Genomic DNA, 40,434 nt, shown 5'->3' on the forward strand with positions numbered 1-40,434 from the left:
CCGCTCGACTTGCATGTGTTAGGCACGCCGCCAGCGTTCGTCCTGAGCCAGGATCAAACCCTCCATTTATATCCCCCCAAAAAATCTTACGATTTTTTGGGAACCCCGTTATCTAAACCTACTTCCGTAGGCTCGGTCCTATGAAAGGTTAATCCAAGCTTCTCCTTATTTTTTGCTTCCGTACCCCTTCTCGAGTACGGTCCGCTTGCCGTTATTTCTTTGCCAAGGTACCGCTTACTTTCGACGGCATTCGCCGTCAGCGACGATTCTTAATTTATCACATCTCGTGCTCCCTTGTCAAGCGGTTTTTTTGACCTTTTTTGCTTCTAGTTGTTTCCGCCGCCTACGGGACGCTTTATTAATATACCAAATCCTTTTCCCTTTCTTCAAGGGCTAATTTCTGGTAAAAACGTACGACCCATAAAAAAACGCCGGTAAAGTAATATTTTTACCGACGTCAATACTTCCCTTAACCAAACCGGCCGGTGATATAATCTTCCGTACGTTGATCCCGGGGTTTGGTGAAAATGATTTCAGTTTTATCCACTTCAATAAGTTCACCGTTTAAGAAAAAGGCAGTTTTATCAGAAACCCTTGCCGCTTGCTGCATATTGTGGGTCACTATTACTATAGTATATTTTTTCTTTAATTCCTGGATAAGTTCTTCAATTCTCATCGTTGAAATGGGATCAAGAGCTGATGTAGGCTCATCCATTAGGAGCACCTCAGGTTCTATAGCCAACGCCCGGGCAATGCACAGCCTTTGCTGCTGCCCCCCGGATAAACCAGTGGCGGGTTTATAAAGGCGATCTTTTACCTCATCCCAAAGGGCCGCTCCCCGCAAACTCTTTTCCACTATCTCATCAAGCTTTCTTTTGTCTTTAAGCCCATGAATTTTAGGGGCATAGGCTACATTTTCATACACTGATTTGGGAAAAGGGTTTGGCGATTGAAAAACCATACCAACTCTTTTTCTTAACTCTACTACATCAAAATTATCTTTATAGATATCAACACCGTCGAAGATAACCGAACCATCGATCCTGACTCCTGGAATTAAGTCATTCATTCGGTTTAAAGTTCGCAAAAAAGTCGACTTTCCACAACCAGAAGGTCCAATTAAAGCCGTAACCTCATTTTTACCAATATCTATGTTAATATTTTTTAGCGCATGGAAGTTCCCATAAAATAAATTCAAATCCCGAACTACAATCTTAACGTCCGACGGCATCCTGTATCCTCCAATGCTGCATATAGTATCAACATTATCTTACCTTTTTATAATTAGTTAGATGTTAGTCCTTTGTTAATTTTATGTTAAACACCAAAAAACCTAGATAATTAAACGAGTAAAATAAAGGATAACCCGTGCCGCCGGTATTAATATAACCTGACTTAATAACGTACCGAAAAATTTACTCACCAAAAGCGCTAAAACCAGCCGGTTTAATGAAGCCATTGGCAGGGCTCCACTTAAAACCCTATCGGTCACCATGGCCGAATAAGGGTCAACTAATAAAACGAGGACAATCGTTGCAAAACCATTTATTATTCCGGAAAGCTGGCTAGCAGTTAAGCGGAATTCGGGATTTAAAACTCCGGCATACATTGCTGATAAAACACCTGTAGTATATATTCCGGTAATTAATAAATTTAACAACAAAATTTTATACGGCATTTGCTCCCGGGCTAGGTTTTTTACTGAATTTAAAGGAACTCCTCGAATATTTTCTTTAATAACCTGAGTTTTTCGCTGACGAAGGGTAACAATAATTAGTTTCGGAACTGAGCCTACTTCATCCAGTTTATTTAAAGCAATAACAAAGTAATTAATAAAAGTGGGAATTAAAAAGGCCCCCAGAAGGGTCCCACCGGTTGCCCCTAAAAGTACCCAGCGAAAAACTGCTGCCAATCCCGCCAAATCATGCTTTTTAAGGGCAATCTCCACAATACTCCCTAAAAGCGGCGCTTGGATCATATTTGAAGTTCTGGAGATTAAAACAATAATGTTAAAGACCGAACCGGCAAGGGCCAGCTTTTTCGTTTTAACCCCAGAAATTCTTGCCGCTAAAGATAAAGTATCTACTAAGTGGATAATAAGGGTTAAAAAAACCACCAGAACAATACGCTCAAGCTCCATAATTTGCCCCTCTACTTACTTTTAAATTCTTCTTTATTATAGCATTTAAAAGCCTTTTACAAAAGAAAAAAAACGGGCAAGTCACCCCTTACCCGTCATAAACTTTTTTCAATTGTTCCACCACCTAAAAGTTCATCACCTCGGTAAAATACTACCGCTTGCCCTGGGGTAATAGCCCGCTGGGGTTTGGCAAATATTACTTTTACTTTGTCTTTGTTAATTCGTTTGACCACCGCCGGCTGAGGTTTAGCATTATACCGAATTTGAGCCTCAGCCTCAAACTGTTCTGGAATTTCATCAAACCAGAGAAAATTTAAATCCGTAGCAATTAGTTCCTGGTTAAGTATTTCCGCAGCTTCCCCCAAAACTACTTCATTGGTTTCAGGCCTTATTTCCACTACATAGTACGGTTTACCTAAAGCCACACCTAAACCTTTGCGCTGGCCTATAGTATAAAAGGGGTAGCCCTGATGACGCCCTAAAATATTACCCTTAACATCGACAAAATTTCCAGGCTTAATCTCTTCTCCCCGGCGCTCTTTTAAAAATTTGCGGTAATTATCATCGGGTACAAAGCATATTTCCTGGCTTTCCGGCTTATCAGCAGTAACTAAATTATATTTCCGGGCAAGCATCCGGACCTCTTCTTTAGTGTAATCTCCTAAAGGGAGTAGCAGGCGGTTTAAAATCTCCTGGGTGAGGTTATACAAAACATAGGTTTGGTCTTTTTTTCGATCAACACCCCGAAATAGGCCGTATTTACCAGTATCGTCTTTATAAACCACCCTGGCATAATGGCCGGTGGCCATATAATCCATGCCAAGATTAATTGCTTTGTTTAATAAAGCATCAAATTTAACATAACGGTTGCAGGCAATACAGGGATTGGGAGTGCGCCCACGCATATATTCTTCGGTAAAATAATCAATAACCTTCCGTTCAAATAGTTGTCGGAAATTTAAAACATAGTAGGGAATACCTAAACGGTCGGCTACTCGTCGGGCATCATTTACCGCATAAAGGGAACAGCAGCCTACATAATCTTCCCCAACGACTTCCACTTTGGGGTCCCAGATTTGCATGGTTACTCCCACTACTTCATACCCTTGTTCCAATAATAAGGCAGCGGTAACAGAGCTATCAACACCCCCGCTCATGGCCACCAGCACTTTTTTTCTTTTAATAATTTTTCACTCCTTCCTAACAAAAGAAAGCGGCTATGTACCGCTTTCTTATTTTTGCCCTTTTTTCTTGAAATAATCTTCAATAGCGACCTTTAAAGCATCGGCTGCTAAGTTTGAACAGTGCATTTTTTGCGGTGGTAGACCATCTAAAGCCTCGGCAACAGCTTTGTTGGTAATTTTCATGGCTTCTTCAATGGTTTTTCCTTTAACCATTTCGGTAACCATGGAGCTAGTAGCAATTGCGGCACCGCAGCCAAAGGTTTTAAACTTTACGTCGGTGATTTTATCTCCATCTACTTTAATGTAAATCCGCATGATATCGCCGCAGGAAGGATTGCCTACTTCCCCGACCCCATCAGCATCAGGAATTTCCCCCACATTCCGTGGATTGGTAAAATGATCCATAACTTTTTCCGTATACATTTTTACTCTCCCCCCAAAACTTTTTGATTATAAAGCGGAGACATTTCCCGCAATCTTTCAACAATTCCTGGAAGAACCTCCAGGACATAATCCACCTGTTGTTCGGTATTTGACTTTCCTAAAGTAAGCCTCAATGAACCATGAGCTACTTCGTGAGGTATGCCCATCGCCAGTAAAACGTGGGACGGGTCCAGAGAACCGGAAGTACAGGCAGAACCGCTAGAAGCTGCAATCCCTTTCATATCAAGCATTAAAAGCATTGATTCACCTTCAACAAATTCAACGCTAAAATTAGCATTGTGGGGAAGCCTTAAAGTTGGATGTCCATTTAGTTTTACGTAAGGAATCTTTTCTAAGACCCCTTTAATTAGTTTATCTCGAAGTTTAATAAGCCGTTCAGCTTCCACCGACATTTCAGCAACGGCAAGCTCAATAGCTTTTCCTAATCCCACAATCCCAGCCACGTTTTCAGTTCCGGGCCGGCGTTTTCTTTCCTGGCCGCCACCATTAGTAAGGGGCTCCAGTTTAAGCCCTTTTCTTACATAAAGGGCGCCAACCCCTTTAGGACCATAGATTTTGTGGGCCGATAACGATAACAAGTCAACTTTCAACTCTTTTACATCTACCGGAATCTTCCCTACCGTTTGCACAGCATCAGTATGGAAGTAAACTCCCCTCTCCTTGGCTATTGCCCCAATTTCAGCAATCGGTTGAATTGTACCCACTTCATTATTGGCATGCATAATAGTAATTAAAATAGTTTTATCGGTAATAGCATTTTTCACATCATCTACCGACACCATGCCATACTCATCAACCGGCAAAACTGTTACTTCAAAGCCTTCTTTTTGCAAGGAAAGGCAAGCATCTAATACGGCATGGTGCTCAACTGCTGAGGTAATAATATGATTTCCTTTATGTCTATATCCCCGGGCAATGCCTTTTATCGCTAAATTATCGGCTTCGGTACCCCCTCCGGTAAATACTATTTCCCCCGGGTCGGCGTTAATAGCCTTTGCTACTTTTTCCCGGGCGTCTTCAATAGCTTTTTTAGCTTCGCGGCCAAAGGAATGAATACTGGAAGGGTTACCGTACTTCTCCGTTAAATACGGCATCATCTCTTCTAAAACTTCCCGGGATAAGGGGGTTGTTGCCCCGTGATCCAGGTATATCCGTTCCATATCACATCCTCCTAACCATTCTAGATATAATACATTAAATTTTGGCTTTGATTTCGGTTTGCTTCTTCCACCATATCTCGTAAGGTAATGGAATCCATCACCTCATTTAAAGCATCTCTTACTTTGGACCAGACTATGCGGGAGATACAAGCATCAGCCTGGTCACAGGCTTCTTTGACATTCTCCAGCACACATTCTACAGGAGCTATCGGACCTTCTAAGACCCGGACAATTTCGCCGACGGTAATCTCTTCAGGTAACCGGTTTAGTAAATACCCTCCCTGAGCCCCCCGGACACTTTTTATAAGTCCGGCTTTACGTAAGGCTGAAAAAAGCTGTTCTAAATAGGGCTCCGAAATCATCTGGCGCTGGGCAATTTCCGAAATAGGTACTGGTCCCTCCCCATAATGAAGGGCCAGGTCATACATGGCTTTTAAACCATAATGCCCTCGGGTTGAAAGTTTCATGGTTCACCACCAATTCCGAGTAAATTACTTTGCTTTCAAAATCATCATAGCACTATCTAAATTATATGTCAAGAATTCCGATTTATTTAGTAAAGTTTTTTACTTTTCCCCACAATTCCCTTAGCCTTTTTTTAATTTGGTTTTCCGCCCCTTCCTCGGAAGGTTCATAAAATCGCTGTCCCTTTAAATTTTCCGGTAAATACTCTTCAACCACAAAGTGCCCCGGGTAATCATGGGGATACTTATAATATTTTCCCCTTCCAAGCTCTTTCGCTCCAGCATAATGAGCATCTCTTAAATGCTGGGGAATTGGTCCATTTCCCCCTTTTCTCACTGTAGCTAAAGCGTTATCAATAGCTTTGATTACCGCATTGGATTTAGGAGCACAGGCTAGATATAAAGTTGCTTCGGCTAAAGGCAGTCTTGCTTCGGGCATGCCTACAAACTCCAAAGCATGAAAAGCAGAAACCGCAACATTTAAAGCCATAGGATCAGCAAGGCCAATATCTTCGGCAGCATGTACTATTAATCGGCGAGCAACAAAGCGGGGATCCTCCCCGGCTTCAAGCATGCGAGCCAAATAATATACCGCTGCATCAGGGTCAGAACCACGGATACTTTTTATAAACGCCGAGATCGTGTCATAATGGTTATCCCCCTCTTTATCGTAAACAAGCGCTTTTTTCTGCATCGACTGCTCAATTATTTCTACGGTAATCCGACGTACCCCATTGTCATCAGGAGGTGTAGTTAAGACAGCAAGCTCTAAGCCATTTAAAGCTGCCCGAGCGTCCCCGGCTGCCATGGTAACAAGGTGGGAAAGGGCATCTTCTGCTAACTCAACATTATATTCCCCAAGGCCCCGCTCTTTATCGGTAAGCGCTCTTTTAACGATTTCTTTGATATTTTTCTCGCTTAAGGGTTTGAATTCAAAAATCCGTGAGCGGGAGAGAAGGGGCGCATTTACTTCAAAATAAGGATTTTCCGTAGTAGCTCCAATTAATACCAACGTTCCAGCTTCCACTTCGGGCAATAACGCATCTTGCTGCGCCTTATTAAAACGGTGAATCTCATCTATAAATAAAACAGTCCTTTCGCCATAATATTTTTCCCGCTCTTTAGCTTTTCTTATTACTTCCCGAATTTCCGCCACTCCCGAGGTAACCGCATTGATGCTTTCAAAACCACTTTTTGTAGTATTGGCAATAATCCTAGCTAAAGTTGTTTTTCCCGTACCTGGAGGACCATAAAAAATTAAAGACCCAAGCCGGTCACTCAAAATCGCTCGTCTTAATATCTTACCTTCTCCCAAAATATGCTCCTGCCCTATAAATTCATCTAAATTTCGGGGACGCATTCTAAAAGCTAAAGGAACCTCACGAGTCCTTTTATTATTAGCCATATCCCATAAATCCACTTCCCTCACCCTTTTTAACAGCAATATTTTTGTTTTTCAGAGTTAATCTTATTATAAACCTAGATAATAAAAAATGCGCTTTAGGGCTAAAGCGCATTTAAAGTAAAAAAAGTAAAAATTTATAGATTTTTAATTATTAATTTCATCAGTTCGTTTTTATGTTTAAACCCAACTGACCGTCCCACCTCTTCCCCATTTTTAATAAAAAGAAGAGTCGGAATACTCATTATCCCGTAACGTCTTGGCACTTCCGGGTTGCTATCAACATCAAGTTTACCCACCGTTAATTTTCCTTCATATTCCTGGGCAATTTCCTCTAAAACTGGCGCTATCATCCGGCAGGGACCACACCACTCTGCCCAGAAGTCTACAATCATAAGCCCTTCCCTTTTTAATGCTTCCGTTTCAAAGTTTTCATCAGTTAAGGTTATAATTCCCATTAAAACCGCTCCTTTCCCCCCGGTTTCTATAAACCCCACCTATAAATTATACTCCCGCTATTCTTTAATTGTCAATTAAAGAAACATTGTGTTATATATTACAAAATCTTATTAGTCCGTAAGAGGTCTTTTACCGCTTCTCCAGCGGCAATTAACCCGGCAGTAGCCGTAACAAACATAATACTCCCAGGGATATGCTTTTTTCCCGCCGGCAACGGTTCATCGCTAGTACTTCTTTCCCTAAGCGGCAGTTCTTCGGAAAACACTACTTTTACACCATTATAAATTCCCTCTTTTTTAAGACCCTGACGAACCCGCCGGGCTAAAGGACAGGTATGGGTTTGGGAGATATCAGCAACTTTAAACTTTGTAGGATCGAGCCGGTTCCCAGCTCCCATTACAGATATAAAAGGTACCCCTTCACGGTATAAAAGGGATATTAAAGCAATTTTATTTTTTAACGTGTCAATGGCCTCAATTACGTAATCCGGCTCATAATCTAAAAACTCCCGGGCATTTACGGGAGTAATTTTCTCCGTTACTACAACTACTTCTGCTTTTGGATTAATTTCTTGAATCCTTTTAGCTAAAACTTCTGCTTTGAACATTCCCACCGTAGTATCTAAAGCTGGCAGCTGACGATTGATATTGGTAACACTTATCCTGTCAAAATCCACTAAAACCAAAGAGCCAACTCCGGTCCGGGCTAAAGCTTCCACCGCCGGTGAGCCAACTCCACCCAGTCCAAAAACCATCACCCGACTATTATGTAGTACTTCTAGCCCTTCACTGCCAATAATAATTTTCGTCCGCGAAAAACGGTGCATAACCACACCTCACTAGTTTTTAACAGAAGAAAACCCCGCTTTGCCGTAATCCACGAAGTTACGAACCCCTTCTCTACCAGGTGGGTGTCCTCCTGATTGCTTTTGGCTTCCCCTATAGGGGCGTGCACGCCACAATCAGAGTCCGGACTCCCTATGTTCGCGTGTTGGATACGAACTTCCCGGTGGATCACGCACAAAGCAGGGAGCGTTTTCTTGCTTAAATCATAGCATAAATCAACATACCTCTCAAGGTTCTAATTTCTGGATTTTTATTGTTGTTTAGCCGGAATATCAACTTTTATATGCAGTTCCTTAAGCTGACGGCGTTCGACAACATTTGGCGCCCCTACCATTAAGTCTGTAGCACTCTGAGTTTTGGGAAAAGCTATCACATCCCGGATGGAGTCTCTTCCCGCCATCAGCATTACCAGCCGGTCAAAACCAAAAGCAATACCGCCATGAGGAGGTGTACCGTATTCAAAAGCTTCTAACATAAAGCCAAATTTTTCCCGGGCTTCTTCTTCGGAAAGCCCTATTAACTTAAACATTTTTTCCTGGATATCCCGGCGGTGTATACGAATGCTACCACCACCAATTTCCACTCCGTTTAGAACCATGTCGTAAGCTTTGGCCCTAACTTGTTCCGGATTTTCCTCCATTAAGGGTAAATCTTCATCCATGGGCGCCGTAAAAGGATGGTGCATCGCTACAAACCTTTTCTCTTCATTATCATATTCTAAAAGCGGAAAGTCTATAACCCAGAGGAAGTTAAACTCATTTTTGGGAATTAGCCCAAGTCTTTCAGCAAGATGGAGTCGTAAGTTCCCCAAAGCTTGAGCAGCCACTTCCGGTTTATCCGCCACAAAGAATAAAATATCACCGGGTTCACCCTGCAAAACATTAATCACTGCTCTTAATTCTTCTTCTTTAAAGAATTTTGCAATTGGCGACTTTACTTCTTCAGGTGTTAAAATTAAATACGCAAGACCTTTAGCTCCAAAGTTGCCAACAAATTTCGTAAGATCTTCCAGGTCTTTGCGGCTAAATCCCGCACAACCTTTAGCATTTAAACCGCGAATTACTCCCCCGGACTTCGCCACCGTTTGAAACACTTTAAACTCCACATCTTTCACCAGTTCAGTAACATCGGTAATTTCCAGACCAAACCGTAAATCCGGTTTATCGGAGCCGTATTTTAGCATTGCTTCCTGGTAGGGTATCCGCCTAAAAGGTGTTTTAACTTCTACTCCTATGGTTTCTTTAAATATATAGGCTATCATTTCTTCCATTAGGCTCATTATATCTTCCCGATCAATGAACGACATTTCAATATCAATCTGGGTAAACTCCGGCTGCCGGTCGGCTCGTAAATCTTCATCCCTAAAGCAGCGGACAATCTGAAAATACTTCTCCACCCCGGAAACCATGAGGATTTGTTTAAAGATTTGCGGCGATTGGGGTAAAGCATAGAATTTTCCAGGGTTCAGGCGGCTTGGTACCAGGAAGTCCCGGGCCCCCTCCGGGGTACTTTTAGTTAGCATCGGCGTCTCAATTTCCCAGAAACCGTGCCGATCTAAAAAGTCGCGCACCGCTTTCGCCGCTTTATGCCGTAGCCCCAGGGCCAGTTGCATCTCAGGCCGCCGTAAATCTAAATAACGGTAGCGAAGCCGCACCTGTTCATCTACCTCAATTCCGTCTTCAATGTAAAAAGGCGGGGTTTTAGCTTTATTTAGCACTTCAACATGACTTGCATAAACTTCTACCTCTCCCGTTAAAAGGTTAGGATTTTCCGTACCTTCCGGGCGAAGGCGCACAATCCCTTCAACAGCTAGAACAAATTCATTTCTAATCGCTTCGGCAATTTTAAAAGCCTTCATCTCTACTTCTGGCGAAAATACCACCTGTACTATACCCGAACGGTCTCTTAAATCTACAAAGATAAGGCCGCCGTGATCGCGTCTTCTCTGGACCCAACCATTTAAGATAACCTTTTTGCCGGCATGATCTTTACGTAAATCTCCACAGTAATGGCTTCTTTTAAGCATTATCCTTTCCCCTTTCTTTAACGTACTTTTCTATAAGTTCCTCCCGGGAAAGCTCCACCTGATTTCCCGTATCTAAATCCCGCAATATAAACTTACCGGATTTTAACTCCTCTTCGCCAATAATTAAAGCCGCTTTGGCTTTAAGGCGGTTTGCCGCCTTTAACTGAGCTTTTAAGCTTTTCCCTTGATAATCCACCTCGATCCAGAGTTTTAGCCGTCTTAATTCATTGATTAAAGGAAATCCGTATTCCCGGGCTTCCTCTCCCAAAAGACAAACAAAAAGGTCCGGAACTGGAACGGAAATCTCTTCACTTTTTCCTTTTAAAGCTAAAATAGTTCTTTCCTCTCCCAAAGCAAAGCCTATTCCCGGCTGATCCGGCCCGCCAATTTCGCGAATTAAGCCGTTATAACGTCCTCCACCGCCAATAGAGCTTTGAGCTCCAATGTCCGGCACCACAAACTCAAAGGCTGTCTTGGTATAATAGTCAAGACCTCGGACTAAAAAGGGATCAATTACATATTTTACCTGGGCTAAGTCAAGATATTTTTTAACTGCGGAAAAATGCTCCCGGCAATCAGGACAAAGCTCCGATAAAGGAGTAGGTGCATCTTTAGCGATATTTTGACAAGACTCGTTTTTGCAGTCTAAAATTCTTAGAGGATTTCGCTCTAACCTTCCTTTACACAACTCACAAAGTTCATCTTTTCTTTTCCCAAAATAAGCAATAAGTTTTTCTCTTAAGCTTTTTCGGCAAATAGGACAGCCAACACTGTTTAAGCGAAGTTCTACATCGGTAAGGCCAATTCTCCTGTAAAATTCTACCGCCATTAAAATTACTTCCGCATCTACCATCGGTTCATCGCTGCCTAAAATTTCAACTCCGAGCTGGTGAAATTGCCGAAGCCTTCCCGCCTGGGGCTTATCATACCGAAACATCGGCCCAATATAGAAATACTTGGCAGGCCCGGGCTCGGCATATTTTTTGGCCTCAACATAGGCGCGAATTACCGCTGCCGTTCCTTCAGGTCTCAGGGTTATTGATCGCCCAGCTTTATCTAAAAAAGTATACATTTCCTTTTCCACAATGTCGGTAGTCTCGCCTACCCCCCGCTCAAAAAGCTCGGTGTGCTCAAAGATTGGGGTGCGAATTTCCTGATAACCAAACCGCCGGCAAACTTCCCGAAATTTTCTTTCAACCTCTTCCCACAAATAAACTTCCGGTGGAAAAAGGTCATTGGTGCCTTTTGGCTTTTGGGTAAGCATACTGTATACCTCCTTTTTTAGAGATTTGAGGTTAGAAGTTGAGATTGGAAATGATTTGAATTTTTTAAGAAACAACAGATAACAAAAAACCCGTCGCCTGGAATACCCAGGGACGGGATTACCCGCGGTACCACCCTGCTTGAAGGTAAAAACCTTCCGCTCTTGGCTGTAACGTAGCCCCTACGTCCTGACCTACTGCACTTCAGCCAGGCCGCCTTCCGGGTGTTCCCTTAAACCGGCATTCAGAGAAAAGCTCTCAATCGCGGCTTTTCCTCCCTGTCTGAAGCTCTTGGTTTAAAAGTCCCGTGCACAGCGTTTCTTTTTAACATTTTATGCTTATTATTTTTTATTGTCAATAAGCCTTAATTCCCTTTGGGTAAAATAAAACGATAACGCTAAAAGATTTAAAAGTACCAGTAAAAACCAAAACTTTAAAGTAAAGCTATTGCTTTCCCCAATAGGATTTTGGGGGTGAACAATTCTCTTTGAAAACAACCTTAAGGTAAAGCCGCCAATACCTGGCAACATGTAAAAAACGCTTGAAATAAGAGAATTTTGATAAAGCTTTTCAGCAAAATACGCAATCCCGGTAAAAATTAACATGGAAACCATGACAAAAAAGCGTGGTTCCTTAAAGTATACCGCTCCCCAGGTGATTTTCATCGTTATTGCCCCGGTAATGGTCGCTAAAAGCATCAGCCAAAAAGATACAACTAAAAACTTCCTTCCCTTTAAAAGGAGATTTTTTTGCCTGGTAACCAAAAATCCTAAAGCTAAGATAGCGGTAAGTCCATACCAGAGATAGGCTACCAGGGAAAGTCCTCCATGAAGATAAACAAGCTTTAAGGCATGGCCTAATTTTTGCTCCTGGGGTAGAGTAATTATGATTAACACTAAGGAAAGGAGCATTACCATAAGCCAAAACTTATTTTTTTTCAAGGAAACGCCCACCTTTACTTTTTTAATCGTTTTTCTGCTAAAACTTTATAAACATTCAACCTTATTCTTGCCGCTTTTTTTGGCAAGGTAAAGGGCTTTATCTGCTCTTTGGAGAACCTCATCCACATTATATTCATCTTCAGATTTTAAATAAGCTACACCAAAGCTTGCGGTAAGCTTAATCTCAATATTTTTTTCGCTTAAATAAAAACTATGTTTTTCAATTTTATTGCGGATTCTTTCCGCTATTTTCACTGCATTCTCCTCTTCCACATTATTTAAAAATAATACAAACTCTTCTCCCCCAAATCTCGCAACAAAGTCATACTCCCGGCACATTCTTCTTAAAATTTTAGCAAAATCCTTTAAAACCTCATCTCCCGCTTTATGTCCGTAAGTATCGTTAATTTTCTTAAAATTATCAATATCGGTTATTATAATGGCCACTTTTTCCTGATATCTTTTACTGCGGGCCATCTCAATTTTAACCCTTTCAAAAAAAGATCTTCTATTATAAATTCCAGTTAAAAAGTCATATTTAGCTAACCTTTCTGCTTTTTTCTTTTCTCTTTTTAATTTTTCCTCAAATAATTTTAAGCGAGTAACATCTTGCTCAATCCCAACTAAGCGGTAAATCTCTCCCTCATCGTTTCTTATCGGAAGATATTTAGTAAAAATCCATCTTACTTTACCCTTTTTGTCTATTATCCGAAAGTTCGCAGTAAAAACTCCGTATTTCTCTATTTTTTTTAAAGCATTTTCGGCAGTTACATATTTTTTAACTTTTGCTAAATCCTCAGGATAAACTATTTCATACCAGCGGTTGGGATTTTTTATTAATTCATCTACTGTAATTCCGTAAATTCTTTCAAAAGCCGAATTCACATACACCGCTTTTTTTGTTTTTAAATCTTTAAGTATTACTATTTCTTCCAAATTCTCGGTGGTTTGTTTTAATATTGATTCCCTTTCTTTGATATTAGTAATATCAGTAAAAATCGTTACAAAATATCCTTTTTCCGGACTGTAAACATCCACCGAATACCACCTATCCCAGATCTCAAAATACTGTTCAAACTGCTCTTCACCACCATTTAAAGCCACCTTTCCGTAAAACTTGATCCAATTAAATTTAGCTTGATCTATTCCCCTTATTACTTCTGTTACTCTTTTACCAATAATTTTATCCCTCTTTAAACCGGTAAGCTCCTCAAAAGCTTTATTGACGGCTAAAAATATATAGTCTACTGGTTCGTTATTTTCATCAACGATTAGTTTGTGGTAAGCAAAAGCATTTTGCATTTTTTCAATAACATTGCAATAAATTGATTCCAGGTTCTCCATCTTTAGCACTCGCTACTCTCCTTTGCTTTTAGCTAAAAATATCTTTAAAACTTAATTGCATCAAAAATCATCATTAATAAAAAACCGGTTATAACTCCAAAAGTTGCCCGTCCTTCTCCACCTTTTTCGTGGGTTTCCGGAATTATTTCATCGGAGATTACATAAATCATCGCTCCGGCTGCAAAACTTAAAGCAAAAGGTAAAATGCTTCCCGAAAGACTACCTAAAAAAGCCCCTATTATCCCCCCTATGGGTTCAGCAAGACCGGTTAAAAAAGTAATCCCAATTATTTTCCAGGTAGAAAGGGAAAAACCGATTAAACTCACCGCCACCGATAGTCCTTCGGGAATGTTTTGAAGACCAATTCCTAAAGCTAAGCTCAATGCTTTAGTGATATCCTTTTCTAAAAAGCCAACACCAACTGCCATCCCTTCCGGAAAGTTATGAATGGTGATTGCCAAAATAAATAACCATATTTTACTTAAGTCGCTCTTTGGCCCCTCTGACCCAAAAGCCGGATGAAAATGAGGAATTAGCCGATCTAAAAAATAAACAAATAAAGCGCCGGCTAAAAAGCCTACAGCTGTTAAAAAAATTCCTCCAGTCTCTAAGGCTGGCAATAAAAGACTAAAAAAAGATGCAGCAAGCATAATTCCGGCAGCAAAGCCTAAAAGTAAGCCTATCGTACTTTTAGGAAACTCTTTTTTAAAAAGTAGTAAAAAAGCCCCAAAGCCGGTGGCAAGACCGGTTAAAAGTGAGGCCACAAATGATGCCATAAACTTCCTCCATGATTTTTTATTAGATAAATTGTAAAAAATATTTTACCATATGTAAATATTTTTTATTTCGACACTTTTCCCCTATAAATTAAGCTATAATAAAAATAAATTTTTTGAAAGGATGATTTAAAGGTGCGGATTTGTCTAAAAGAGTAAAGCCTTCCGCTTAATGCAGAAGGCTTTACATTTTCATCTGGGCAATTCTTTCTTTTTTATATTCATTAAGTACCCGGGACACCTTGTCCCATTCTGCTGCCCGTTTGTCTAAAAATTCCGCAGTCACCCCCGCTAAAACTTCGTCTGCTCCTTCGTGGGTTGGGTGAGCATTACTTTCGGCAACTATATCTCTTAAGGCCTGAGGGACATCAATAATTGGACAGGGAGCAAAGTAATTTTCCGAGAAGGGCTGACGTTTCTGGTAAGCAGTAAACAAAGGATTTTTCAATACTTCTTTTAACGGTTTTTCATTAATATTATCTACTGCAAAATGGACAAAAGCGCAAGGCTCAACCTCTCCCCTGGCATTAATATGGAAGTAGCTTCTTCCTCCGGCAATACAACCATGGGTAATATGGCCGTCATTCCAGAAGTCGGCAATCATGATTGGTTTGGTAATCCGCAAAATCGGGATTCTCTGGGCTAAATAAAGTCGCTCTTCGGGCGTTAACATCAAGGAAGTATCGGGATTTTTACCTACCGGTACATAATGGAAAGACCAGATATACTTGACCCCTTTTTCCACCAGGAAATCGATAAACTCATCGGATGTAAGCTCCAGGTAATTTTCCCTGGTTACAGTTACCGAAGCCCCAAAATATACTCCCCGTTCGCGAAGACTATCCATAGCCCGGGTAATCTTGGCAAATACCCCTTTGCCCCGCCGGGCATCGGTCCGCTCGGTAAACCCTTCAATACTGATAGCAGGTGAGAAATTACCCACTTTGGCAATTTTATCGGCCATCGCTTCGTCAATTAAAGTTCCGTTGGTATAGGCCATAAACGCCATATCGTTATGTTTTTCAAAGAGTTCAAAGAGGCGCTCGTACATTAAAGGTTCGCCACCGGATAAGACAATAAAGTAAATTCCCAGCTCTTTGGCTTCATTAAATAATCGATCCAACCGCTCAAAGGAAAGTTCCGGTCCTTTTTGGTATTTTCCAGCCCAGCATCCGGTACAGCCTAAGTTGCAGCGGCTGGTAGGATCCACCAGTAGGGTAAAAGGAACATGAATCCCAGTTTGGGCTTTATACTGTTTTTGTTTAGGGATCCCAAATAATACCCCATTAATAATAGTATTATATGCAAGTTTAGTTAAGATATCGGGATTTGTTTCAGCAAAAAAGCGGCGAAATTGTTCTTTTACCGCAGGGTATTTTTCGTAACTTTCAATGAGATAGCTTATATACGCTTTATGGTTTTCTTCCCGGGCAATTTTGTGTAAAAGTTTTAAAATATTTAAGACATTTTTTTCCGGATCTTTCTCTAAGTATTTAAGAAGCTCACCTAAAAGCTTTTCTGCAACATACTTCTTGGCAAACTCAATGTTAGCCTTTAACGCCATAACCCCACCTCCAAAATTAATTTTTATACCCAAAAATCCAAAATTTCCGTGAAAAAAATTTTAGGTTCTCACCTCCCGGTGAAAAGATTCTAGCAGTGAAAGCAAAGCTTTCGCTTCTTCTAAAGCAAGGTCTTCAGTACAGACAGTAAACTTGCCAAGGCTCTTTTTTAACTTACCGAGCTCCTTTTGTCCAAATTCGTTCAAGTGTAAAAGACCCAAAATAAATCCGGGCAATTGCCGAAGCTGAAACTCAATCGATTTTTGCGGCCAGATTTGTGGAAACCGGGCAAGTCCTTTAATATTTATTTTATGAAGCACCACCGTTAAATATGCCAAAAAAGTGGAACAGTAGACAAAAGGAGTATTTTCTGAAGCCAGCTCTTCCTTCATTTTCTTTAAAACACCGGAAAGGCTCTTGGTTTTAACTTCGCGAATCTTTCTTAAAAGCTCCTCTTCTATATCTTTAGGTACCATTTTTTGTTTTATTTTGGGAATAAAGCCCACCGCTGAGCGTCCCGGAGCAGACTTCCCCTTTTCCAAAAGATACTCCCTGATTACCAGTCCTTCCTTCTCTAAAGCCCTTAACATATCGTACGCGGTCCAGCGGCTAACCTTCATCTCTTCCGCTAAAATTTGGTACGATACCGGAAATTTTAGCTTATCGTAAAGCTCTTTTAATTTGGCTAAAAACTGTTCCTTGCGTTTGGTAAGACCCAATTTTATACCCCCAAAAAACCAAAATTTTAATTATATTTTATACCCTATTTTAGGAAATATGCAAGGCTTTTATTTTAATCTTCAGAAACTGGTTGAAAAATATACCACTCATCGTTTACAAAAATATTTTCACAGTTTCCGGTAAACCCCCTTTCCTAAAAACTCAATTACGTTGTTGTTTCTTAGTATTTGTAATTGTTGCCTAATCTTAGCTTCAATATTATTATTTTGAGGATGTAAAACTTTTAAATAAGGAATATAAGCATAAACATCTTTTAAGGTAAAAACTTCTTTATTGATTTTAATTAGTATATTTAATATGTCAGCTAACCATCCCCTTTTGTCAACATTTTTAATTTTTCTGTAATAACTAATTTTTTGGATATTCATTCGTACATGATTTGCAGGAATCACATTTTTATCTTTTATTAAATATATTTTCCCAGAATAAGGAATATCTTTCAAACTAATATTACAACCAGTCCACCCTCTTCTCCTGGCCCTTTGAGATAATGGTCTTCGCTTTTTTATAATTCCGGGAAGAATAAATTCTTTGGGTACAATAATTAAATCATTAATATAATCAAACATTGGACTATAACTCATAAAGAAAAAATTAGGAACTGAACAGGAATATATGGCTTGAATCATTTTGTTATATTCACCATCTACAACAATATTTCCTAGTCTTTTTTTCTTGGATTTTAATTGAAATTCTTCGCCACAATCGTTACAAAAAAAATCAGCAACAGGGTGATTGTTATCATACCTTTTTATTTTTTCATTTGAACAAAAAGGACAATACATATTATCTTTAAACCAACTTTCAGAAATGACTCTTACTAATTGAGATTTACTTTTATATTTCTCTTTATATTCTTCATAATAATCATAAAGACTTATAGGAATTTGCATAAACTTCCTCACCATTCATTTTAATAATAATAAAATAATTAATTTTAACGTAAATAAATTTTTACTCCACCGCTTCAATATTGCACAGCACGTCATAAAAAGGCACCCCATCCCCCATATCCGGACGGACCTGGGGTGTTAAAACATTTACCCCGCCACCGTCTATTCCCCAGCTCCCCTCTTCAATCACCACCGTATCCGGCCGCACCCGGTCGGACACTTTTACCAAACCGGTAATTTCGCCGGTAACGGTCTTTACCCGCACTTCTGCCAGATTATCAAGATTATGGCGGGCAGCGGTAGAAGGATGAATAACCACCCGCGGCTTTGTTCCCCACTCCGCCGATTCCAGGTTATGAAATTGCGAATGTAAATAATCTTTAGGGTGAACCGTTAAAAGCCGGTAAGGAAATTTCTTGGCGGTTAGCGAATCGTAAGCCTGATAAAGCCCAGGTCCTTTCCCGGCCATTAACTCAATTTTTCCGGAAGGGGTTAAAAACTTGCCGTCACTGAAAGTAAACGGCGCCAGGGGATGGCGAACATAACCTTTTTCTCTTAAAATCTCAAAGGTAATCCCCAAGGGTTTTAGCGGTTCTAAAGCTTCTATGATAAATTCCCGGGCTGTTTTTGGTTCAAAGTTTTTAAGACCGATTTTCCTTGCTAATTCGTTCCAAAACTCCACTTCCGTAAGCATACCATTGGGCGGAGTAACTATTTTGGGCAAGTAGCTTAAATAATAATGCCAGGAGCTAAATACAATATCCTCTTCCTCAAAGACCGAGGTAGCAGGGATTATCAAGTCCGAAGCATAAGCGGTATCAGATAAGAAAAAGTCTACGGTAACTTTAAAGGGAACATTATAAAAGGCCTCTTTCATCCTCATGGTATCCGGCGCCTGGTTCAAGGGATTGGAGCGGGTTACAAAAATAAGCTTGATAGGTGGTTCTGCCGCAAGAATCGAATTGGCCATTACCGGCCAGGGAAAGTACCTCTTCCTCACTTTTTCTTCAGCCTTTACAATGCTACCAAAATAAGGTTTCCAGAGAGGATGGGCATAGTTAGGTCCACCGCCTTTAACCCCCACATTGCCGGTAATCGCTAAAAGGGCATTTATCGCCCGCACGGTGTTACCGCCGTTTTGGTAGCGCTGAAGTCCATAGCCATATAACACGGCAATGGGCTTTTTAAAAGCAAAAAGTTTTGCGAGATAAGCTAAATCGTCTTCACTTATCCCGGTTTCTTTTAAAACTTTCTCCACTGTAATTTCCGAGAAAAGCTTTTTAAATTCCTCGAAATTATTGACCTTTTCTAAAACAAACTCTTTAGCATAAAACCCTTCACTAACTAAGATCCGCGCCAGTCCTAGAGCTAACAGGCCGTCAGTCCCGGGGCGAATAGAAATATGTCTATCTATAAACTCTCCCTTAATCTTAATAGGGTTTATAGCAATAATCTTGGCCCCCACCGCTTTAGCTTCTTTTAAAAAAGGTACCAGGTGAATGTTTGTAGTGATGGGGTCGCGCCCCCAGAGGATGATTGCCTTACTTTCTAATAAATCCTGATATTCCACCAAAGACGGTGCCCCAAAATCCCGAATCATCGCTTCATAACCGTTTCCCCAGCAAAGGCTACCGGAAGGCTGGGTCACCCCCCCAAGACAATTAAAAAACCGCTCATCTAACCGCTTTAAATAGCCGCCAGAACCATAGTCAAACAAATGTAATACTGAAAGGGTTTCCCCTCTGGCATACAGCTCCCCAATTTTTTCCGTCAAAATTTCAAAAGCTTTATTCCAAGATATTTTTTTAAAGACGCCCTTTTCCTTTAAAAGCGGCAAAGTTAGCCTGTCCGGAGAATAAGTTCGCTCAATTACTTTCTTAAATTTCGAGCAGACAAAGCCCCGGGTTAAGGGATGGTTTTTGTCTCCAGAAGCTTTTACTACCATCCCTCCCTCTACCGTTACTTCCACCCGACAGGAGTCGTAGCAGTTTAAGGTACAGCTTGTATAAAATTTCATTTCAACTCCTCCTTTATATTAACGCAGCTTCATTTTAGGAATTAATCCAAGGGGTTAAATTATCTTAAAGTAACTTAAAAGATATATCCATCCCAAAAGAGTAATAAGGGATAAAACCGTTGAAATAAAGACTCCCTGAGCTCCTTTCACCGCATCGCCACCGTATTTATTGGCAAAAATAGCAGTATTGGCCGCCGCCGGCATTGCAGCAAGGATTACTGGAATCGCAAGTAAAACTCCTCTAATACCAAGGAAAAACAAAATTACAAAAGTTAAAGCAGGCAGTATTATTAATCTAATAATACCTAACACCCAAAGTTTAAAATCGCTAAAAATTTCCCTGGCCGGCAACTCTCCTAAAATTGACCCCACCAAAATCATTGATAAAGGCATTGTAATTGCTCCAATCTCTTTTAAAGCCTCTGCTAAAAAGGGTGGTAACTTTATAGAAAAGGAAAATAAAGAAAGCCCAATTGCCACCGCTATAATTCCTGGATTTACAAACATCATTTTTACCTGTTCCCAACTAAATATAGATTTAATGCTCTCTCCTTTTAATAAAGCAATACCCACCGTCCAGTTAAAAACCTGGAAGCCAATGTTATAAATGGCTGCCTGGAAAACACCGATTTCACCGTAAATTGCATGTAAAAGGGGATAACCCATAAAACCTACATTGGAAAAAATAATTATAAATTTATAGACCCCGGCAGTCCCCCGGGAAAGGCGGAAATACTTTACCACCACCTCGGCAAAAATAGTAACTAATAAGTAGTAGGAAAAAGAAATAGCTAAAAGAATTAAACTTTCCAAAAGAAGCTTTTTACTAAAAGGAAACTGCATAGCAGAAATAATAAGGCTCGGTAGGGTAATAAAAACAACCAAATCACCAAAAGCTTTATCCGTAATTTCATTAAAAAACCCCTTCTTTTTAAGGATAAATCCTAAAAGTAAAAAAACTCCAAAAACCAAAACTTGATTTAATACAGCTGTCATTATCTGCCTCCATTTTTTATTTTTATATCTTATATCTTAACAAAATCTCTTTTAAAAAGGCACCAAAAAAGTTAAGATATGATTGTATACAAAAATAAAATTCCATTAAAGGAGGGCATAAAATGAACCTGGACAGCTACATTGAAAACCTGAAGGAGGATATTGTCCGCACCACCCAAGAGTGGATTAAAATTAAAAGCGTGGAAGGGAAAAAAAAGCCGGGAATGCCTTTTGGAGAAGGGGTAAATGAAGCTCTTTTAAAGGCACTTGACGATTCAGCGAAAATGGGATTTGCCACCAAAAATGTAGATGGATATGCTGGATATGCTGAGTACGGCCAGGGCAATGAACTGGTCGGTATTCTGGTCCACTTGGATGTGGTTCCAGAAGGCGACGGCTGGAGTTACGACCCTTACGGTGGTGTAATTGTCAATAACCGGATTTACGGCCGGGGGACGATAGACAACAAGGGCCCGGCAGTTGCCTGCCTCTATGCCCTAAAAGCAATAAAAGATTTAAACCTTCCAATCTCGAAGCGAGTACGGATCATCTACGGACTTAACGAAGAATCCGGCTGGGCCTGCATGGATTACTACCGGGAACATGAAGAAATTCCCCAGCTTGGTTTTGCTCCGGATGCGGAATTCCCCATCATTCATGCCGAAAAAGGAATATTAACCTTAAAACTTGCCCGGGAATTTTCCGAGGTAAATCCAGGCAGTATTGCTTTAAAAACTTTAAAGGGCGGACTTAGAGCCAATATGGTTCCCGATTTTGCTGTCGCTGTTTTAGAAGGGGATAAAACTTCACTCACCAATGTTATAGAAAGCCTTAATAAGTTTAAAGAAGAAAAAGGCTTTAGGATGGAAGGAGAAATTGAAGATAACATCTTAACTATAAAATCCTTTGGCATTTCTGCCCACGGAAGTCTTCCCGAAAAAGGTCAAAACGCCATTACTCGGCTTATTAATTTTTTGGTTTCCTTACCCCTTCCACAGGATGATCTCTTTAGGTTCTTAAAGTTTTTAGATACAAAAATTGGTTTAACTTATAACGGTGAAAATATTGGGCTTAATCTTAAGGACAGTGTTTCCGGAAATCTTACCTTAAACCTCGGGGTTTTAGAGTTAAACGAGAAAGGAGCATTCGCTGCAATCAATATCCGCTATCCGGTTACCTACAAAAAAGAAGATCTCTTAAAAATTTTGGAAGAACAAATTTCCGGAACCGGAATTTACTTAAAAGATATTTCCGACATGGCTCCGTTATACGTACCCGAAGACCATTTCCTAGTGCAGAAGCTTAAAAAAGTATATGAAGAAAAAACCGGAGAACCTGCTCGTTTAATTGCCATCGGCGGAGGCACTTACGCCCGGGCTATTCCCAATGCGGTAGCTTTTGGTCCGCTATTCCCGGGGATGGAAGAACTCGCCCACCAAAAAGATGAATACATTGATATTGACCATTTAATCCAGATCACTAAAATCTACGCTGCCGCAATTTATGAATTAATAAAATAAAACAAAAAATTTTAAGCCCCCAAAAGCTTTAAGCTTGAGGGGGCTTTTTCAATATTCTTTAAAATAAAAAGCTTTCTTTATTACTCTTAATTTTCTCCAAGTTTTACGAAGGAAAAAAGCCCCTGCAGTAAACTGCAGAAGCTTTTTCCTAAACCGCTAATTTTTTAATTTTCCACAACCACTTCGGACTGATGGGGCTTACTTAAAATACTGAGCCATTTGAAAACGGAATTAATCATTACAATAATAGCCAGAGCTAACATTATTGCTACTAAAACTGCCGGTACCATTTGACCCTGCGGGAGATAAGTTTTAGTAAGGTTTGTAATTCCAGCGTCCATTACCGTCACAAAAAGAAAGGTCATCGGTAAAAAGGTCGTTAGAGCATAAATGCGTTTTTGGCTCTTTTGCAATATCATTGAAGTTCCTATCGACAGGGCTACCACACCAATAGTCTGGTTAGCGACACCAAACACCGGCCAGATAGTTTTAATATCACCACCATAAATCAAATAGCCCCAGGCAAAGGATACAAAGGCGCTTAAAACAACAGCTAAAACGGTTGATTTGCTTTCTTTAATTGGTTCATAAATCATCCCCAACAAATCCTGAGCAATATATCTGGCCACCCGGGTACCAGCATCAATGGTAGTCAGGATGAATAAAGCTTCAAACATGATGGCAAATTGATACCAGTAAGCCATTAAGTGGCGCAGTCCAGGAATGCCGGAGAAAATATTGGCCATGCCGACAGCTAAAGATACAGCTCCCCCGGGACGTCCAGCGACATTTTCCCCAACCAGTTTAGAAAGTTCAGGTAAGTGGACTACTGGCATATTTAAAGTTTGGAAAATTTCCGGTTTGGTGTTGATGGCAAAATAATCACCAGGCATTAAAGTAGTAGCAGCAATTAATGCCATTAAAGCCACAAAAGCTTCCGTTAACATTGCCCCATAGCCAACAATCTTAATATCTCTCTCGTTAGCTATCATTTTGGGAGTGGTCCCAGAACTGATCAAAGCATGGAAACCGGAGATTGCTCCGCAAGCTATGGTGATGGAAATAAACGGCCATACCTTTCCGCCAATGATCGGCCCGCCGCCATGAATAAATTTAGTAAAGGCAGGCATTTGAATTTGGGGATTAACAATTATTATTCCAAGCGCCAAAGCCAAAATAGTACCAATTTTCATATAAGAGCTTAAATAATCCCTGGGAGCTAATAAAAGCCATACCGGTAAAGCTGCTGCCAAAAAGCCATAAATGGGAAGCAAAATTTCCAAAGTTTTATCCGATAAAGTCAAGTATGGAGCTAAGAAAGACTCTTTTACATACGGTCCAAGGAATACCGCTAAAAGAATTAAAATAACTCCAATTAAAGAAGCTTCACCAATTTTTCCAGGACGTATTTTATGCATATAAAGGCCGATAAATATTGCTATGGGTATAGTCATTACAATGGTAAACACACCCCAGGGGTTTTTAAACAAAGCATTAACTACAACCAAGCCTAAGCCGGCCATGGTTAAAATAATAAGGAAAAATACCGCAATACCCGTAGCTACTCCTGCCACAGGGCCTACTTCTTTTTTGGCAATTTCCGACAAACTTTTGCCACCGTGGCGAATGGAAGCAAATAACACTACCATGTCGTGGACGGCTCCAGCTAGAACCGATCCAATTAAAATCCACAGCGTTCCTGGAAGATAACCAAACTGAGCAGCCAAGACCGGGCCAACCAGCGGACCTGCCCCGGCAATCGCCGCAAAGTGGTGACCAAAGGCAACCCATTTGTTCATTGGAACGTAATCTTTACCGTCATTGTACTTTTCTGCAGGAGTTTTCCGCATTTCATCTAAAGTTAAAACTTTAGCCGCTAAAAAACTCCCGTAAAAACGGTACGCTAAAACTAAAATAAGGGCTGCCACAATGATAAGTTCTAAAGCACTCACAAAGCTCACCCCTTTAAATAAAAATTATGATTCCTGGTACTACTTTACCGGGCAGCCCTTGTTTAGCAAATGATTTTGTAACATAATGTTGAAATATTGTAACATTTGTTGGATATTTTGCAATATATGTCTTACAGGTTTAAACCAATCTTTTCTTTAAAGCTTTTTAGAAAAGTCCTACCCACCGGCACTTCACTGGCTCCTTCATCCCCCATCCGTAAAATAATCCCGCCTCCAAATACCGGAATGATTTCTTTAATTTGTTCAAAATTTACCAAAAAGCTTTTGTGCACTTTTATAAAATTTTTTTCTCCAAGTATTTCTTCTAATTCTGAGAGGGAATGCCTACAGAAAATCCAAGTACTTTTTAGCCTTATTTTTGCATAACGCCCTTGAGCTTCTACAAAATATATCTCCTCTCTTTTAAGGGGCAAAATTTTATCGGCAGTTTGGATAAACACCTTTTGCGAAGGGGCAATTGCTTGTAGACTATTCCACATTTTCTGGCTGTATTTTTCTTTATTTCTTAACTTTTCTTCGATTTTTTCTAAAGTCAACTTTACCCGTTCTGCAGAAAACGGTTTTAATAGGTAATCTAAAGCATTTAACTCAAAAGCTTTTACTGCATATTGATCATAAGCAGTAGCAAAGACAATTAACGGCGGGTCTTTCTCCTTTAAAAGCTCTAACGCTATATCTAAACCGTTTAACCCATACATTTCAATATCCAAAAAAACCACATCCGGTTGACGATATTTTAAAACCTCAAAAAGCTCTTCACCCGAATCCGCTTCCCCAATAACTTCAACTCTTTCAGTTTCCTCTAATAAGTACTTTAGTTCCTGCCGGGCTAAAGGCTCATCATCCACTACAACCGCTGTAATCATCTTAAAGCCTCCTTACTTAAAAGCGGAATTATTAATCTTGAAATCGTTCCCCCATCTTCTTTGGAAGATAAATAAAATTGACCTTCCTCCCGAAAAAGATTCCTTAGTCGTTCTTTAAGATTAGAAAGCCCAACTCCAATTTTTGCATCTTCACTAAGCCCGATGCCATTATCTACTACCTCAATAACCGCTTTTTTATCCTGAAGTTTAGCATTTATTTGAATTAATCCACCCTTTTTCGGTAAAATCCCATGTTTCACAGCATTTTCTACTAAAGTTTCCACGGCAAAAGGAGGTACCAAAACTTCTTTTACTTTATCATCAATATTTAAATCCACCAATAGCTTATTGGAAAACCGAGCTTTTTCAAAGGTAAGATACAATTCTACATTTTTTAGCTCCTCAGCTAAGGGTATTAAAGGTTCCCATTCCCTTAAATTCCGCCGGAAATATTCACTAAGCTTTATTATTAATTCGCGGGCTTGATCGGGATTTATCCGGCAAAGAGCTACAATCGTATTTAGAGAATTAAATAAAAAATGGGGATTTATTTGGGCCTGCAGGGCCTTTAATTCAGCCCTTGCTAATAGCTTCGCCTGACTTTCCAGCATCGATAATTCCAGTTGAGTGGAAATTAAACGCGATAATCCTTCAATAAATATAATGGTAAATTCGCCAATTTTATCCGGCTTGTTGTAATAAAGTTTTAATGCCCCCACTACTTCATTTTTTATAAACAAAGGAGCAATTACCGCTGAAGCTAATTTACAACCGGAGTTACTGCAGCCTATAGCTTCCTTATTTAAGACCACCGTTAGCACCCCGTTATTTAATGCTTTGGCGGTAGCAGTGGTTTTAATTGATGTACCACTTAAATGGTGATCTTCCCCACTACCCACATGGGCTAAAATTATGCTCTTATCGGTAAGCGCCACAGCATCAGCATCGGTTTTATTTAAAATAATCCTGGCAACCTCAGCAGCAGTTTTCATATTTAAACCTTCCCTTAAAATTGGTAAGGTTAAATTTGCAATATTTAAAGCTTTTTCCGCATAAACGGCTCCAATATGCTCTTTTTCTTTTACTGTACTTTCTAAAATCAAAAGAAAAACCCCAATCCCTATACCATTAACCAAAATCATGGGTAAGCCAATTATTTTTACTAAACTAAAAGCATCATCAAAGGGCCGTGCTAGAAGTAATATAATAATCATTTGTAACGTTTCAATAGACATACCGGTTAAAATACCAAAAGCTACATTAAACCTCTTTTCCGGGAAACGCCGAGCCAGGATTCCAGCAATTAATCCCTCAACAGTTGTTGAAATACCACAAGCCACCGCCGTAAAGCCGCCCAACCAGGCCCGGTGTACCCCAGCAATTAAACCTGCCAGTAAACCTATGGTAGGTCCTCCTATTATCCCGGCAATAGCAGGCCCTACTACTCGGGAGTTGGCAATAGCCCCTTTAATTGGTATCCCCCAATAAGTCCCGATAATCCCAAAAAGGCCAAAACCAATTATTAAGCCAATTTTTTGCCTTAAAGTTAAATCCTGCTTGATAACGTTACGAAAAAGTTTGGTTTTTGAAATAAAAAAGGCTAGTGTAATAATTACACTTAACCTTTCAATCAGGTTTATAAAAAGTTCACTCATTCAAACCACCCTCTAATGAAAAAGAGGCGGCAAAACCCACCTCTTTTTAATATTATGCTTCTTTTTTCTTAAAAGTATTGCTTTCCCCGCACTGAGGGCATTTTTTTGGCTTACACCGGGTTTCTTTTTCGTAACCGCATTTTTCGCAAACAAATACCGCCATTTTTTAACCCTCCATTTTCATTTTTAATAACTATTACTATTATAACAAAAGATTTTTTCTTGAAAAGACTTTATTTGTTATTCCTGTAAAAAAGGATTATGCTTTTTTTCATACCCCACCGTAGTCTCCGGACCGTGTCCGGGAAGAACCCGGATAGAATCGGGTAGAGTAAAAATTTTCTCCCGAATAGATTTTAATAATTTTTCCCAGGAGCCACCGGGGAAATCTACGCGGCCCACTGAACCAAAAAATAAAGTATCTCCGGAAAACAGGATACCATCGCCATATAAAGAAATACTACCCAGGGTATGGCCGGGAGTATGGAGCACCTTTAGCTTTTCCTCGCCAAATATTATCTCATCCCCGTCTACCACTTCCTGATCTGCCGGCGCCAACTTCACCGCTCCTCCTAAAAATCGAGATAAATTTTTATTTGGGTCAGTCAGCATTGGAGCATCTTTGGGGTGGATTAATACCTTGGCACCAGTATTCTTCCGCACTTCATCTACAGCTGCTATATGATCCCCATGACCGTGGGTTAAAACAATATATTTTAATTTTAACCCGTTCTGCTCAATAAATTTTAAGAGCTTATCTCCATCCCCACCGGGGTCAATTGCCACCGCTTCACTGGTTTTCTCACACCACACTATATGGCAGTTGGCTGCAATTACCCCCACCATTAAGGTCTTAATTTGCATATTAGCACCCCCATTAACTTTCTACTATGACCGTCACCGGCCCATCGTTTATGATTTCAACTTCCATCTTTGCCTGAAAAACTCCACTTTTTACCGGTACTCCTTGATCTTTTAATACTTCTAAAAATCTTAAAAAAATTTCCCTGGCAACTTCCGGTGTTGCAGCTTCGGTAAAACTTGGGCGGCGGCCCTTTTTAGTATCGCCGTACACGGTAAAATTCGATACCGCTAATATTTCTCCGCCTATATTTTTAACACTGTAATTAAACTTTCCCTTTTCATCTTCAAAAATGCGTAAATTAGCAATTTTATCGGCAAGATAGGAAATTTCCCGTTCCCCATCGCCCGCTTTAATTCCTATTAAAACCACGAGACCAGGGCCTATTTCGGAAATGATTTCTCCAGCAACAACCACTTTTCCCCGTTTTACCCTTTGTACAACTGCCCGCATATAACTCCTCCTATTTGTTAACCCTAAAAACTTCAGTAACTCCTTTAACTTTTTCTAATTTATCGGTAATATGCTTTAATTGAGTGATATTTTTAACTTCTAAAGCCAAGTCCACCACTGCTCCGCCATTTTTCGTGCTTCTTCCAGAAACATAATTAGCGCTGATTTTTTGCTCTGCCAGAACCCCTAAGACATCATTTAAAAATCCAGCCCTGTCAAGCCCGCGAATTTCTAACCGTACGGTAAAGGGAAGTTCTACCGCCCTTTCCCAGTTTACGTCTACCAGCCGCTCCGGCTCGTGGCGCCGAAAATATTCGACATTTCGGCAGTTTGCGTGATGCACCGAAACTCCCCGCCCCCGGGTAACATAACCCACAATTGGGTCACCGGGAACCGGCATACAGCAGTGGGCTAGGCGAACCATTAAGTTTCCTTCACCTTTAACCATTAACCCCCGGGCAGGCTTACCTTCTACGACCTTATTTTCCTTAAAAACTCTTTCCTCTAGGTTTTTTTCAATTTTAGGTAAGTCTTCCCGAATTTTATTTAGCACCATATTAGGAGTTACAGTGCCATCGCCTACCGCTGCAAATAAATCCTCTAAGGTATGAAAATTTAATTTTTTTACTACATCCGAAAGCTTTTCTAGGGAATACTCTTCAGGATTTAAGCCCTGCTTTTTAATTTCTTTTTCAATTAATTCCCGTCCTTTTAGAGCCAGCTCATCCCGCTGAGTTTTCTTAAAATAGGACTTAATTTTCCCTTTGGCGTGGGAAGTTTTAACTATTTTCAACCAATCTCTACTGGGAGTTGCACCCTGCTTGGTAATAATCTCGACAATATCACCATTTTTTAGCTGATAATCTAAAGGCACCAGCCGACCGTTTACTTTAGCCCCAACGCATTTATTACCTACATCAGTATGAATGCGGTAGGCAAAATCAATAGGCACCGAACCATTAGGTAGTTCCACCACATCTCCTTTAGGGGTAAAAACAAAAACTGAATCGGAGAAAATATCAATTTTAAGAGTTTCCATAAACTCCCGGGCATCTTTTAATTCCCGCTGCCACTCGAGGATTTGCCGTAGCCAGGATAACTTCTCATCAAATTTCTTATCACCTTTGCCCCCTTCTTTATAGCGCCAGTGGGCCGCAATACCATATTCCGCAGTCCTGTGCATTTCAAAAGTTCTAATTTGAATTTCAATCGGCTCCCCAAAAGGACCGATAACAGTGGTATGGAGCGACTGGTACATGTTAGATTTGGGCATAGCAATATAATCTTTGAAGCGTCCTGGAACCGGAATCCACATGGTGTGTATAATCCCTAAAACCGCATAGCAGTCTTTTACCGTTTCAACAATTACTCTAACTGCCATTACATCATAAACTTCACTGAAATCTTTTTGCTGCTCCCGCATTTTCTGGTAGATACTGTATAAATGTTTGGGGCGTCCTTCAATTTTAGCTTTAACATTAAAAGCTTTTAACTTCTCTTCTAAAATAGAAATAACTTTTTGGATATGCTGTTCCCTTTTGGCCCGGGTTTTAGCTATCTTTTCGACAATGTCATAGTAGTTTTCCGGATCTAAGTAGCGAAAAGCTAAATCCTCAAGCTCCCACTTAATCCGGTAGATTCCAAGCCTGTGGGCAAGCGGCGCAAAAATTTCCAAAGTCTCCCGGGCAATCTCTTTTTGCTTCTCAGGGTTGTGATATTTTAAGGTTCGCATGTTGTGGAGACGGTCGGCAAGCTTAATTAAAATTACCCGGATATCTTTGGCCATGGCCAAAAACATTTTTCGTAAATTTTCCACCTGTTGTTCTTCTTTATTTTTAAATTCAATCCGGGATAACTTAGTAACGCCGTCAACCAAAAGTGCCACTTCTTCCCCAAACTCCCGGGCTAAATCGTCCACAGTATACACCGTATCTTCTACCACATCGTGCAAAAGCCCGGCGGCAATCGTTTCTTCGTCCATTTGTAAACTTGCTAAAATAAACGAAACCGCCAAGGGGTGAGTGATATAGTCTTCCCCGGAAGCCCGCTTTTGCCCTTCATGAGCCACTTTTGCAAAATTATAAGCTTTTATAATTAAACCTTCATTTATATTTTCGTTATAGTTTTTTACTTTTTTCAAAAGCGCTTCCAAGGAAAGCATTCCCTCACCCCTTTCTCTTTAAGTTGTTATCTTTTATTATAGCACATCCGGATAAAAAGCATTGAAATATTCCCTGAGGTTTTGTTCGTATTCTTTGGCTCTAGTAAATGTGCTTGATGTTTCCAGGTTTATCTTATCCTGAGGAGGGGGAAATAAAAATACCCATTTTTTCCCGTCTTCTTCCCAGAGCTTTATTAAATTTACTTCTGCTAAAACTTTTAAAACACTAATTAAAAGTAAATAATCATCCTTAACTTTCATTTCCTCTTCGAAGGCATTTAAATATACTTCCCGCTCCGCTAAGACGAAGGGATTACCGTATACCTGCCTTGAACGTATTGCCTGGTAGACCTTTGCTACCCTCTCCCGGTTGGGAAGCAATCGGGATAAACGTTCATATAAAAGCTTGAGATCTTCCTTGGTGGCTAAAAAAACCAAGTCCCCCGGATAATTTTCTAGTAAGGAAATGGTTGTAGCTAAAAGAAGAGGTGGCACAGAAAAGATTATCAGATCAAAGGTAAATTTTAATGCTTCTTTTAAATACTGTTCACAGGTTAGTAGTATTCCCAGTTGCCAAAAGTCCTTTACAGCTTTCTCCTTTAAACTCTCATTTAAGTCAGGACAAAAGGGTAATAATTTTAAACCATAACTCCTAAATTCCAGAGCTTGTCCGTACATTTCAGCGGGATTTGCTGTAACCATTAAAGTTTTTCTCTGTCCAACCAAGCTTTTAAGGCTAAACTCCCGGGGATTTAGTTTTAAAAATTTTTTGGCAAAATTAACTTTTTCCGGATGATTCACAAACTTATAACAAAAAGGTTTAGACTTCAGCATTAACTCTTCCTCGAGACTTATTAACTCTTTTTCTTTTATTTTTTTTACCTTAAAAATCCGCCCTTCTCCGGGAGCAATTTCCTTTACGTTTAACTGTAACTCTGTTTTACCGTTAAAGCTATTAGGTTTAGGGATAAAGGCTAAATCTACTGCTGACTGCTCATAAAGAAATTCTAGATAATCCCCCTTGGTAAAAGCTATTGAACTAAAAATTTCCCTATTAATTTTTACATTAAATTTTAAGTGATTGCCATTTTTCCCAACTGCCTGGGCCCCCCGAACTTGCCCCCCTTTTATTAAAAAAAGCGGCTCCGGATTTTGTTCTCCAAAAGGAGCAAAAAGGGCAATTTCTTCGGAAGATTTTAAGCTTAACACTTTTTCACTGACAATACTTTCTATTTCAATTTTAGGCAGCAAAAGTTCATCGGGCAGGTATTTTTCCGCGTAAGCTAAAAGGGCCTCTTTGAACTCCCAAAACTTTGATTTTAAAACCCCAACCCCTACCGCCCGTTCATGCCCACCAAAATGGGTTAAATATTCTTTAACCGCTTTTAACGCCTCAAATAAATTAAAACCAAAAACGCTTCTACCGGAACCCTTACCCTCCTCACCGTCAAAACTAATTAAAATTACCGGTCGGTAATATTTTTCCATAAGTTTCGATGCTACTATCCCAATAACTCCAGGATGCCAGCCATCTCCACCTATCACCAGAATTTTTTCTCGGTCTAAATCCACTTCTTGTTCAATCTTTTCTACTGCAGCTTTAAGTATTTCCGCCTCAATCTCCTGACGATTGACGTTTTCTTCTTGAAGGCGATAAGCAAGAGCTAGAGCCCTTTCGTAATTTTCTTCCACTAAAAGTTTAAAAGCCAAAGACGGATCTTTTAATCTTCCAGCAGCATTTAAGCGCGGGGAAAGGATGAAACCCACATCCCGGGTAGTTAGTTCCTCCCGGTTTAACTGAGCAACATCTTTTAAAGCTTTTAATCCCGGTCGCTGAGTAGAAGCAAGTCTTTTTAACCCTTCCATGATATAAATCCGGTTCTCTCCCACCAGCGGCACGATATCCGCTATCGTGCCAACGGTAAAAAGGTCTAAATATTGTTCTAAGATCTCCTCTTCCCTCTCTCCGAGGGTAATTGCTAAAGCTAAAATAAGCTTTAATGCTACCCCAACTCCAGCTAAACCCTTAAAAGGATATGGACATTCTTTCTGTTTAGGATTGATGACCGCCTCTGCTTCTGGCACCCTTTCCTGAGGCTCATGGTGGTCGGTAATTACCACTTTTGCTCCCTTTTCTCGAATAGCCCTTACTTCATCTACCGCCGTTATCCCGCAATCCACGGTTATGATAAAACTTCTTCCATCCTCTAAAGCCTTTAGAAGCGGCGGAAGATGCAGGCCATAACCTTCATCTAAACGATTAGGTATGTACCAGGAAACGTCAAAACCCCGTTTCTTTAAAAAATCATATAAAAGGGCCGTAGAAGTAAGCCCATCGGCATCATAATCCCCATAAATTAAAAACTTTTCGGTATCACGCCCGGCCAGGATTAATTTTACTGCTTTTTCCAGGTCCTTTAAAAGGAAGGGAGAATAAGTATCATTAATACTTCCCCATAAAAACCGTCGTACCGCCCGGGGATGATAAACACCTCTATTTACCAGCATTTTTGCAGTTAAGGGTTCAAAACGGAAAAAGTCTTCTAAATATTTTTCCCCTATGGTTGTGGTTTCAAAAATAAGCCAGTTCTTTTTTTCCATTTACTCCTCCAAAATTTAGTAAATTATTTATACCCAAAATTATAATTCTATGTTAGTATTTTACTATATATTCCTTACAAAATTAAATTATTATTTAAAATTTGGAGGGGGAAAGATGCTAGGAACAATTGTAAATTTTGTTGCCATTCTCCTTGGAGGAAGTATTGGGGTATTTTTTAAAAAGAGTTTGCCTGAAAACTATAAGGAAATAGTAATGAACATTTTAGCCTTATCGGTAGTAGTCGTTGGGATTACGATGAGTATTACCACCAAAAACTTCTTAGTGGTAATTCTAAGCCTGGTACTGGGAGGTCTAGTAGGCGAGTTTTTGGGGATAGAAAACGGTCTTAACTCTTTAGGTCAAAAACTTGAGAAACGTTTTTCCGAAAGCGGAGGAGATTTTGCCCGGGGTTTTGTTTACGCAACTTTGGTTTTTTGCGTAGGAGCTATGGCGATTATGGGCGCAATTGAAGATGGCTTAAACAACAATCACCAAATTCTCTTTATTAAATCCCTTTTAGACGGTATTTCTTCAATTATTTTTGCAGCAACGTTAGGAAAAGGCGTTATCTTTTCCGCTCTTCCGGTATTATTCTATCAGGGAACTATTGCCATTTTTGCCGGGCTTATTAAAGGTTTTTTAACAAAGGCAGTAATTACAGAACTTACCGCCACCGGAGGTATCCTCATAATTGGGATCGGAACTAACATGCTAAACTTAACCAAGCTAAAAATAGGCAATTACCTCCCAGCACTAATCTTTGTCTTTTTCTTGGAACCAGTTTTACGTTTTTTAAGTTAAGTTAGAAAGGATGGAAAAAATGGCGAGGAAAGCTTTGAGCTTAACCTACCTTTTATTGGTAATGGTAGCTATGCTTTGGGCCAGCGCCTTTGTTGCTGCCCGGGAAGTAGTAAAAGAAATTCCACCAGTATTAGCAGCAACTGCCCGCTTTCTGTTAAGTGCGGCCCTCCTATTACCTATTGCCCTCTGGCAGGAAAAAAATTTTCGCTACGGCTTAAAAAATTATTTTTACCTCATCCTGATGGGGTTTACTGGAATTTTCGCTTATAATTTATTTTTCTTTTACGGGGTTAAATTCAATCCTGCGTCGGATAGTTCCCTGGTTATTGCCATAAATCCAATCGTGATTTCTCTTTTAGCCGCAATTATCTTAAAGGAAAAACTAACTGCCGAAAAGGTATTGGGACTTATAATTTCTTTCATGGGGGTTTTACTGGTTATCGCGGAGGGCCATCCTTTCTCCTTTTTTCAAGGTTCACTCGAACCCACTCGTTTTTTGCTCTTAGGGGCAGTAGTTTCCTGGGCAATTTATTCGGTCGTCAGTAAAAAAGTTATGGGAGTAGTTTCTCCCTTGGCAACCACTGCTTTTAGTATCTTTTTCGGTGCCCTCTTTTTCCTCCCCTTTGGTCTTTGGGAAATGAAAAATATTGATTTAGCTACCATTTCATTGAAAAACTATCTTTTAATCCTGCATTTAGCAGTTTTTCCAACAATACTGGCCTTTTTCTGGTGGAATCTTGGCATAAAAAAGGTCGGAGCTCAGAAATCTGCTCTCTTTATTAACTTAATTCCAATTTTTACTTTACTCCTATCAAATCTCTTATTAGGGGAAAAAATAACCCAGCCCCGTCTTTGGGGAGGGTTACTGGTTATTTTAGGAGTTTTAGAAGGAAGTTACGGCTTTATCCCTCTGCCCTTTAAACCTAAAGTAAATTTACCCAGCTAACTTTTTCTAAAGGTATATTTAAACTCCCAAGGCCTCGGCCTAAAATAATTTCCGGCTTATTTGCCCCGTGAAAGTCACTGCCTCCAGAAATTAAAAGCTTGTATTCCTCGGCAAGTTTCAAGTAAAGCTTTGTTTGTTCTTCGCTGTGGTAAGTATAGTAAGCTTCAATCCCATCCAAACCGTAGCTTACTAATTCCTCTAAAAGTTTTTTTAACTCCACCTCAATCTTTTCCAAATAAACCGGGTGGGCTAAAAAGCTAAGCCCCCCGGCTTGTTTTATAATATTTATGGCTTCAAAAGGAGTTAATTTTTCTTTGGGGACATAAGCCGGACAGCCTTTGCCAAGATATTTGGAAAATGCTTCCTCCAGGGACGAAACATACCCCTTTTTCAGTAAAACCCTGGCCATATGAGGCCTTCCCACAATTTCGCCGCCTGCTTCTAAAACTACTTCTTCTAAAGTTATGTCAAACCCCAGAGCGTTTAATTTTTTAATCATTAAAGGATTTCGTCGTTCCCGGTTTTCTTTAAGCCGGGTTAGGGTTTTAATAAATTTTTCATCTTTAATATCCATGCCGTAACCTAAAATATGCATTTCCGTGGGCTCAAAAACCACACTGATTTCCACACCCGCAATAACTTTAACTCCATACTTTTCTCCTGCCCCCACCGCCTCAATAACTCCAGCAGCGGAGTCATGATCAGTAATAGCCAAAATTTTTATCCTCTCTTTTTGGGCAAGTTTAACCAGTTCTTCGGGAGTATAAGTACCATCGGAAGCGGTAGTATGGGTATGTAGATCGATCATAAAATCCTCCTATCCTTAAAATAAAATCATCTTGTCACTGGCAATGGTTTTTACGTATCAAATTCCATTATGCTAAACATTAACCTTAAAAAACTATCTCCCCTACACCCTAAACTTTTATATTTTCAATTATAACGAAAAATTGCCCAAAATAAAAAGAGCAGCTCTTTTTTAAGAACTGCTCCCAATTTTTCTTAGCCGCCCAGGTACGCTGCTTTAACCTGGGGATCATTGGCCAGCTTTTGCGCAGGTCCGGACAAAACGATTTTCCCGGTCTCCAGGACATATCCTTTATGGGCAATGGATAAAGCCATATGGGCATTTTGTTCCACTAAAAGAATGGTCGTCCCCTGCTCGTTTAATTCTTTGATAATCGCAAAAATCTCTTTGACCAAAAGAGGTGCCAATCCCATGGAAGGCTCATCTAAAAGCATGAGTCGCGGCGCCGACATTAAAGCCCGGCCCATAGCGAGCATTTGCTGCTCGCCGCCGGAAAGGGAACCGGCCAATTGACCTTTTCTTTCGGCAAGTCTTGGAAAACGTTCAAAAACCCGGTCAAGCCTACGTTTAAATTCTACCTTATCCTTTAAAAGATAGGCGCCCAACTCTAAATTTTCTAACACCGACATATTGGCAAAAACCCGGCGACCCTCGGGAACCTGGCTTACTCCCCTTTTAACAATATCATGAGCAGCTTTTCCGGTAATATCCTGCCCTTCAAAAATAATTTTCCCGGTTTTAGGTTTAACCAACCCACAGATAGTATTTAATGTTGTACTTTTCCCTGCACCATTAGCTCCAATTAAAGTTACTATTTCTCCTTCATTCACGGTAATGGAAATGCCTTTTAAGGCATGGATTGCACCGTAAAAAACATTTAAATCTTCAATTCTTAATACTTCTTTGCCGCTCACCGTTACGCCCCCTCTCCTAAATAAGCTTCAATGACCCGCGGATTGTTTTTAATCTCCTCTGGGGTGCCGTGAGCAATGTTAATACCGTAATCTAAGACGTAAATCCGTTCGCAGATATTCATTACAAGATGCATATCGTGTTCAATTAATAAAATAGTTAAATTAAATTTGTCCCGGATAAAACCAATTAACTCCATTAAATCGGTAGTTTCCTGGGGATTCATCCCCGCAGCCGGTTCGTCTAATAAAAGGAGGGATGGTTTGGTAGCCAGCGCCCGGGCAATTTCTAAACGCCGCTGCTCGCCGTAAGGCAGATTTTTGGCCTTTTCTTCTGCTTTATGAGCTAAGTTCATAATTTTTAAAAGCTCATAAGCCTCAGCCCGCATTTCTTTTTCTCCCTGGTAATACTTTCCGAGTCGGAGGATAGCATGAACCATATTATAAGGAGCGTGCAAATGCCGGGCAATCAAAACGTTTTCTAAAACCGAAAGCTCAGCAAAAAGGCGAATGTTTTGGAATGTACGGGTAATGCCTTTAGCAGCAATTTCATAGGGTTTTAAACCTACGATACTTTCACCTTTAAAGATGATATCACCGGTAGTTGGCAGGTACATCCCCGTTAAAAGGTTAAAAACCGTAGTTTTACCGGCACCGTTGGGCCCAATTAAGCCCACTAAATCCCCCTCATTTAGGGTAAGGTTTAAATCCTGGACTGCTTTTAATCCTCCAAAACTAATCCCCAGGCTATGCGTCTGCAGAATGGCTGCCATGATTTACACCCCGCTTTCTCTGAAAAAGCTTAAACGACAGTTCGTAGGATCCCAGAAGTCCCTGGGGTCGAAAGAGCATTACCAGGATCAAAATAATTGCATAAATAACCAATCGTAGTTCCGCCAAGCTTTGTAAAAAAGCGTTTACCAGGGTCAGGGCTACAGCTCCCATCACGGATCCGGTAATGCTTCCCTGGCCACCTAAAATCACCATCACGAGAATATCAAAAGATTTAAGAAAGTTAAATGCATTCGGCTCAATAAAGGTAATATAATGAGCTAACAGAGCACCTCCAATGCCGGCAAAGAAGGAACCCATCGTAAAAGCAATAACCTTATATTTGGTAGTATTGATTCCCATGGCTTCCGCTGCAATTTCATTTTCCCGAACCGATATACAGGCCCGGCCATGGCTTGATTGGACAAAATTTTTGATAACCATCACCGTTACCAGCATGCAGCCAAAGGCCCAGAGCCAGTTTGTCCGCTGGGTAATTCCCATTAAACCGTAAGCTCCACCTAAATAATCAATATTTGTTATTACCCCCCGGATAATTTCCGCAAATCCCAGGGTAGCAATAGCTAAATAGTCACCTTTTAAGCGCAATGTCGGGATGCCGATGATCACCCCACCTATGCCGGCCACTATCGCTCCGACCAGCAAAGACACAATAAAAGGAGCGTTAAAATTCAAAGTCATTATTGCCGAGGCATAAGCTCCCAGCGCCATAAACCCGGCATGACCGATAGAAAATTGACCGGTAAAACCAACCACAAGATTTAAACTTACCGTTAAAATAATATAAATTGCACTTTGAATTAAAACAAACATTATAAAGGGGGTAAAGATACCTGCCTGGGCCAAAAACTGTACCCCAAACAGCACAGCAAGTAACAAAACCGTTACTGTCAAGTTTTCTTTAGTAAACCATATTTTCAGCATTTGTTTCACCTACACTTTCTCCCGTACGTTTTTGCCAAAAAGGCCGGAAGGTTTAACCAGCAAAATAAGAATTAAAATAACAAAAGCCACTGGATCCCGATAAAGAGAACTTCCGTAACCGCTAACCAACGCCTCGGTAATTCCTAAAATTAAACCTCCGGTCATTGCCCCCGGAATTATCCCAATCCCCCCCAAAACCGCAGAAACAAACGCTTTTAAGCCAAACATAATTCCCATTAACGGAAATACTTTATTGTAATATACCCCCACCAAAACACCGGCAGCAGCAGCTAAAGCCGAACCCAGCGCAAAGGTAGCGGATATTGTTGAATCCACATTAATTCCCATTAAACGAGCAGCCTGCATATCATAGGAAACTGCCCGCATTGCTTTCCCTATCTTTGTATTATGAACAATGTACTGAAGTAAAATCATTAAAACTATAGTTACCACCACAATCGTAATTTCCCGATTGGAAATAGTGACTTTTCCTCCAAAGAAAGAGTATGAAACTTCCTTGAAAATTGCCGGAAAAGCCCTAGGTTGTGGACCTAAAAAATACATGGTAGTATATTCTAGAAAAAACGAAACCCCAATTGCCGTAATTAAAATAACAATTTTCGGTGCATTTCGTAACGGTCGGTAAGCTAATCGTTCAATTATAATCCCTAAAATCGCACATACAATCATCGAAAAAAGTAAAGCTGGAACAAAGGACATTTTTAAAACCAGTGTGGCATAAAGTCCGGCAAAAGCACCGAGCATGTAAACATCGCCGTGGGCAAAATTTATAAGTTTAATAATCCCGTAAACCATGGTATACCCTAAAGCTATTAACGCATAAATACTTCCTACTGATATGCCGTTTATAAGTTGCTGGATAAATTCCGTCATCTTGGCCACCCCTAACGTTAAGAATTCATTTTTTTGGGGGAAGGAGTTTTTCCTTCCCCCGAATTACAATAGTTTATGGATTTACGTAAGCTTTATAAGTTTGCTTGCCATCTTTATATTCTAAGATTACTAAACCTTTAACAGCGTTATGGTTTTCGTCTAAAGATATTTTAGCCGTAACACCTTCGACATCCTTGGTAGTTTTTAAGGCTTCTTTTATCTTTTCGGGAGTAGCCTCGCCAGCCCGCTTAATGGCATCAACTAGCACCAATACTGTGTCATAGCCTACTGCAGCCATTGCATCCGGCTCACTGCCATATTTTTCTTTATATTTCTTAACAAAGTCTTGTACTTTGGGGTCTGGCATTAAGGAAGAATAGTGGTTGGTGATGAAAGTATTATTAAGCGGAGCTGCTCCAGCAATTTCTACCAGCTTCGGTGAATCCCAACCATCACCACCGCCCATGGGAACATTAATACCGAGCTCCCGGGCCTGTTTTACTATTTGTCCCACTTGCTCATAGTAACCGGGTACATAAATGAACTCGGGGTTTAAACCTTTAATTTTTGTTAAGACGGAACGGAAATCTTGGTCGTTAGAAGTATAGTTTTCATCAGCTAGAATTTCCCCACCATTATTTTTAAAAGCTTCAACAAAGAATTTTGCCAGCCCCACAGAGTAAGGAGCAGTATTGTCTTTTAAAACAACAGCTTTTTTGAGCTTTAACTCATTTAAAACAAACTTGGCCATTGCCGTTCCCTGGAAGGGATCTATAAAGCAAGTCCGGAAAATATATTCCCGCACTTTGCCGGTTTTAGGATCTACCGTCACATCCGGGTTAGTTGCGGAAGGAGAAATTACAGGAACTTTATTGGTTTCAGCAATATTAACATAAGAAAGGGTGTTACCGGAAGTCATTGAGCCAATAATGGCTACAACTTTATCCTGAGTAATTAAACGAGTAGCAACCGACGCTGCCTCGGTGTTATCCGATTTATTATCGTACTTGACAATTTCAATTTTCTTGCCAAGCACCCCGCCAGCAGCGTTGATTTCTTCCACAGCCAGCATAACTCCATTTAAGCCAGACTGACCTAAGGTCGCAACATTGCCCGAAAGCTCTAAATTTGCGCCAATCTTAATGGTGTCACTAGTACTCGACTTATTTCCACAAGCCGAGGTAAATAAAAGTAAAAACGACAACAATACTACCGCTATTACCGTAAGAAAACTTTTACGCACCAGCTACCATCCTCCTTTTAATTTTTTGTGTTTTCTTAATAATCTGGCTTTTTATGTTTATTAGAAAAACTATCCTCCCGCACCCCTCCCCTCATTAAAAGGGTGCAAAAATTATTTCTAAGTTTCCTATGTATCAAATTATATCCATTTTAAAAGGCCTGTCTACAATTTTCTCTTTTTTCTCTTGGTTTTTTCTAAATATTCTGTATACATCACCAGCGCCTGATTTAGGAACAGTTTTGTAATTTACATTGAAGCGTCAATATAAGAATCGCCCCCAAAATTGGTATAAAGCAAAAAGGGGATAGGCAAATTACCTATCCCCTTTAGATTTAACTCCGGCGGCGACCTACTCTCCCAGGACCTT

General features: G+C 40.1%; 36 protein-coding genes, 1 rRNA gene and 1 other RNA gene. 3 read left to right on the plus strand and 35 right to left on the minus strand.

What is annotated here, in order from left to right; translation table 11 throughout:
- The 21 genes from cpu_RS01155 to cpu_RS01255 form a co-directional block, all read right to left on the minus strand.
- A 16S ribosomal RNA gene (locus cpu_RS01155) occupies positions 1–69 on the minus strand; the annotation flags it as partial.
- 400 nt (positions 70–469) lie between these two features.
- Positions 470–1,231 (minus strand): phosphate ABC transporter ATP-binding protein PstB, encoded by a 762-nt coding sequence (gene pstB, locus cpu_RS01160; RefSeq protein ID WP_075858165.1) that lies wholly within the window; start codon positions 1,229–1,231, stop codon positions 470–472.
- A gap of 102 nt (positions 1,232–1,333) precedes the next feature.
- Positions 1,334–2,140 (minus strand): lipid II flippase Amj family protein, encoded by an 807-nt coding sequence (locus cpu_RS01165; protein WP_077177100.1) that lies wholly within the window; start codon positions 2,138–2,140, stop codon positions 1,334–1,336.
- 95 nt (positions 2,141–2,235) lie between these two features.
- A complete protein-coding gene (gene mnmA / locus cpu_RS01170) occupies positions 2,236–3,327 on the minus strand; it encodes a tRNA 2-thiouridine(34) synthase MnmA (RefSeq protein ID WP_088775878.1) in 1,092 nt (363 codons plus the stop codon).
- Positions 3,328–3,372: 45 nt separating this feature from the next.
- Positions 3,373–3,747 (minus strand): Fe-S cluster assembly scaffold protein NifU, encoded by a 375-nt coding sequence (gene nifU / locus cpu_RS01175; protein WP_075858168.1) that lies wholly within the window; start codon positions 3,745–3,747, stop codon positions 3,373–3,375.
- Positions 3,748–3,749: 2 nt separating this feature from the next.
- Positions 3,750–4,928, minus strand: coding sequence for a cysteine desulfurase NifS (nifS, locus tag cpu_RS01180; RefSeq protein ID WP_075858169.1), 1,179 nt, complete (start codon positions 4,926–4,928; stop codon positions 3,750–3,752).
- A gap of 20 nt (positions 4,929–4,948) precedes the next feature.
- Positions 4,949–5,395, minus strand: coding sequence for an RrF2 family transcriptional regulator (locus cpu_RS01185; RefSeq protein WP_075858170.1), 447 nt, complete (start codon positions 5,393–5,395; stop codon positions 4,949–4,951).
- A gap of 82 nt (positions 5,396–5,477) precedes the next feature.
- Complete coding sequence (locus cpu_RS01190) at positions 5,478–6,812, minus strand: AAA family ATPase (protein WP_075858171.1); 1,335 nt, start codon at positions 6,810–6,812, stop codon at positions 5,478–5,480.
- A gap of 119 nt (positions 6,813–6,931) precedes the next feature.
- Positions 6,932–7,252, minus strand: coding sequence for a thioredoxin (trxA, locus tag cpu_RS01195; protein ID WP_075858198.1), 321 nt, complete (start codon positions 7,250–7,252; stop codon positions 6,932–6,934).
- A 98-nt stretch (positions 7,253–7,350) separates the two neighbouring features.
- Entirely contained in the window at positions 7,351–8,079 is a 729-nt protein-coding gene (locus cpu_RS01200; protein ID WP_075858172.1) for a tRNA threonylcarbamoyladenosine dehydratase, read from the minus strand.
- A gap of 28 nt (positions 8,080–8,107) precedes the next feature.
- Positions 8,108–8,287: non-coding RNA, 6S RNA (gene ssrS / locus cpu_RS01205), on the minus strand.
- A 61-nt stretch (positions 8,288–8,348) separates the two neighbouring features.
- Entirely contained in the window at positions 8,349–10,124 is a 1,776-nt protein-coding gene (gene aspS / locus cpu_RS01210) for an aspartate--tRNA ligase (protein ID WP_075858173.1), read from the minus strand.
- Positions 10,117–11,388, minus strand: a complete 1,272-nt coding sequence (gene hisS, locus cpu_RS01215; RefSeq protein ID WP_075858174.1) for a histidine--tRNA ligase — start codon at positions 11,386–11,388, stop codon at positions 10,117–10,119. Before hisS ends, aspS begins: the two co-directional genes overlap by 8 nt.
- A gap of 339 nt (positions 11,389–11,727) precedes the next feature.
- On the minus strand, positions 11,728–12,327 hold the full coding sequence (locus cpu_RS01220) for a hypothetical protein (protein WP_075858175.1): 600 nt from the start codon (positions 12,325–12,327) through the stop codon (positions 11,728–11,730).
- 45 nt (positions 12,328–12,372) lie between these two features.
- On the minus strand, positions 12,373–13,671 hold the full coding sequence (locus tag cpu_RS01225) for a diguanylate cyclase (protein WP_234970163.1): 1,299 nt from the start codon (positions 13,669–13,671) through the stop codon (positions 12,373–12,375).
- A 44-nt stretch (positions 13,672–13,715) separates the two neighbouring features.
- Positions 13,716–14,447 (minus strand): ZIP family metal transporter, encoded by a 732-nt coding sequence (locus cpu_RS01230; RefSeq protein WP_075858177.1) that lies wholly within the window; start codon positions 14,445–14,447, stop codon positions 13,716–13,718.
- 184 nt (positions 14,448–14,631) lie between these two features.
- Positions 14,632–16,011 carry a radical SAM/SPASM domain-containing protein gene (locus cpu_RS01235; RefSeq protein ID WP_075858178.1) on the minus strand — a complete coding sequence of 460 codons (1,380 nt, stop codon included), beginning with the start codon at positions 16,009–16,011 and terminating at the stop codon, positions 14,632–14,634.
- Between the two features lie 60 nt (positions 16,012–16,071).
- Positions 16,072–16,728 carry a helix-turn-helix domain-containing protein gene (locus cpu_RS01240; RefSeq protein WP_075858179.1) on the minus strand — a complete coding sequence of 219 codons (657 nt, stop codon included), beginning with the start codon at positions 16,726–16,728 and terminating at the stop codon, positions 16,072–16,074.
- A gap of 129 nt (positions 16,729–16,857) precedes the next feature.
- Positions 16,858–17,643: a DpnI domain-containing protein gene (locus tag cpu_RS01245; protein ID WP_159433959.1), complete on the minus strand. Its 786-nt coding sequence runs from the start codon at positions 17,641–17,643 to the stop codon at positions 16,858–16,860.
- A 61-nt stretch (positions 17,644–17,704) separates the two neighbouring features.
- Positions 17,705–19,660: a molybdopterin-containing oxidoreductase family protein gene (locus cpu_RS01250; RefSeq protein WP_075858180.1), complete on the minus strand. Its 1,956-nt coding sequence runs from the start codon at positions 19,658–19,660 to the stop codon at positions 17,705–17,707.
- A gap of 54 nt (positions 19,661–19,714) precedes the next feature.
- Positions 19,715–20,656 carry an AEC family transporter gene (locus cpu_RS01255; RefSeq protein ID WP_075858181.1) on the minus strand — a complete coding sequence of 314 codons (942 nt, stop codon included), beginning with the start codon at positions 20,654–20,656 and terminating at the stop codon, positions 19,715–19,717.
- A gap of 122 nt (positions 20,657–20,778) precedes the next feature.
- Between cpu_RS01255 and pepV the strand changes: the two genes are divergently transcribed.
- Positions 20,779–22,176 carry a dipeptidase PepV gene (gene pepV, locus cpu_RS01260; protein ID WP_075858182.1) on the plus strand — a complete coding sequence of 466 codons (1,398 nt, stop codon included), beginning with the start codon at positions 20,779–20,781 and terminating at the stop codon, positions 22,174–22,176.
- Positions 22,177–22,340: 164 nt separating this feature from the next.
- Here pepV and cpu_RS01265 read toward each other — a convergent pair whose 3' ends face one another.
- The 8 genes from cpu_RS01265 to recJ form a co-directional block, all read right to left on the minus strand.
- On the minus strand, positions 22,341–24,128 hold the full coding sequence (locus cpu_RS01265; protein WP_075858183.1) for a carbon starvation CstA family protein: 1,788 nt from the start codon (positions 24,126–24,128) through the stop codon (positions 22,341–22,343).
- Between the two features lie 131 nt (positions 24,129–24,259).
- Entirely contained in the window at positions 24,260–25,015 is a 756-nt protein-coding gene (locus cpu_RS01270) for a LytR/AlgR family response regulator transcription factor (protein ID WP_075858184.1), read from the minus strand.
- A complete protein-coding gene (locus cpu_RS01275) occupies positions 25,012–26,670 on the minus strand; it encodes a sensor histidine kinase (RefSeq protein WP_075858185.1) in 1,659 nt (552 codons plus the stop codon). The genes cpu_RS01270 and cpu_RS01275 overlap by 4 nt, the downstream gene beginning before the upstream one ends.
- Positions 26,671–26,722: 52 nt before the next feature.
- Positions 26,723–26,833 carry an RCKP-type rubredoxin-like domain-containing protein gene (locus tag cpu_RS01280; protein WP_075858186.1) on the minus strand — a complete coding sequence of 37 codons (111 nt, stop codon included), beginning with the start codon at positions 26,831–26,833 and terminating at the stop codon, positions 26,723–26,725.
- A gap of 77 nt (positions 26,834–26,910) precedes the next feature.
- Positions 26,911–27,534, minus strand: a complete 624-nt coding sequence (locus cpu_RS01285) for an MBL fold metallo-hydrolase (RefSeq protein WP_075858187.1) — start codon at positions 27,532–27,534, stop codon at positions 26,911–26,913.
- A gap of 13 nt (positions 27,535–27,547) precedes the next feature.
- Positions 27,548–27,985 (minus strand): D-aminoacyl-tRNA deacylase, encoded by a 438-nt coding sequence (dtd, locus tag cpu_RS01290; protein WP_075858188.1) that lies wholly within the window; start codon positions 27,983–27,985, stop codon positions 27,548–27,550.
- A 10-nt stretch (positions 27,986–27,995) separates the two neighbouring features.
- Entirely contained in the window at positions 27,996–30,146 is a 2,151-nt protein-coding gene (locus cpu_RS01295; RefSeq protein WP_075858189.1) for a RelA/SpoT family protein, read from the minus strand.
- A 36-nt stretch (positions 30,147–30,182) separates the two neighbouring features.
- On the minus strand, positions 30,183–32,747 hold the full coding sequence (gene recJ / locus cpu_RS01300) for a single-stranded-DNA-specific exonuclease RecJ (protein ID WP_075858190.1): 2,565 nt from the start codon (positions 32,745–32,747) through the stop codon (positions 30,183–30,185).
- A 115-nt stretch (positions 32,748–32,862) separates the two neighbouring features.
- Between recJ and cpu_RS01305 the strand changes: the two genes are divergently transcribed.
- Positions 32,863–33,549, plus strand: a complete 687-nt coding sequence (locus cpu_RS01305) for a DUF554 domain-containing protein (protein WP_075858191.1) — start codon at positions 32,863–32,865, stop codon at positions 33,547–33,549.
- A gap of 19 nt (positions 33,550–33,568) precedes the next feature.
- Positions 33,569–34,495, plus strand: coding sequence for a DMT family transporter (locus cpu_RS01310; protein ID WP_075858192.1), 927 nt, complete (start codon positions 33,569–33,571; stop codon positions 34,493–34,495).
- Here the strand turns inward: cpu_RS01310 and cpu_RS01315 are convergent.
- The 6 genes from cpu_RS01315 to cpu_RS01340 all read right to left on the minus strand — a co-directional run bounded on the left by cpu_RS01315 (position 34,473) and on the right by cpu_RS01340 (position 40,067).
- Positions 34,473–35,303, minus strand: a complete 831-nt coding sequence (locus cpu_RS01315) for a PHP domain-containing protein (protein ID WP_075858193.1) — start codon at positions 35,301–35,303, stop codon at positions 34,473–34,475. The genes cpu_RS01310 and cpu_RS01315 overlap by 23 nt on opposite strands.
- A gap of 194 nt (positions 35,304–35,497) precedes the next feature.
- The gene (locus cpu_RS01320) at positions 35,498–36,217 is read right to left on the minus strand and encodes an ABC transporter ATP-binding protein (protein WP_075858194.1); all 720 of its coding nucleotides are present in this window, start codon (positions 36,215–36,217) and stop codon (positions 35,498–35,500) included.
- A gap of 2 nt (positions 36,218–36,219) precedes the next feature.
- Positions 36,220–36,987, minus strand: coding sequence for an ABC transporter ATP-binding protein (locus cpu_RS01325; RefSeq protein WP_075858195.1), 768 nt, complete (start codon positions 36,985–36,987; stop codon positions 36,220–36,222).
- A complete protein-coding gene (locus tag cpu_RS01330) occupies positions 36,962–37,930 on the minus strand; it encodes a branched-chain amino acid ABC transporter permease (RefSeq protein ID WP_075858200.1) in 969 nt (322 codons plus the stop codon). Before cpu_RS01330 ends, cpu_RS01325 begins: the two co-directional genes overlap by 26 nt.
- A gap of 9 nt (positions 37,931–37,939) precedes the next feature.
- Positions 37,940–38,824, minus strand: coding sequence for a branched-chain amino acid ABC transporter permease (locus cpu_RS01335; protein WP_075858196.1), 885 nt, complete (start codon positions 38,822–38,824; stop codon positions 37,940–37,942).
- Positions 38,825–38,897: 73 nt separating this feature from the next.
- Positions 38,898–40,067, minus strand: coding sequence for an ABC transporter substrate-binding protein (locus cpu_RS01340; RefSeq protein WP_075858197.1), 1,170 nt, complete (start codon positions 40,065–40,067; stop codon positions 38,898–38,900).
- Positions 40,068–40,434 lie beyond the last annotated feature (367 nt).

The sequence above is a fragment of the Carboxydothermus pertinax genome (genome assembly GCF_001950255.1).
Lineage (GTDB): Bacteria > Bacillota > Z-2901 > Carboxydothermales > Carboxydothermaceae > Carboxydothermus > Carboxydothermus pertinax.

Excerpts from the sequence above, each read along its gene's own strand:
- dtd (WP_075858188.1), bottom strand. The coding sequence starts at position 27,985 with ATGCGGGCAGTTGTACAAAGGGTAAAACGGGGAAAAGTGGTTGTTGCT.
- cpu_RS01165 (WP_077177100.1), bottom strand. The coding sequence starts at position 2,140 with ATGGAGCTTGAGCGTATTGTTCTGGTGGTTTTTTTAACCCTTATTATC.
- cpu_RS01185 (WP_075858170.1), bottom strand. The coding sequence starts at position 5,395 with ATGAAACTTTCAACCCGAGGGCATTATGGTTTAAAAGCCATGTATGAC.
- cpu_RS01330 (WP_075858200.1), bottom strand. The coding sequence starts at position 37,930 with ATGCTGAAAATATGGTTTACTAAAGAAAACTTGACAGTAACGGTTTTG.
- cpu_RS01280 (WP_075858186.1), bottom strand. The coding sequence starts at position 26,833 with ATGGCGGTATTTGTTTGCGAAAAATGCGGTTACGAAAAAGAAACCCGG.
- cpu_RS01245 (WP_159433959.1), bottom strand. The coding sequence starts at position 17,643 with ATGCAAATTCCTATAAGTCTTTATGATTATTATGAAGAATATAAAGAG.
- pstB (WP_075858165.1), bottom strand. The coding sequence starts at position 1,231 with ATGCCGTCGGACGTTAAGATTGTAGTTCGGGATTTGAATTTATTTTAT.
- cpu_RS01310 (WP_075858192.1), top strand. The coding sequence starts at position 33,569 with ATGGCGAGGAAAGCTTTGAGCTTAACCTACCTTTTATTGGTAATGGTA.
- cpu_RS01250 (WP_075858180.1), bottom strand. The coding sequence starts at position 19,660 with ATGAAATTTTATACAAGCTGTACCTTAAACTGCTACGACTCCTGTCGG.
- cpu_RS01200 (WP_075858172.1), bottom strand. The coding sequence starts at position 8,079 with ATGCACCGTTTTTCGCGGACGAAAATTATTATTGGCAGTGAAGGGCTA.
- cpu_RS01235 (WP_075858178.1), bottom strand. The coding sequence starts at position 16,011 with ATGGCGTTAAAGGCTAACATTGAGTTTGCCAAGAAGTATGTTGCAGAA.
- cpu_RS01295 (WP_075858189.1), bottom strand. The coding sequence starts at position 30,146 with ATGCTTTCCTTGGAAGCGCTTTTGAAAAAAGTAAAAAACTATAACGAA.
- trxA (WP_075858198.1), bottom strand. The coding sequence starts at position 7,252 with ATGGGAATTATAACCTTAACTGATGAAAACTTTGAAACGGAAGCATTA.
- recJ (WP_075858190.1), bottom strand. The coding sequence starts at position 32,747 with ATGGAAAAAAAGAACTGGCTTATTTTTGAAACCACAACCATAGGGGAA.
- nifS (WP_075858169.1), bottom strand. The coding sequence starts at position 4,928 with ATGGAACGGATATACCTGGATCACGGGGCAACAACCCCCTTATCCCGG.
- pepV (WP_075858182.1), top strand. The coding sequence starts at position 20,779 with ATGAACCTGGACAGCTACATTGAAAACCTGAAGGAGGATATTGTCCGC.
- cpu_RS01305 (WP_075858191.1), top strand. The coding sequence starts at position 32,863 with ATGCTAGGAACAATTGTAAATTTTGTTGCCATTCTCCTTGGAGGAAGT.
- cpu_RS01225 (WP_234970163.1), bottom strand. The coding sequence starts at position 13,671 with ATGGAGAACCTGGAATCAATTTATTGCAATGTTATTGAAAAAATGCAA.
- nifU (WP_075858168.1), bottom strand. The coding sequence starts at position 3,747 with ATGTATACGGAAAAAGTTATGGATCATTTTACCAATCCACGGAATGTG.
- hisS (WP_075858174.1), bottom strand. The coding sequence starts at position 11,388 with ATGCTTACCCAAAAGCCAAAAGGCACCAATGACCTTTTTCCACCGGAA.
- cpu_RS01325 (WP_075858195.1), bottom strand. The coding sequence starts at position 36,987 with ATGGCAGCCATTCTGCAGACGCATAGCCTGGGGATTAGTTTTGGAGGA.
- cpu_RS01255 (WP_075858181.1), bottom strand. The coding sequence starts at position 20,656 with ATGACAGCTGTATTAAATCAAGTTTTGGTTTTTGGAGTTTTTTTACTT.
- aspS (WP_075858173.1), bottom strand. The coding sequence starts at position 10,124 with ATGCTTAAAAGAAGCCATTACTGTGGAGATTTACGTAAAGATCATGCC.
- cpu_RS01270 (WP_075858184.1), bottom strand. The coding sequence starts at position 25,015 with ATGATTACAGCGGTTGTAGTGGATGATGAGCCTTTAGCCCGGCAGGAA.
- cpu_RS01230 (WP_075858177.1), bottom strand. The coding sequence starts at position 14,447 with ATGGCATCATTTGTGGCCTCACTTTTAACCGGTCTTGCCACCGGCTTT.
- cpu_RS01335 (WP_075858196.1), bottom strand. The coding sequence starts at position 38,824 with ATGACGGAATTTATCCAGCAACTTATAAACGGCATATCAGTAGGAAGT.
- cpu_RS01285 (WP_075858187.1), bottom strand. The coding sequence starts at position 27,534 with ATGCAAATTAAGACCTTAATGGTGGGGGTAATTGCAGCCAACTGCCAT.
- cpu_RS01315 (WP_075858193.1), bottom strand. The coding sequence starts at position 35,303 with ATGATCGATCTACATACCCATACTACCGCTTCCGATGGTACTTATACT.
- cpu_RS01275 (WP_075858185.1), bottom strand. The coding sequence starts at position 26,670 with ATGAGTGAACTTTTTATAAACCTGATTGAAAGGTTAAGTGTAATTATT.